Below are 47,521 nucleotides of genomic sequence, written 5' to 3'. Positions count from 1 at the left end.
AGCGCAAAAGCTGATGGCGCTGATGGGCTGAGAGGCCCTTTATTTTTCAGATCGCAGAAAAGCAAATGCCCCGACAAGTCGGGGCATTTGCTTTTAACCGGGACAGATTGTGTTTTCACACAGCCTGGATTGCAGGCCTTTTTTTATGCGTGCGGCCATCCGGTTGGGTCGAGATACGACGGCAGTTGTTCTTGTTGGCGACAGCCGACCAGCAGCCACAGCAAAATTCTTGCTTTGCGTGGGCAGACAAACCCCGCCATGACAGCACCCTTGGTCAACAGGTCAATCTCGCTGCCGATAAACCCGTAGGTCGAATACGACGTTGTGCCGCAACCGGTCCGCGTGGCGATGACCACCGGAATACGTCGGGCGATGGCTTCAATGGCATTGGCCCAGGGCGCTGAGACATGTCCGGCACCGAATCCGGCGATCACCAAGCCGTCATAGCCCAGCTCTACCACCTGTTCCAGCAGCAGGCTGTCCGCAGAGAGCGACGCCTCCAGCAAGGCGATTGTGTGGCCGGTGTGTTGCGGCATTGGCAAGACCCGACGCATGACTGGCGGCTGGAAATAGTGCGCCGCGCCCTCGATCAATATCCCGGCAGGGCCGGTCATGGGCGACGCGAACGCGTTCACGGCCATGGAATCGACTTTGCGCACAGCACTGGCTCTGTGAATCTCCCCGTTCAGCACAACCTGCGCACCCCGCCTGCGGCTGCTTTTGTTTAGCGCGACGCGGCCGGCATCCAGCAAGTTGGCAGGGCCGTCAGCCCCTGGCTGGCGTGCTGAACGCATGGCGCCGGTCAGAACCAGGGGCTCGTCGTGCTCCCACAAATAATCGAAAAATGCAGCTGACTCTTCCAGCGTGTCCGTGCCTTGGATAATGATGACTCCCGCCGCGCCTTGGCTGACCTGAGCGTTCGCCCACCCCAGCACGCTCAATAGATACTCAAAATCCAGCGAAGCGCTCGGTAACAGACTGAGTGTCTCGACGCGCAACTGCGCAAGCGCTTTCAGTTCCGGCACCGTGTTCAAAAGTGCTTGGCCGTCCGCCGTCGGAACGACGCCTTCGCCGCTTTGCAGTGATTGCATGCTGACAGTGCCGCCGAGTGCGGCGATGGCCAATTCAGGCAAGTCCATGTGATACCTCGCAGACAAAACCGGCTGCTCCTCAATCATTCAAAAGTCAGCCGGGGAGGGACGTTGTCAGTGGCTGGCCAGCCATCCAACGATCGGAAGGATCAGCAACGTACTGATGGCCATGGACAGCACATTACCGATGAAGCCATGCATGAAGCCTGGCAATCTTTGCGCGAGCGCACATGCCAGCGGTGGCGCGATCAGGGCGCCGAGCAATGCACTTGAAACGATCACTTGCCAATCGCCACCGTAAGTCAAAATGGCTGCCGGAACGACGGATACCAACGGTACATAAGTGGGGAACCAGCCTCGAACCATCCACTGTTTGCGCCAGATCACCACACCCAATGCCGAGGTCAACGCTTGGCCCGCCAGCAGTTGCGGCAGCAGGCCTGTACCGTAAACCGGGCTCGTGGGGTTCAACGTAAACGCCAGCAATGCCCCGACGATCAACCCGAGGCTGGCCCATTCGTTGCCGAAGAAGGGGGCCTCGGAAAAATCCGCCAGAATCCGTCGAGCGCTCCACACGAAGCCATAATCCGGCGCCTTGGTGGGCACGATCACGCTGACCTCTTCGGCGGCGGGTTTGGGCGCGGTGGATTTCACCAGACCCGGTACATAGCGGCAGAGCACGAAGGCGGCGATGCTGGCGATCGCCATGCCCGAGACATTGCCGATGACGACGGGCAACCCAAGTGGATTGCACACGTAATTCACCATCAGCAGGCACATGGGCGTCACGAGCAGGGCGCCCATGATTGCGCCGTTGATCGCAACCTTCCAGCCTTTGCCAAACATCAACACCATGGCTGCGGGCAACGACACGAACGCTGCGAATGTTGGCTGCCAACTCGTGGCGGTGACTGTCCAGCCCCATACCAGATTGCTCAGCACCAAGCCCAGCAACGAGCTGGTCACCAGCCATGGCCACAGCCTGCTGCCATAGCAAATAGTGAAACCTTGCCAGGATTTGCCCCTTCGATTTGCCCAATACGCCAGGTACGCGCCGGCCAAGAGACCAATGGAGGCGAACTCGTGCTTATAAAACGCCACCTCGCTGATGTCCCCCAATACCCAGCGCACCCAGGCGGACGGGTCGGGAAGTGTGGCGACCATGTGGCCATAGTCCGGCCAGCGCGCGGACCAAACTGATTGGTATGTGAAAGAAAGCCAGACCATTAATGCAATTGCGCCCAACAGCAATCCGATGATCGTGCTGTCGAGCAGGGTCCTGGCGGCAATTTGTTTCGGTTCCTTTGCCTGGAGAGTGTCCATGGGTCACCTCCCGGTCAGCGCGCAAGGCAGGGATGCTGTGTGTAACCGAGCATTCGGTCATAGACGTCGCTGCGCCGATCCCTATGCAGGTCGTTCAATGCGTTCCAGATAGGCGCGCTGCGCGAGCTGGTCAGGTCGATGTCCGCGTAGAGGATTTCCTGCTGGTCGGCAGATGCCACCCGACCGATCGGCCAGCCATTGGTGCCAGCGATCAATGAGCATCCAAGGTATCGAGCGCCGCGCTCTTCGCCGATTCGGCTTGCCGCCGCAATGAACACATTGTTGACGTGTGCGGCGGTCATCGTCAGGTACGAGGCCATGCATTTACCGGCGTCGTCGAACAACGGCGGCGGTGTCCAGACCCAGTTATTCAGGCTGCAGATAATGTCTGCACCTTGCTGGCTGAGGATTCTGGGCACCTCGGGGAACCAGATGTCCCAACAGATCAGCAATCCAATACGGCCTATTGGCGTTTCGAACACCGGGAATCCGCCATCACCGGCAGTGAACCAGAGTTTCTCCAGGTTCCAAAGGTGAGCCTTGCGATATTTGCCGATGAACCCGTCAGGCCCCAGCAGCACCCCCGTGTTGTAGAGTCGCGGTCCGTCGCGCTCTGTCAGGCCGGCCACCAGATACACCTGATGATGACGGGCAAAATCTTCCCAACTGCTGACGCTCGGCCCGTCAGGAACCACTTCGGCATGATCGAACGCATCCTGCCGATTGTGAAAGTAATAGCCGGTATTGGACAGCTCGGGCAAGACGATCAGATTCGCACCGCCATTAACCGCTTCCAGTGCCAATTGCAGGCTTTTACTCAAGTTCTCAGCGCGGTTTTGCATACCGACTTGCGGATTACATTGCACGACGGCAACGCGAACGGGGCTCGTTGACTCACTCATTTTTCATGACCTCTTATTATTGTTTTCACGCCATCGGGTGGCGGGAACATAAGAGTCGAGTCGGCAGCAAAAGGTAAGTCGGCGCTTTCTGGTTTGGTTGTAGTACTGCTCCTAGGAAGGTTGGACAGGTGTAGGCGCAGAAACGATGTGCGGATAATTCAGATGCCGGTTTGATAGTGCGGATAATCATTCATCGTGAAGCCGCCGTTGAACTGTGCCCCGGTCTTTTCACAGAGGTGGATCACCGCATCGACGGCACCTCGAAAGCAGGGTTCTGTCCAGCCGGCGTCCACGGAAAATGACTCTCCGGATAAATACAGCCCGGAAAGATTTGAGTAGTCACGGTTATATTTCATCAGTCGAACGGCGTCGTAATAAGCGCCGGGCCGGTAAAGCTTGGCGCAGCCCAACGCATTCTTATCAGCCATCCAGCGCTGGACGACGGCTTGATCCAGGCCTATGTACGGTGAGATGCGCTGCCGAATATTGCTGGAGTTCATCAGAATCCGGTCGAGTTCTTCAGCGCATTTGGCGACCAGTTCTTTGTCGTTGAAACAACACAGTTTGGTCGCGTCATCCTCCCAGGTGTAACTGAGGAGAATGCAGTCATAACTGTAATTCTCGTTATAGCGGTAGGTGTAAACATCATGGATAAAGCTGTCTGTGACGATTGTCTGGGGAATGGTGGTGTTGCTGGACAGAAAGGATTTCTTCAGCGGCGCGAACACTTTGCAGCTCGTTTCCCAATGCGCGGTCTTGTACGCATTGATCGTCTCGAATGGCAGCATTCGCGGGGTGAAATTTTCAAGCTTGATTCGGGTTTCGATTAACCACGAGGGAAGCGTCATGATGACTGAATCAAAGTCACTGAAGCGCTGTTGGGACAACTCAGGCTGACTATGCTTGCAGCTGAAATAAACCCGTGTCTTGCCGCCATCAAGTTTTTTCAGCTTATTGACGGAGCAGTCCGTCAACAGACCTTCGCGACTTTGCAGACATTGTTGATAGAAGGATGTGGCGCATTCTTCGGGCTTCATGAACATCAGACATTCACTGAGCGCTGCGAGCCCCAGATAACGTGGTTGTTCAAACTTGAGGCCAGTCGAGTCGAAAACGGCATTACTGTTGATGTGGGGCGAATCCGATAAGGGATCACCTTTCTCATCCACCCGGCCGAGCACTAACTGCAACTGGCTGCTAAACCCGAAGATGGCGGTACGCAAGGGATAAAGCGAGCACACATCGTAAAACGCTCCCCAACTGCCATCTCCGATCCCGATGGCGTAAAAAATGGCCGACTCTTTCGCTGACATGCCCATTCCGCCAAAGTCGCCGGGAGTGTCGCGACTCCAGGCCTGTAAAGCAGGCATTGTGACCAGATCGCGAAAGGAAACGGCCTGGTATTTGTCGACGATGGCAGCCCATACGACTTCCCAGTCATCGAGCGCATACATATCCGCGACATGGCGAGTCATACGGTCGGCGAAGGCTCTCCACTTGGCATAAACCGCTTGAAGTTCATCACCGGGAGGAGGCGTTTGACCTTCAGGATTTTTCCAGATCAGCATTTGCGGCATCGCCCCGCCCGACACGGTGCCCTCGCGCAGGTAAATACCGGTTGATTTGACCCATTGGCTGCCGGGGTTGGCAAAGTCCGTCAGCGCCAAGTCAAAGATCTTCGCGTAGTAGGCCATCAGCGAGCGGCCGTCTTTAGGCGGCTCGCCTTCGCGATTGAACAATGGCATTCGCATCGCGCCCATTTCAAATGGCGTGTGGCTGACTTTGGACTGAGGGCTTCCCGGAAGAGTGAGATGTCTGCCGCCGATTCGGGATGATTGTTCGATCAACGTAATATTGCGGAAACCGCAGCGCAGCAGTTCTCTGGCGGCCGTCAGGCCGGTAACGCCAGCGCCGATGATGCAGATCCTGTGGTGTGGATCCGTCGCCTGTGCGATGCCGTTGCTCTGTTCGACCAGCGCGCGATAGTCAAAGCATAAGTCAGGCGGGTTGGGAAAACGCGCTTTCCATTTGCCCGGAGTCGAGCGCTTTGTGCGTGCTTCAGTTTCGGCGGCCTGTGCCGGGTAGTTGTAGCTTGATCCGATCGTCACTGTTCATCTTCCTTGATGCGAATGTGCATGGCAGGAAGTCTGTATGGCGCAACAATGCGTGAACAGTCGTAAAAGAGAGCCAGACGTTGCTCTGCTTTCGTCAATTCAAGTGGGAATAAAACGCTCGCGCGTGAGGTTCCTGTGGGAGGACTACTCCCACAGGGTTTTTAGTCTGATAGGTGTTTCACGCAGCCTGCTGAAACTGCTGCCGATACTGGTTCGGCGACAGTTCGGTGTGCTGGCGGAACAGCCGCGCAAAGAAGCTCGCGTCGTCGTAGCCGACTTCATAGCTGATGGTCTTGATGCTCTTGCGACTGCCGGACAGCAGGCCCTTCGCGGTCTCGATACGTAGGCGTTGCAGGTAGTGCAGCGGCTTGTCACCGGTTGCAGTCTGGAAACGGCGCATAAAGTTGCGGATGCTCATGCCGTGTTCCCGGGCCACGTCTTCGAAGCGAAACTTGTCGGCGAAGTGCTCTTCGAGCCAGTGCTGGATCTGCAGGATGATCACGTCCTGATGGAGTTTCTGCCCGCCGAAACCGATGCGTCCCGGCGCATAGCTGCGTTGCACTTCATACAGAATGTCCCGGGCCACGGCTTGCGCGACGTTGGCGCCGCAGAAGCGCTCGATCAGGTAGATGTAGAGATCGCACGCCGACGTCGTGCCGCCGGCGCAGTACAGGTTGTCGGCGTCGGTCAGGTGTTTGTCCTGATTCAGGTACACCTGCGGGAAGCGTTCGGCAAAGGCGTTGAAGAAGCGCCAGTAGGTGGTCGCTTCCTTGCCGTTGAGCAGTCCGGCCTCTGCGAGCCAGAACACTCCGGTGGCCTCGCCGCAGAGCACGGCGCCGCGTGCATGCTGCTCGCGCAGCCACGGCAGGATCTGTGGATAACGTTGGCACAGCGTATCGAAATCGTCCCAGAACGCCGGAAGGATGATGACGTCGGCGTTCTCCAGACCGCCGTCTACCGGGATCACCACGTCACTGAAGCTGTTCACCGGTTTGCCGTCGGGACTGACCAGGCGCGTTTCGAACGCCGGTGTCAGGCCGTGGCCCAGTTGTTTGCCGTAACGCAGGCTAGCCAGGTGGAAGAAATCCTTGGCTTGCATGAGGGTGGAGGCGAAAACCCGGTCGATCGCCAGGATGCTGACACGCCGCAAGGGCGTCGAGGCTTGCTTAGACATAATTCAACTTTTGTTTTTATAAGGGAAAGTGGTCACCAGACGGCTGGATCGTCTTATTTTTTGTCGGATGTGTCCAGTGTCGTGTATCGCTGGCGCGGCTTAGTCTCTGAAGGCTGGATTCCTCTAACAAGAAAGAAAGGTGCCGCATGATTCCCAGAACCCTGTTCAGCTCCGAGCACGAATTGTTCCGCGACAGCGTCAGAACGTTCCTCGAAAAAGAGGCCGTGCCGTTTCACGGGCAGTGGGAAAAACAGGGCTACATCGATCGCCAGCTGTGGAACAAGGCAGGGGAGGCGGGGATGCTCTGTTCGCACCTGCCGGAAGAGTACGGTGGCCTGGGGGCGGACTTTCTTTACAGCGCGGTGGTGATCGAAGAGGTCGGGCGTCTGGGACTTACCGGTATCGGCTTTTCGCTGCATTCGGACATTGTTGCGCCGTACATCCTGCATTACGGCAGCGAGGCGCTGAAGCACAAATACCTGCCGAAACTGGTGTCCGGCGAGATGGTCACTGCCATTGCGATGACCGAGCCGGGTGCCGGATCCGATCTGCAAGGGGTGAAGACCACTGCTGTGCTGGATGGCGACGAATACGTGATCAACGGCTCGAAAACCTTCATCACCAACGGTTTTCTCGCCGATTTGGTCATCGTGGTGGCGAAAACGGATCCCAAGGCTGGCGCGAAGGGCACCAGCCTGTTTCTGGTCGAGGCGAACACGCCGGGCTTCGACAAGGGCAAGCGTCTGGAGAAGGTCGGCATGAAGGCTCAGGACACGTCGGAATTGTTCTTTCAGGACGTCAGAGTGCCGAAGGAAAATCTGCTAGGGCAGGCCGGGATGGGCTTCGCCTATCTGATGCAGGAACTGCCGCAAGAGCGACTGACCGTGGCGATTGGCGGTCTGGCCTCGGCCGAGGCGGCGCTGCAATGGACGCTCGATTACACCCGTGATCGCAAAGCGTTCGGCAAGGCGATTGCCGACTTCCAGAACACACGTTTCAAACTGGCGGAAATGGCCACCGAGATTCAGATCGGCCGCGTGTTTGTGGATAAGTGCCTGGAGCTGCATCTGCAAGGCAAGCTCGACGTGCCGACAGCGGCGATGGCCAAATATTGGGGCACCGATCTGCAATGCAAAGTGCTCGACGAATGCGTGCAACTGCATGGCGGCTACGGCTTTATGTGGGAATACCCGGTGGCCCGCGCGTGGGCGGATGCGCGGGTGCAGCGGATATATGCCGGCACCAATGAAATCATGAAAGAAATCATCGCGCGGTCGCTTTAAAAAGATCCCAGCGTGCCGCAGCGCCTACACAGGAATGGCGTGAGCCCTGTAGGCGCTGCCGAAGGCTGCGATCTTTTACTTACGGCGCAGGATTCGGATGATCCTTGTGGATCGCCTCGATCCCTGCCAGCACTTCATCCGACAACTTCAGGTCGAAACTGGCGATGTTGCTGTCCAGTTGCTCAAGCGTCGTTGCGCCAATGATGTTACTGGTGACGAACGGTTGCTGGGTGACGAACGCCAGGGCCATCTGCGCCGGATCCAGACCGTGCTCGCGGGCCAATGCGACGTAACGGCTGCAAGCCGCTTCCGACTGCGCGTTGAAATAGCGGCTGAAACGACTATAGAGGCTCAGGCGACCTTTCGGCGGACGTGCGCCCCCTTCGTATTTTCCGGACAGGAAGCCGAACGCCAGCGGCGAATAGGCGAGCAGGCCGCACTGTTCGCGGATGGCAATTTCCGCCAGGCCGACTTCGAAGCTGCGATTGAGCAGGTTGTACGGATTCTGGATCGACACGGCACGCGGCCAGCCACGCGCTTCGGCGAGCGCGAGGAAACGCATGGTGCCCCAAGGCGTTTCGTTGGACAGGCCGATGTGGCGAATCTTGCCGGCGCGCACTTGCTCGTCCAGCGCTTCGAGGGTGTCTTCGAGCGGAGTGAGGTTGGCTTCGATCTTGTGTTTGTAGCCGAGCTGGCCGAAGAAGTTGGTGCTGCGCTCCGGCCAGTGCAGTTGATAGAGGTCGATGTAGTCGGTCTGCAAGCGCTTGAGGCTGGCATCCACCGCTTCGGTGATGTGCTGGCGGTTGTGGCGCAGGTTGTTGTCGCGGATGTAATCGATGCCGTTGCCCGGGCCGGCGATTTTGCTGGCGAGGATCCAGTCGGCGCGATCGCCGCGACTCTTGAAGTAATTGCCGATGTAGCGCTCGGTGGTGGCGTAGGTGTCGGCTTTCGGTGGCACCGGGTACATTTCGGCGGTATCGATGAAATTGATCCCGGCGCTTTTGGCGCGTTCGATCTGGGCGAAGGCTTCATCCTGGGTGTTTTGCTCGCCCCAGGTCATGGTGCCGAGGCAGAGTGCACTCACGTTCAGGTCGGTACGGCCTAGCTGGCGATAGTCCATCAGGTGCTCCTTGGGCAAAACAATCATAAAAGCAGGTTGAATTATTTTTCGCAATCTGCATAATTGCGCACCTCTTTCTGCAGTGGAAGTGATGCGCCGCCGCCGAAGAATCTTGCCGTTGAACGGACGCGCCGACCCGAGCCCCCGAAAGCGTCTGTATCCGGCTGCCTTTGACTTGTCAAAGTACGCACTATTCAGTAAGATCCGCCGTCTAATTTACAGGGCGGCCCCTGAGGCTATAAAGAATGAAAACTTTTACTGCTAAACCGGAAACAGTACAGCGCGACTGGTTCGTCGTCGACGCTGCTGGTCAGACCCTGGGTCGTCTGGCCACCGAAATCGCGAGCCGTCTGCGTGGCAAGCACAAGCCTGAATACACTCCTCACGTTGACACCGGCGACTACATCGTCGTAATCAACGCCGAGCAGATCCGTGTTACTGGCGCTAAAACCACTGACAAAATGTACTACTCCCACTCGGGTTTCCCAGGCGGCATCAAGTCGATCAACTTCGAAAAGCTGATCGCCAAAGCCCCTGAGCGCGTGATCGAGACCGCGGTTAAAGGCATGCTGCCTAAAAACCCACTGGGTCGCGACATGTACCGTAAGCTGAAAGTCTATGCGGGCGCTGCACACCCTCATACTGCTCAGCAGCCCCAAGAACTGAAGTTTTAACGGAATAGTACATTATGTCGGCGACTCAAAATTACGGCACTGGCCGTCGCAAGACCGCAACCGCACGCGTTTTCCTGCGTCCGGGTACTGGTAACATCTCCATCAACAACCGTTCGCTGGAAAACTTCTTCGGCCGCGAAACTGCCCGCATGGTAGTTCGTCAGCCGCTGGAGCTGACTGAGACTGTCGAGAAGTTCGACATCTACGTCACCGTGATCGGCGGTGGTGTAAGTGGTCAAGCTGGCGCAATCCGCCACGGTATCACTCGCGCTCTGATGGACTACGACGAAACCCTGCGTGGCGCTCTGCGCAAAGCTGGCTTCGTTACTCGCGACGCCCGTGAAGTTGAACGTAAGAAAGTCGGTCTGCGTAAAGCGCGTAAGCGTCCGCAGTACTCGAAGCGTTAATTCGCTTTCACGTTCAAAAAAGAACGCCCGGATTCCTCACGGAACCGGGCGTTTTTTTATGCCTGCGATTTATCAAAGAATTGCGCTGTGACAACTTGCCTCCCTCGCAGACGCCCTATACTCCAAGGCTTGGAGGTTCTGCCTCCGGGTAATTACCTTGTCAGAATTGGGGGTTTTCATTACCATTCGGCAAATTTTAATAAGTACACAGTTTTATTTAGTAGACGCCTGATTTAACAGGCCACAAAGCTGATGGGAGAGGACTGAATGAGCAATGACGGCGTGAATGCAGGCCGGCGTCGCTTCTTGGTAGCAGCCACATCCGTGGTGGGTGCTGCAGGAGCGGTGGGGGCTGCGGTCCCGTTCGTAGGGTCATGGTTTCCCAGCGCCAAGGCGAAAGCTGCCGGCGCACCGGTGAAAGTGAATGTCAGCAAAATCGAGCCAGGGCAGCAGATGATTGCTGAATGGCGTGGTCAGCCGGTGTTCATCGTCCGCCGTACTGAGGAAATCCTGGGGAATCTCAAAAAGATCGAGGGCCAGCTCTCCGATCCGACCTCAAAAAACTCTACGCAACCTACCTATGTCGACCCTGAAGTGCGTTCGATCAAGCCGGAAATTCTGCTGCTGATCGGAATCTGCACACACCTGGGCTGCTCACCGACTTTCCGCCCCGAAGTGGCACCTGCGGATCTGGGCAAAGACTGGGTTGGCGGTTATTTCTGTCCTTGCCACGGCTCCCATTACGATCTGGCCGGCCGCGTCTACAAGTCGCAACCGGCGCCTTTGAACCTGCCAGTTCCACCGCATTCCTATGAGTCGGATGACGTGATCGTCATCGGCGTCGACAAGGAGAACGCGTCATGAGCAAGATCATGGATTGGGTTGATGCGCGCTTCCCCGCGACGAAGATGTGGGAAGACCATCTCAGCAAGTATTACGCGCCAAAAAACTTCAACTTCTTTTACTTCTTCGGCTCCTTGGCGTTGCTCGTTCTGGTCAACCAGATCGTCACCGGCGTCTGGCTGACGATGAGTTACACCCCGTCGGCAGAAGAGGCGTTCGCCTCCGTCGAATACATCATGCGCGACGTCGAGTACGGCTCGATCCTGCGCCTGCTGCACTCCACCGGCGCATCGGCGTTCTTCATCGTCGTCTACCTGCACATGTTCCGTGGTCTGCTCTACGGCTCGTACCAGAAGCCGCGCGAACTGGTCTGGGTGTTCGGCATGCTGATTTACCTGGCATTGATGGCCGAAGCCTTCATGGGCTATTTGCTGCCGTGGGGCCAGATGTCCTACTGGGGCGCCCAGGTGATCATCTCGCTGTTCGGTGCGATTCCGGTCATCGGCAACGACCTGACCCAGTGGATTCGTGGTGACTACCTGATATCCGGGATCACCCTGAACCGCTTCTTCGCCTTGCACGTCGTGGCGTTGCCGATCGTGATTCTCGGTCTGGTGGTGCTGCACATTCTGGCGCTGCACGAAGTGGGGTCGAACAACCCTGACGGCGTCGACATCAAGAAGTACAAGGACGAAAACGGTATCCCGCTGGATGGCATTGCCTTCCACCCGTACTACACGGTGAAGGATATCGTCGGTGTCGTGGTGTTCTTGTTCATTTTCTGTTTCATCGTGTTCTTCTTCCCGGAAATGGGCGGCTACTTCCTCGAAAAGCCGAACTTTGAGCCAGCGAACCCGTTCAAGACGCCTGAGCACATTGCGCCCGTCTGGTACTTCACGCCGTTCTACGCGATTTTGCGTGCGATCCCCGACAAGCTCTTGGGCGTGATCGCCATGGGTGCTGCGATTGCCGTGCTGTTCGTTCTGCCGTGGCTCGACCGCAGTCCGGTCAAGTCGATGCGCTACAAAGGCTGGATGAGCAGGATCTGGCTGGTGGTGTTCTGCATTTCGTTCGTGATCCTCGGCATCCTCGGTGTTCTGGCGCCGACGCCTGGGCGCACGCTGCTGTCGCAGGTGTGCACGTTCCTGTACTTCGCCTACTTCATTCTGATGCCGTTCTACACCAGGCTCGAGAAGACCAAACCGGTTCCGGATAGGGTGACTGGCTGATGAAAAAGTTATTTTTTGCTCTGATTTTTGCTGCCTTGCCCGTCCTGTCCTTTGCCGCTGAACAGGGTGGTCCGGAACTGGAAAAAGTCGATATCGACCTTGCCGACAAGGCCGCCCTGCAAGATGGTGCTCGTACGTTTGCCAACTACTGCATGGGTTGCCACAGCGCCAAGTTCCAGCGCTACGAGCGTGTTGCCGACGACTTGGGTATTCCCCATGAATTGATGCTGGAGAAACTGGTGTTCACCGGCGCCAAGATCGGCGATCACATGACCATCGGCATGCAGCCGGCCGACGCCAAGACCTGGTTCGGCGCGGCGCCACCGGATCTGACCCTGGTTGCACGGGTTCGCGGCACCGATTGGCTCTACGGTTATCTGAAGTCGTTCTACGAAGACCCGTCGCGTCCCTGGGGCGTGAACAACAAGGTCTTCCCGAACGTCGGCATGCCCAACGTGCTGGTCGGCCTGCAAGGTCGCCAGGTCGTGGGTTGCAAGCAGGTGCAGATCGTCGAAGACGGCAAGAAGCAATACGATCCGCTGACCGGTACGCCGCTGACTCATGAGGCGTGCGATCAGCTGACCATCGTGCCGAAAACCGGCGCTCTGAATGAAGAGCAGTTCGATGAGAAGGTGAAGAATCTGGTAACCTTCCTGGCTTACTCGGCTAACCCGGTTAAGCTGCAACATCAGCGTATCGGTACATATGTGTTGCTGTACCTGGCGTTCTTCTTCGTATTTGCCTACCTGCTCAAGCGGGAATACTGGAAAGACGTTCACTGATAAAGCTGTAATTTATTGCTGTTAATCGCGCGCGCCCAAGGGCGTCTCCGAGAGCGTAATGAGCCTGGCTCGCCAGGCAATTACGGGGAGACGCCCTCTGGGCGCGCGCGTTTTTGCGGTTCCGATAATTTCAACAAGCGAGGAGGATCGCCATGGGCGTGACCAATCGGTTGGCCTGTTACTCCGACCCCGCCGACCACTATTCCCATCGAGTACGCATCGTACTGGCGGAGAAGGGTGTCAGCGCCGAGATCATTTATGTGGAAGCTGGTCGCCAGCCGCCTAAACTGATTGAGGTGAACCCTTACGGCAGCCTGCCCACCCTGGTCGATCGTGATCTGGCGTTGTGGGAGTCGACGGTGGTAATGGAATATCTGGATGAGCGTTATCCGCATCCGCCATTGATGCCGGTTTATCCGGTGGCGCGTGCCAACAGTCGTCTGCTGATTCATCGCATTCAGCGCGACTGGTGTGGTTTGGTGGATCTGATTCTGGATTCGAAAACCAAGGAAGCTGCACGTGTTGTGGCGCGCAAAGAGTTGCGCGAAAGCCTGACGGGCGTGTCGCCGCTGTTTGCCGACAAGCCGTTTTTCCTCAGTGAGGAACAAAGTCTGGTGGATTGCTGCCTATTGCCAATACTCTGGCGTTTGCCGATTCTGGGTATTGAACTGCCGCGGCCGGCCAAGCCGCTGCTTGATTATATGGAGCGCCAGTTTGCGCGTGAGGCTTTCCAGGCGAGTCTGTCTGGTGTCGAACGCGATATGCGCTAAGGCTTAAGGAGCCGCTATGAACTCCAGTCGACCTTATTTGGTCCGCGCGCTCTACGAGTGGATTGTGGATAACGATTGCACCCCGCACATGCTGGTCAATTCCGAGTACCCAGCGGTGCAGGTGCCACAGGGTTTTGCCAGCGATGGCCAGATTGTCCTGAACATTTCGCCAAGTGCCGTGCGGCATTTGCATATGGACAATGACGTAGTGACCTTCGAAGGTCGCTTCGGTGGCGTCCCGCACAGTTTGTACGTGCCTATCGCCGCCATCCTCGGGATCTATGCCCGGGAGAACGGTCAGGGCATGGTCTTCGATCTGGAATCGCCAATGGATGACGAGGAAGAGATCGAGCCGGAAGACGACCTGCCGCCACCGGGCAGCGAGCCGCCGCGACCTAGCGGCCGGCCAAGCCTGAAAGTGGTGAAATAAAAAAAGGCGATCCAGATGGATCGCCTTTTTTATTCGCTGAATGCAGGAGCTGCCGCAGGAAGCAGGTCAGTCGATGTATTCGAAGAGTTTTACGATCTTCTGCACGCCGGAAACGCCCTGCACCAGATTGGTGGCTTGGGTGGCTTCCTGCCTGGTCAGCAGACCCAGCAGATAAACGATGCCGTTCTCGGTGACAACCTTGATGCGCGACCCAGGAATGCTGGCGTCCGTCAGCATTTGAGTTTTGATCTTGGTGGTCAGCCAGGCGTCGTTCTGGCGGGCCAGCAGAGACGACGGCTGAATCACTTGCAGCTCGTTGTGCACCTTCTTCACGCGCTGCACATTGCTGGCAGCCTGTTCGGCCTTGGCCTTGAGGTCTTCGCGGGGAGTCTGGCCGGCCAGCAGCACGACGCCGTTGAAGCTGGTGACGACGATGTGCGAATCGTTGTCCAGCGCCGGATCGGCCTTGGCGATGTTCACGCCGACTTTGGTTTCGATCAGCGAATCGTCGATCTTGCTGCCGAAGGTGCGGGTGCCACGGTCGTCTTCGATGGGCGCTTCACGGCTGGCATTCACCACCGAAGTGCAGCCACTGATGCCAAGGCACAGGGTCAGGGCCAAAAGGCCCAGGCGGTTTGCGGTCATTCTTCACTCCCGAACAATTGGCTGTCGATCAGATCACAGAGGCAATGGATCGCCAGCAGATGGACTTCTTGAATACGTGCGGTGACATTGGCCGGTACGCGGATCTCGACATCTTCAGGCAGCAGCAGCGACGCCATGCCGCCACCGTCGCGCCCGGTCAATGCTACGACAATCATTTCGCGATCATGTGCGGCCTGGATCGCTTGAATAATGTTCGCCGAGTTACCGCTGGTCGAAATGGCCAGCAGTACATCGCCCGGCTGGCCCAATGCGCGGATTTGCTTGGAGAACACTTCGTTGTAACTGTAATCGTTGGCGATCGAAGTAATCGTCGACGTGTCGGTGGTCAGTGCGATGGCCGGCAGGCTCGGGCGCTCACGCTCGAAGCGGTTGAGCAGTTCCGAGGAAAAATGCTGGGCATCGCCGGCGGAACCGCCGTTGCCGCACGAAAGCATTTTGCCTTCGTTGAGCAAGGCGTTGACCATCACTTGGCTGGCTTGCTCGATGTGCGGTGCAAGTACGTCCATCGCCTGTTGCTTGGTGTCGATGCTGGCCTGAAAAAGCTGGCGAATTCGGGATTGCATGTCCATCTGTGTGACCTTAATTAGCGCGGCTGTTCGGCACGTGAATGTGCAGCCCGCAAAGCAAAGAGCAAAAGTTGTCGGGTAAAAATATTCGGGTCGGAAGCAAGCGCTCAGCTATCGAACGCATTCTGCAACCAGTTCAGCTGCGCTGCGTGGCTGTCGATGGCCACCACGTCGAAGCGGCAAGGAGAGTCGGCCCAGCGCGATTCACGCTGAAGAAAATACTCTGCGGCGAAAATCAGTTTCTGCCGTTTGCGCGCATCGATGCTATCGAGCGCGCCACCCCATTGAGTGTTCTTTCTGTAACGAACTTCGACGAATACTACTGTATCGCCATCAAGCATGACCAGATCAAGCTCACCGCGTTTACATAACCAGTTCTGCGCCAGCAGGCGCAGACCCTGGTGTTGCAGATGCTCGAGCGCTCGGCGCTCGGCATCCTTGCCGCTTTGCAAGTGTGACCTGTCGGGCATCAGCGCGGGGTGTCCGGCAGACGCTGTACCTGGCCGCTGACGAACTGGCCCCAAGGCAATTGACGTACGACACGCTGGGTCTGGGTCATGCCGAGGCTGCCCGATTGACCTTCGATGCGGCTGTCCGGCAGGGCCTTGAGTTGACCCAGGCGTGGCGCCAGGCGATAGGCGTCGATGCCCATTGCGTAGAGGCGGCCGAGGCTGCCGGCGGCTTGCGGCCATTGTGCAACGACCTGCTGGCGCAGCGGATCATTGGCTTCGAGCAACCATGGGGTCTCGCAGAACTTCACGCCGTTCATGTCGTTGTACTGATTCACGTCGCCACTGGCGCTGAAGACCTGAGACGTCGCGTAGACCGGCACATCGCCAGCGTACTGGAAATTCAGGGTTGGCTTGATCTGCTGGGCTTGCAAGGGGCTTGCGGCGAGGAAAATGAACTCGATGTCCTGACGGCGCGAAGGTTGCGCAGCTACGTTAGTGCCTGCGGCGTTCTGCAGGCTTTTGGCGCGGGCTTCGCTCTGACGCAACTGGAACATGTCGGCGATCTGTTGGGCCAGTTGCACAGGCTGGTCGATGCGCTCGATGGCAACAATGCTGCCGCCATTGGCCTGCCAATCCTGGCTGAAGGCGCGCTGGACACGGTCGCCCCATTCGCCTTTTGGCACCATTATCGCAGCGCGGTGCAGGCCGTCAGCGCGGGCGCGTCGGGACACTTCACGGGCTTCGTCTTCTGCGGCCAGACCGAACTGGAACAGTTGCGCCGGGCCTTGATCGCCTTCGCTGTAGTTCAACGCCAAAGTAGTAATTGGCAGTTGCGGGCGAGTGCTCAGTTGTTTGACCAGAGGTTTTTCCAGCGGGCCGACGACCAGTTGCACACCATCGGCTTGTGCCTTGCGGTAGAAGTCGTCGAGATTGGTCACTTTCGAACTGTCATAAAACTCGATGGCCGGCGGCTTCTGCCCAGCCTGTTGAGCCTGATAGTGCGCGGCCATGAAGCCTTCACGCAGTGCTTTGCCATAAGTGACCAGCGGGCCGTCTTGTGGCAACAGCAGGGCGATCTTGCTCAAAGGCTGGCTCGCCAGTTCCTTGAGTTTGGTCAGTGGCAGCGGCAGGTTGATCGCGGCTGGGTGCTTGGGATTCTGTGCGCGCCAGGTGTCGATCGCGGCTTGCTGCTGCTCCAGGGTGCCGGCGGTTTTCACGGCCAGGGCCAGGCTCATCCAGCCGCCGAGGTCATCGGTAGTGGTCGGCTGCAATTGATCGGTCGGCAGCGAGGCAATCAGCGTCCAGATGGCGTCGTGGTTCTTGCTGGCGGCTTCACCTTCAAGCATCGGCGCGATGAAGATACGCTCACGAGCTGCCGCGAGGGTCTGGCCGTCGGCCTCAAGGGCGCGGGCGTGAACGGTACCGGTGCGAACCTGTTGCTCTTCCGGCAATTCGCTCAGACGTTGCAGGCTCGGGTGGCTCAAGGCAGTCAGCGCGGCTTTCGGCTGATTGCGGGTCATGGCCAGTTCGGCCGCCAGAGTACTGGCGAACACCTGTTGCCCCGGCTTGAGTTGTTCCAGCGGCACTTGTTGCAGGATTTGCGCGGACTGGCCGGCATTGCCTTGACGATAAGCCAGATCCGCTGCACTCAGGCGCAACAACGCGACCTGATCCGGGGTTTTGCTCTGGGCGGCCTGTTCGAGCAACTGCTCGATACTGGCATCCGGGGTCCGTGGAAGTTCGCCAAGGCTGGAGGAGGGCGAGCTGGCGCAGGCCGCCAGCAAGGCAGCGAGGCAGAGGGCAGTAAACAGCCGCAGGCAAGCGATCATGTAAGTGTTCCTGATACTCGATCAAATTAGCGTCGAATTGTACCCAAGCACTGGCCGGGGCGCGATGTTACTGGAGCGAATCCAGCAATTTAGCTGAAGCAAATGTTGCCGGGGCTCATGGACGCTGGCAAAACCGAGGCAGCGTCAGGCGCGTGGCAGCCCTCATGACGCGTTACAATGCAGGCTTTTACCGATCATGAGGTGTGCGCTTTGACTGCTCCAGGTGCTTTGAATTCCGCTGCTGGCTCGCTTTATGTGGTGGCGACGCCCATCGGCAACCTGGACGACATCAGTGCCCGGGCCCTGAAGATCCTGCGCGACGTTGCGTTGATTGCCGCCGAAGACACGCGTCACTCCCAGCGCTTGATGCAGCATTTTGGCATTCCTACGCCGCTGGCAGCCTGTCATGAACACAACGAGCGAGATGAAGGCAGCCGCTTCATTACCCGTTTGTTGGCGGGTGACGACGTGGCGCTGATCTCCGATGCCGGTACGCCGTTGATTTCCGATCCGGGTTATCACCTGGTTCGTCAGGCGCGTGCTGCCGGAATCAATGTAGTGCCGGTGCCGGGCGCCTGTGCGTTGATTGCGGCGTTGTCGGCGGCGGGCTTGCCGTCAGACAGATTTATCTTCGAAGGTTTCCTGCCGGCCAAGACCGTAGGCCGTCGTGCGCGACTGGAAGCGGTAAAGGAAGAGCCGCGCACGCTGATTTTTTATGAAGCGCCGCACCGTATTCTCGAGTGCCTGCAAGACATGGAGCTGGTTTTCGGCGCCGAGCGTCCGGCGTTGCTGGCCCGTGAGTTGACCAAGACCTTCGAAACCCTCAAGGGTTTGCCATTGGCCGAGCTGCGTGCATTCGTCGAGTCGGACAGTAATCAGCAGCGCGGTGAATGCGTGGTGCTGGTCGCGGGCTGGGCAGCGCCGGAATCTGAAGATGCGGTCAGCAGCGAGACTATGCGTGTGCTCAATCTGCTGCTCGAAGAGATGCCGTTAAAGCGCGCCGCTGCCTTGGCCGCGCAAATCACCGGCGAGCGCAAAAACGTGCTGTACCAAGTGGCACTGGAGCAACAGAAGGACAAGTAATCCGACGCGCAGGCGCTGTCGATGGCTATTTGCGCTTGTTCTTCGGCTCCGCTGCCGTTAACCTGCGCGGCGGAGAGTCGATCGGACAGTCGCTGCCCTCTATGAAAATTAGGGGGGGGAGGAAAGTCCGGGCTCCATAGGGCGAAGTGCCAGGTAATGCCTGGGAGGCGTGAGCCTACGGAAAGTGCCACAGAAAATAACCGCCTAAGCGCGCAAGCGCCGGTAAGGGTGAAAAGGTGCGGTAAGAGCGCACCGCACGTCTGGCAACAGTTCGTGGCTAGGTAAACCCCACTTGGAGCAAGACCAAATAGGGTCCCAAGGCGTGGCCCGCGCTGGGACCGGGTAGGTTGCTAAAGATGTCCAGTGATGGCCATCGTAGACGAATGACTGTTCAAGACAGAACCCGGCTTACAGATCGACTCTCCACCTTTTTCTATTCCCTGCTTGAATCATTGGAATCGGGGCTGTTTATTATCAGCAGGCCCGAGCTGAAAGTCCGGCAGCGCAAACGCAGTAATAGCCTTTTCCCACCTTGCTTCAATCAACAGCAGAAGCGCTTTTGTAATACCGAAAAAATCTTACTCTTAACAAACTACTTTAACTTCCGAGCGCAGCTTTCATTGCTGCATCAAGTTATTGCTCAAAACTCTGCGACAGATTCTCGTTACGCCTCCTTTATTGCTCGTAAATCTCCGTTCTGTAAGGGTTTTCCTTTAATGCGCGCCTTGACGGTGTGGTGGGCGCATTCCTATAGTGTGCACAAGTGGCGGAAAGTGGCATGAAGTGGGTTTTTTGAGCTCAAAACGCTAAAAATTGGAGAAACGCAGACGTGTTTCGCGGAGCTAACGCAATCAGTCTCGATGCAAAGGGCCGTCTCGCTATGCCGAGCCGGTACCGTGACGAGCTCGTTTCGCGTAGTTCCGGCCAATTAATCGTCACGATCGATGCCGTTGATCCATGTTTGTCTGTTTACCCCCTCGATGAGTGGGAAATTATCGAAACCAAGTTGCGCGCACTCCCTTCGCTTCGTGAAGAGAACCGTCGCCTGCAGCGTTTATTGATTGGCAACGCCGTCGACCTCGAACTCGATGGCAGTGGCCGTTTTCTGGTTCCACCGCGTCTGCGCGAATACGCCAAATTGGACAAGCGCGCGATGCTGGTAGGCCAACTGAACAAGTTCCAATTGTGGGACGAGGATGCATGGAACGCGGTATCCGCCGCTGACCTTGCTGCTATTCAACAACCGGGCGCCATGCCTGATGAACTGCGTGATTTGATCCTGTGACTATTGATAGCGGCTTTAACCACATCACCGTACTGCTTGACGAAGCCGTCGAGGCTCTCGCCGTACGTCCTGATGGCTGCTATCTGGATGGCACGTTCGGGCGCGGCGGACATAGCCGGTTGATCCTCAGCCAGCTCGGGACGGACGGTCGACTCATCGGATTCGACAAGGATCCTCAAGCGATTGCCACCGGGCAAGCGCTAGCGGCCGAAGACGGCCGCTTTGTCGTTGTGCAGCGCAGCTTTGCCGAGCTGGGTTCGGTCGTCGCCGAGCGCGGCCTGGCCGGCAAGGTCAGCGGCATTTTGCTGGATCTGGGCGTGTCCTCGCCGCAGCTCGACGATGCTGAGCGCGGATTCAGCTTCCTCAATGACGGCCCGCTGGACATGCGTATGGATCCGTCGCGTGGTATCAGCGCGGCCGAATTCGTCAACACCGCACCCGTGGAAGAAATCGCCCGCGTGTTCAAGGAATACGGCGAAGAACGCTTTTCCGGTCGCATGGCCCGTGCTGTTGCCGAGCGCCGCGATATCACGCCTTTTGAGCGCACCGCCGATCTGGCCGAAGTGCTCAAGGTCGCCAACCCGGCATGGGAAAAGGGCAAGAACCCGGCCACCCGTGCATTCCAGGGTCTGCGTATCCACGTCAACAACGAATTGGGCGATCTGGAAGCCGGCCTTGATGCCGCACTGGAAGCGCTGGAAGTGGGCGGCCGCCTGGTCGTCATCAGCTTCCATTCGCTGGAAGACCGCATCGTCAAACTGTTCATGCGCAAACTGGTGAAGGGCGAGGCGGACAATCTGCCGCGCAATCTGCCGGTGCGTCACGTGGCTTTCGAGCCGAAAATCAAAGTCCACGGCAAAGCGCAGACGGCCTCCGACGCCGAACTCAAAGCCAACCCACGTTCCCGTAGCGCTGTCATGCGCGTCGCGGAGAAGTTGCGGTGAGCAAGCTTTTCGCCAAGCCACTGCCCGGCGGCAGCTTCTTCATGATGCTGCTGTTCGTCGGCGTGATCGTGTCGGCCATCGGCGTGTCTTACAGTGCGCACTGGAACCGGCAGTTACTCAATACGCTATATAACGAATTGAGCGTGCGCGACAAGGCGCAAGCCGAGTGGGGTCGCTTGATCCTGGAGCAGAGCACCTGGACGGCGCATAGCCGGATCGAAGTGCTGGCCACCGAACAGCTGAAGATGCACATCCCTGGTGCCGCCGACGTGAAGATGGTGGCGCCATGATGAAACTCGAAGGCGCACTGTTCCCATGGCGTTTCCGTCTAGTGCTGGGCTTGCTCGGCATCATGGTGGCCGCGATCTGCTGGCGCATCATCGACCTGCAAGTGGTCGACCGTGACTTCCTGAAAGGTCAGGGCGACGCACGCAGTGTTCGTCACATCCCGATTCCAGCCCACCGTGGCTTGATTACCGACCGTAACGGCGAGCCGCTAGCCGTCAGCACCCCGGTGACGACGCTGTGGGCGAATCCTAAAGAAATGCAGCTGGATAAAACCAAGTGGCCGGCTCTGGCGGCCGCGCTGGGGCAGGATCCGAAAGCCCTGTCGGAACGCCTCGAAGCCCAGGCCAGCAAAGAATTCATTTACCTGGTGCGCGGGATGACCCCCGAGCAGGGCCAGGCCGTGCTCGACCTGAAAGTCCCGGGCGTCTACGGCATCGAAGAATTCCGCCGCTTCTATCCGGCCGGTGAAGTTACCGCGCACATGGTCGGCTTCACCGACATTGATGACCACGGTCGTGAAGGGGTCGAACTGGCCTATGAAGAATGGCTGGCCGGTGTGCCTGGCAAGCGGCAGGTCATCAAGGATCGGCGCGGTCGGCTGATCAAGGATGTCCAGGTCACCAAAAACGCCAAGGCCGGCAAGCCCTTGGCGTTGTCCATTGACCTGCGTCTGCAATACCTGGCCAACCGCGAACTGCGCAACGCGATCATCGAGAACGGCGCCAAGGCTGGCAGCCTCGTGATCATGGACGTGAAGACCGGCGAAATCCTCGCCATGGTCAACCAGCCGACCTACAACCCGAACAACCGTCGCAACCTGCAACCGGCGATGATGCGTAACCGCGCGATGATCGACGTGTTCGAGCCGGGTTCGACCATGAAAGCGATCTCGATGAGCGCCGCCATCGAAACCGGCCGCTGGAAACCGAGTGACACTGTTGAGGTGTATCCGGGTTCTCTGCAAATCGGTAAATACACCATCAAGGACGTTTCCAAGTCCGAAGGCCCGGTGCTCGACCTGACTGGCATTCTGATCAATTCCAGTAACGTCGGCATGAGTAAGGTCGCCTTCGATATCGGCGGCGAGACCATTTTCCGCCTGGCGCAGAAAGTCGGCCTCGGCCAGGATACCGGTCTCGGCTTCCCGGGCGAACGCGTCGGCAACCTGCCGAACTACCGCGAATGGCGCAAGGCTGAAACCGCAACGCTGTCCTACGGCTACGGTATTTCCGTGACCGCGATCCAGTTGGTTCATGCCTTTTCGGCACTCGCCAACAACGGTCGCCTCGCGCCGCTGACCCTGATCAAAACCGACAAGCCGCCGCAGACCACGCAAGTGCTGCCGGAAGCCGTGGCGAAAACCATGCAAGGCATGTTGCAACAAGTGATCGAAGCGCCGCGCGGCGTGTTCCGTGCCCAGGTGCCGGCGTATCACGTGGGCGGCAAGTCGGGTACTGCGCGCAAGACGTCGGTCGGCACCAAGGGTTATGCCGAAAATTCCTACCGCTCGCTGTTCGCCGGTTTCGGCCCGATGAGCGATCCGCGTTACGCCATTGTGGTGGTGATCGATGAGCCGACCAAGGCCGGTTACTACGGTGGCCTGGTCTCGGCGCCGGTGTTCAGTCGCGTGATGTCCGGCACCCTGCGCCTGATGAATGTTACCCCGGACAACCTGCCAACCACAGAACAGGCCAACGCTACGGTCGTTCCGCTGAAAGCCAATGGAGGGCGCGGCTGATGTCTCTGAGTCTGAACAAGATTTTCCCCCACGCCGGCCACGATCTGTTGATCCGTGAACTGGCGCTCGACAGCCGTAACGTGCGTGCGGGCGACCTGTTCCTGGCGGTGCCGGGCGGCAAGTTCGATGGTCGTACGCACATCGCCGATGCCTTGCAACGCGGTGCGGCTGCGGTGGCGTATGAAGTGGAAGGCGCCACCGTGCTGCCGATCACCGACGTGCCGCTGATTCCAGTCAAAGGCCTGGCGGCGCAGCTGTCGGACATTGCCGGGCGCTTTTACGGCGAGCCCAGTCATCACTTGAACCTGATCGGCGTCACCGGCACCAACGGCAAGACAAGCGTGACCCAACTGGTTGCCCAGGCGCTGGATCTGCTCGGTCAGCACTGCGGCATCGTCGGCACCCTCGGTTCAGGTTTCTCTGGCGCGCTGGAAAGCGGCTTGCACACCACGCCGAATCCGATTGCCGTGCAAGCGACGCTCGGTGACCTGAAAAAGGCCGGCGCCAAAGCCGTGGCCATGGAAGTCTCGTCCCACGGTCTGGATCAGGGGCGGGTCACCGCGCTGGCATTCGACGTGGCGGTGATGACCAACCTGTCCCGTGATCACCTCGATTACCACGGCACCATGCAGGCCTACGGCGAAGCGAAAGCCAAGCTGTTTGCCTGGAATGATCTGAAATGCCGCGTGGTCAATCTCGACGACGAATTCGGCCGGCAACTGGCCGCTGATAAACGTGAGTCGCGACTGATCACCTACAGCCTGCTCGACAGCAGCGCGTATCTCTATTGCCGCGAAGCGCAGTTCGATGACGAAGGCGTGCGCGCCACACTGGTCACGCCGCAAGGCGAACACCATTTGCGCAGCACTTTGCTGGGCCGATTCAACTTGAGCAACGTTCTGGCTGCCATCGGCGCACTGCTCGGTCTGGAGTACGCGCTCGACGAAATTCTCAAGGTGCTGCCGAAGCTTGAGGGCCCGGCCGGACGCATGCAGCGTCTGGGTGGCGGCACTCAACCGCTGGTGGTGGTCGATTATGCCCACACGCCGGACGCCCTGGAAAAAGTGCTGACGGCGCTGCGTCCTCACGTCAAAGGTCAATTGCTGTGCCTGTTTGGCTGCGGCGGTGATCGTGATCGCGGCAAGCGTCCGTTGATGGCCGAAGTGGTCGAGCGTCTGGCCGATCGCGTGCTGGTCACCGACGACAACCCGCGCACCGAAGACCCGGCAGTGATTTTCGATGACATCCGCGCCGGCTTCACGGCTGTGGATAAAGTCACTTTCGTGGCCGGTCGTGGTCAGGCTATTGCTCAACTGGTGGCCGGCGCATCGGCGGATGACGTTATTGTCCTGGCCGGAAAAGGTCACGAGGACTATCAGGAAATCAATGGCGAACGCCATGCATTCTCTGATCTGGTCGAAGCCGATCACGCCCTGACCGCGTGGGAGGTGGCCCATGCTTAAGGCCTTGAAACTCAGTGAGCTGACCAACGCACTCGATGCGCGTCTGGTCGCAGGCGATGTTTCCTTTAATGGCGTGAGCATCGACAGCCGCGCGATCACGGCTGGGCAACTGTTTATAGCCCTGACCGGCCCGCGTTTCGACGGTCATGACTATTTGAACGACGTCGCCGCCAAAGGCGCGGTCGCTGCACTGGTCGAGCGTGAAGTCGCCGACAGCACGTTGCCGCAGTTGCTGGTGAAAGATACCCGTCAGGCTCTCGGCCAATTGGGTGCGCTGAACCGTGCCGCGTTCACTCAACCGGTCGCAGCCGTGACCGGTTCCAGCGGCAAGACCACAGTCAAGGAAATGCTTGCGAGCATTTTGCGCACCCGCGGCCCGGTACTGGCGACCCGTGGCAACCTGAACAATGACCTCGGCGTGCCGCTGACCCTGATCGAACTCGCCGCTGAACACAGCGCGGCAGTGATCGAACTGGGCGCTTCTCGTCTCGGCGAAATCGCTTACACCGTGGGCCTGACCAAGCCCCATGTCGCCATTCTGAATAACGCCGGAACCGCCCACGTCGGTGAGTTCGGCGGCCCGGAAAAAATCGTCGAAGCCAAAGGCGAGATCATCGAAGGCCTGGCCGCCGATGGCGTGGCTGTGCTGAATCTTGACGACAAGGCTTTTGGCATCTGGAAGGTTCGCGCAGGCAACCGCAAGGTGCTGACCTTTGCCCTGGCCAATGAGCAGGCCGATTTCCATGCCAGCGATCTGACCACCGATGCGCGTGGCTGCCCCGCGTTCAATCTGCACAGCCCTGACGGTATGGAGCGGGTGCAACTGAATTTGCTCGGCACTCATAACGTCGCCAATGCCCTGGCCGCCGCCGCCGCCGCACATGCCTTGGGCGTGTCGCTGTTCGGCATCGCCACCGGGCTCGGCGCTGTGCAACCGGTCAAGGGCCGCACCGTCGCGCAACTGGCGAAGAACGGCATGCGCGTGATCGATGACACGTACAACGCAAACCCGACGTCCATGTGCGCCGCCGTCGATATTCTCGCCGGTTTTGCCGGCCGAACCGTCCTCGTGCTCGGGGATATCGGTGAGCTGGGGGACTGGGCTGAGCAGGGGCACCGCGACGTGGGCGAATACGCTCGCGGCAAGGTTGCCGCGCTTTACGCCGTCGGACCGATGATGGCCCACGCGGTCAACGCTTTCGGCCCAGAGGCCCGTCACTTCGGCAGCCAAGCCGAACTGATCCAGGCCCTCGGCGCCGAGCAGGATAAAAACACCACTATTTTGATCAAGGGTTCGCGCAGCGCGGCGATGGAAAACATCGTTGCGGCCCTGTGCGGATCCAGTCTGGAGAAACATTAATGCTGCTGCTGCTAGCGGAGTATCTGCAACAGTTCCACAAAGGCTTCGCGGTCTTTCAGTACCTGACCCTGCGCGGGATTCTCGGTGTGCTGACCGCGCTGGTTTTGTCGCTGTGCTACGGCCCGTGGATGATCCGTACTCTGCAAAACCGTCAGATCGGTCAATCGGTTCGTAACGACGGCCCGCAATCTCATCTGTCCAAATCCGGCACACCAACCATGGGCGGCGCGCTGATTCTGTCGTCCATTGGCGTCAGCACTTTGCTCTGGGCCGACCTGAGCAACCGGTATGTCTGGACAGTGTTGCTGGTGACGCTGCTGTTCGGCGCCATCGGTTGGGTCGACGACTACCGCAAGGTGATCGAGAAGAACTCTCGTGGGTTGCCGAGCCGCTGGAAGTATTTCTGGCAGTCGGTGTTCGGGCTCGGCGCGGCGATCTTCCTTTATATGACCGCGTCCACTCCAGTGGAAACCACCCTGATCTTGCCGATGCTCAAGGACTACAGCATTCCGCTGGGCATCGGCTTCGTCGTGCTGACCTACTTCGTGATCGTCGGTTCGAGCAACGCGGTCAACCTGACTGACGGCCTCGACGGTCTGGCGATCATGCCGACCGTGATGGTCGGTGGTGGCCTGGGCATCTTCTGCTACCTGTCGGGTAACGTGAAATTCGCTGAATACCTGCTGATTCCTTACGTGCCGGGCGCAGGCGAGCTGATTGTGTTCTGCGGCGCGCTGATCGGTGCCGGGCTCGGCTTCCTGTGGTTCAACACCTACCCGGCGCAAGTCTTCATGGGCGACGTCGGTGCATTGGCACTGGGCGCCGCGCTGGGCACCATCGCAGTGATCGTCCGTCAGGAAATCGTCCTGTTCATCATGGGCGGCGTGTTCGTGATGGAAACCCTGTCAGTCGTCATTCAGGTGGCGTCCTTTAAGCTGACCGGTCGCCGCGTGTTCCGCATGGCACCGATACACCACCACTTTGAACTCAAGGGCTGGCCCGAGCCGCGTGTGATCGTCCGTTTCTGGATCATCACCGTGATTCTCGTGCTCGTCGGCCTTGCCACCCTGAAGCTGAGGTAGAACGAGTGTCTCTGATCGCTTCTGACCACTTCCGCATCGTTGTCGGCCTCGGCAAGAGCGGCATGTCCCTGGTTCGCTTCCTGGCGAACCGGGGCACGTCGTTTGCCGTGGCCGATACGCGGGAAAATCCACCGGAACTGGCCACGCTCAAGCGTGACTATCCGCACGTGGAAGTGCGTTGTGGCGAGCTGGACGTCGAATTCCTCTGCCGTGCCGACGAGCTCTACGTGAGCCCCGGCCTGGCGCTGGCGACTCCGGCCCTGCAAGCCGCCGCCGCCCGTGGCGTGAAACTCTCAGGCGACATCGATTTGTTCGCGCGTAACGCGAAGGCGCCGATCGTGGCCATCAGCGGCTCGAACGCAAAGAGCACCGTTACCACGCTTGTTGGTGAAATGGCGGCAGCGGCCGGCAAGCGCGTCGCCGTGGGCGGCAACCTCGGCACGCCGGCATTGGATCTGCTCAGTGACGACATCGAGCTGTACGTGATGGAACTGTCGAGTTTCCAGCTGGAAACCACCGACCAGCTCAACGCCGAAGTGGCGACCGTGCTCAATATCAGCGAAGACCACATGGATCGCTACAGCGGTCTGCCGGCGTACCACTTGGCCAAGCACCGGATCTTCCGTGGCGCGAAGCAGTTTGTGGTCAATCGTCAGGACGCGCTAACCCGTCCACTGATCGGCGAGGGCCAGTCGTGCTGGACGTTCGGTCTGAGCAAGCCCGATTTCAAGGCGTTTGGTCTGCGCGAAGAGAACGGTGAAAAATACCTCGCCTTCGAATTCCAGAACCTTATGCCGGTGCGCGAGCTGAAAGTGCGTGGTGCGCATAACCAGTCCAATGCCCTGGCAGCATTGGCGCTGGGTCATGCAGTCGGGCTGCCGTTCGACGCCATGCTTTCTGCGCTGCGTAACTTCGCCGGTCTGGAACATCGCTGCCAGTGGGTGCGTGATCTGGATGGCGTCGGCTATTACAACGATTCCAAGGCGACCAACGTCGGTGCTGCACTCGCTGCCATCCAGGGTTTGGGCGCAGACATAGAAGGCAAGATCGTGCTGATCGCCGGTGGCGACGGCAAGGGGGCCGAATTCAAGGATCTGCGTGATCCAGTCGCTGCCCATTGCCGCGCCGTAATCCTGATGGGCCGCGACGCCGACAAGATCGGCGCGGCCATCGGTGATGCCGTACCGCTGATCCGCGCCGCCTCGCTGATCGAAGCCGTCGAGCAATGCCGCGCCGCCGCACAACCGGGCGACGTCGTGTTGCTCTCACCGGCCTGCGCCAGTTTCGACATGTTCAAGCATTACGAAGACCGTGGTCACCAGTTCGTCCGCGCCGTGGAGGAACTGGCATGAACCTGAGAAACATGATCAAGCCGTACCCATCGCCGCTGATCACCGGACGTGGCATCGACCTCGATTTCCCGATGCTCGCCGGTTGCCTCGCGCTGCTCGGTCTGGGTCTGATAATGATCGCGTCGGCCTCCACGGAAGTGGCGGCGGTGCAATCGGGCAGCGCGCTGTATTACATGATTCGCCACTTGATCTACATCGTGCTGGGTCTGGGCGCCTGCATCGTCACCATGATGATTCCGATCGCCACCTGGCAGCGTCTGGGCTGGTTGATGCTGCTCGGTGCGTTCGGCTTGCTGGTGATGGTGATCATTCCCGGCATTGGCCGCGAAGTGAACGGTTCGATGCGCTGGATCGGTTTCAGCTTCTTCAACGTTCAGCCGTCCGAGATCGCCAAGGTGTTCGTGGTGATCTACCTCGCCGGTTATCTGGTGCGTCGCCAGAAAGAAGTGCGCGAGAGCTGGATGGGTTTCTTCAAGCCGTTCATCGTGCTGCTGCCAATGGCAGGCCTGCTGCTGATGGAGCCGGACTTCGGTGCCACCGTCGTCATGATGGGGGCCGCTGCGGCGATGCTGTTTCTGGGCGGCGTCGGGTTGTTCCGTTTCTCGTTGATGGTGGTGCTCGCGGTTGCGGCGGTGGTGCTGTTGATTCAAGTGCAGCCATACCGGATGGCGCGTCTGACCAACTTCGCCGACCCGTGGGCCGACCAGTTCGGCGCCGGCTATCAACTGTCCCAAGCCTTGATCGCGTTCGGTCGCGGTGAATGGCTGGGCGTCGGCCTGGGCAACAGCGTGCAGAAACAATTCTATCTGCCGGAAGCCCACACCGACTTCGTGTTCTCGGTGCTGGCCGAAGAGCTGGGCGCGGTGGGTTCCCTGATCACCGTCGGGCTGTTCGTCTTCGTGTGTATTCGCGGCATGTACATCGGTTTGTGGGCAGAGAAGGCCAAGCAGTTTTTTGCGGCTTATGTGGCTTACGGTCTGTCGTTCCTGTGGATCGGTCAGTTCCTGATCAACATCGGTGTGAACGTCGGTCTGCTGCCGACCAAGGGTCTGACCCTGCCGTTCCTCAGCTACGGCGGCAGCTCGTTGGTCATCTGCTGCGCCTGCCTGGGCCTGCTGTTGCGAATCGAGTGGGAAAGTCGAACTCACCTGGGCAGCGAAGAGATGGAGTTCCAGGAAAGCGACTTCGCCGAGGAGCCGAATCATGGGCGCTAACGTCTTGATCATGGCGGGCGGCACCGGCGGCCACGTGTTCCCGGCGCTGGCATGTGCTCGTGAGTTTCAGGCACGCGGCTTTACCGTGCACTGGCTCGGCACGCCGCGCGGCATCGAAAACGATCTGGTGCCGGCGGCCGGTCTGGAGTTGCATCGCATCAACGCCAGTGGCTTGCGTGGCAAGGGCAAGCTGTCGCTGCTCAAGGCACCGTTGATGTTGCTTAAATCGGTCTGGCAGGCGCGGGCGATCATTCGTCGGTTGCGGCCCGTCTGCGTGGTCGGCTTCGGTGGTTATGTGACTGGCCCGGGCGGGCTCGCGGCGAAACTGGCCGGCGTGCCGGTGATCGTTCATGAACAGAACGCTGTCGCCGGCACCGCCAATCGGTTGCTGGTGCCGTTCGCCGCCCGGGTGTGTGAAGCGTTCCCCGACACCTTTACCCTGTCGAGCAGCCGCCGCACCACCGGCAATCCGGTGCGCAGTGAGCTGTTCCTCGAAACGCCGCGACCTGCCCTGGCCGGTCGCAGGGCGCGTTTGCTGATCCTGGGCGGAAGCCTGGGCGCAGAGCCGTTGAACAAGTTGCTGCCTGAAGCCTTGGCGCAAGTCGCTGCCGATTTGCGTCCGGAAGTGTTTCATCAGGCCGGCAGAAATCACGATGAAGTGACTGCAGAGCGCTACCGCGCCGCCGGCGTTGAAGCGCAGGTGCAGCCGTTCATCAAAGACATGGCCCACGCCTATGGCTGGGCCGACCTGGTGGTATGCCGCGCAGGCGCGCTGACCGTCAGTGAACTGGCCGCCGCCGGTCTGCCCTCGATGCTGGTGCCTCTGCCCCATGCGATCGACGATCACCAGACCCGCAACGCCGACTATTTGGCCCGGGAAGGCGCTGCCTTCCTGATGCCGCAAAGAACGACTGGTGCCGCGGATCTTGCCGCGCGCCTGACAGAGGTCTTGATGCAACCGCAACGACTTGAAGAAATGGCCCAAGCGGCCCGCCGTCTGGCGAAACCCGAAGCCACCCGTAACGTGGTCGACACCTGCCTGGAGGTGGCCAATGGTTGAGAGTCAGAAAGCCATGCCGCACCCGGAAATGCGCCGCATCCGTCGCATCCACTTCGTCGGTATCGGCGGCGTGGGCATGTGCGGCATTGCCGAAGTGCTGTTGAACCTGGGCTATGAAGTGTCCGGTTCCGACCTGAAGGCTTCGCCGGTCACCGAGCGTCTCGAATCCTTCGGTGCACATATCTTCATCGGTCACCGTGCCGAAAACGCAGCGGCCGCCGATGTGCTGGTGGTGTCGAGCGCCGTAAACACCTCCAACCCGGAAGTGGCCACCGCTCTGGAACGCCGTATCCCGGTGGTGCCGCGTGCCGAAATGCTGGCAGAGCTGATGCGTTACCGCCACGGCATCGCCGTTGCCGGTACGCACGGCAAAACCACCACCACCAGCCTGATCGCTTCGGTGTTCGCGGCCGGTGGTCTGGACCCGACATTCGTGATCGGTGGTCGTCTGAATGCAGCTGGCACCAATGCCCAGCTCGGCACCAGCCGTTACCTGATCGCCGAAGCCGATGAAAGCGACGCGAGCTTCCTGCACCTGCAACCGCTGGTGGCCGTGGTCACCAACATCGACGCCGATCACATGGCGACTTACGACGGCGACTTCAACAAACTGAAGAAAACCTTCGTCGAGTTCCTGCACAACCTGCCGTTCTACGGTTTGGCGGTGGTGTGCCTGGACGACCCGATCGTGCGCGAAATCCTGCCGCTGGTGAAACGCCCGACCGTGACGTATGGCTTCAGCGAAGAAGCGGACGTGCGCGCCATCAATGTGCGCCAACAGGGCATGCAGACTTTCTTCACTGTTCTGCGTCCTGACCGCGAGCCGCTCGACGTGTCGGTGAACATGCCCGGCAACCATAACGTGCTCAATTCCCTGGCGACCATCTGCATCGCCACCGACGAAGGCGTCAGCGATGAAGCCATCGTTCAGGGCTTGTCGGGCTTCCAGGGTGTCGGTCGTCGCTTCCAGGTCTACGGCGAACTGCCGGTCGAGGGCGGCAACGTGATGCTGGTCGACGATTACGGTCACCACCCGACCGAAGTCGCTGCCGTGATCAAAGCCGTGCGCGGTGGCTGGCCGGAGCGTCGACTGGTGATGGTTTACCAGCCGCACCGTTACAGCCGCACCCGCGACCTGTACGACGATTTCGTCAATGTACTGGCCGATGCCAACGTCCTGCTGCTGATGGAAGTCTATCCGGCCGGCGAAGAGCCGATCCCGGGGGCCGACAGCCGCAAGCTGTGCAACAGCATCCGTCAGCGCGGCCAGCTCGACCCGATCTACATCGAGCGTGGCGTCGACCTGGCGCCGCTGGTCAAGCCGCTGCTGCGTGCCGGCGACATTCTGCTGTGCCAGGGCGCCGGTGATATCGGCGGTCTCGCACCAAAACTGTTGAAAAGTGAGTTGTTCGCCGGTGCCATCGTTGCGCCGGTCGAGGGGAAGTTGAAATGACTGCTGCCTACGCCAACCTCGCCTCCACGATTGCGCCGAAAGATTTCGGCCGCGTCGCCGTGCTGTTCGGCGGCAAGAGTGCCGAGCGTGAAGTCTCGTTGAAGTCCGGCAACGCCGTGCTCGAAGCGTTGCAAACTGCTGGCGTCGACGCGTTTGGCATTGATGTCGGCGACGACTTCCTGCAACGCCTGCTCGCGGAAAAAATCGACCGCGCCTTCATCATTCTGCATGGCCGTGGCGGTGAAGACGGCAGCATGCAAGGCCTGCTCGAATGCGCCGGCATCCCCTACACCGGCAGCGGCATCCTTGCCTCGGCACTGGCAATGGACAAGCTGCGTACCAAGCAGGTCTGGCACAGCCTCGGGATCCCGACGCCACGTCACGCCGTGCTGCGCAGCGAAGCCGATTGTATTTCTGCAGTGACGGAACTGGGCCTGCCTTTGATCGTCAAACCGGCCAATGAAGGTTCAAGCATCGGGATGGCCAAAGTGAATTCCGCGTCAGAGCTCGTCGACGCCTGGAAAGCGGCCAGTACCTACGATTCGCAAGTGTTGGTCGAACAATGGATTCAGGGTCCGGAGTTCACCATCGCCACCCTGCGTGACCAGGTGTTGCCTCCAATCGCCTTGGGCACGACACACAGTTTCTATGACTACGACGCCAAGTACGTGGCGAACGATACCCAGTATCGGATCCCGTGCGGGCTCGATGCCGCCAAGGAAAAACAGCTCATGGATCTCACGGCGAAAGCCTGTGAGGCACTGGGTATCGCCGGTTGGGGCAGGGCGGACGTGATGCAGGACGCCGACGGCCAGTTCTGGTTCCTGGAAGTGAACACCGCACCGGGCATGACCGATCACAGCCTGGTGCCGATGGCGGCCCGTGCTGCCGGTCTGGATTTCCAGCAACTGGTGCTGGCGATTCTGGCCGCCAGTGTTGCAGACGCTGGTAATCAAGAGGCGCGAGGTTAAGACCATGCAAGGCGCACAGCTCAGACATCAGCCTCCCGCACCCGGCCGCAAGCCGGTGCCACGGGGTGCCAGCCGAATGGTGGCGAAAGAGCCGATGTCCGCGCGCCTGCCCAAAGCCAATTTCGGCTTTGTGAAAAGCCTGTTCTGGCCGGTGTTGCTGGTGGCGTTGGGATTCGGCACTTACGAAGGTGCGCAGCGTTTGCTGCCGTATGCGGATCGGCCGATCACCAAAGTCGCGGTGCAGGGCGACCTGAGCTACATCAGCCAGCAAGCCGTGCAGCAGCGAATCGCTCCGTACACGGCGTCGAGCTTCTTCACCATCGACCTGGCAGCCATGCGCACCGAGCTTGAGCAGATGCCATGGATCGCCCACGCCGAAGTGCGGCGCGTGTGGCCGGATCAAGTGGTGATCCGCCTCGAAGAACAGCTGCCCGTGGCCCGTTGGGGTGACGAGTCGCTATTGAACAACCAGGGCCAGGCGTTCACGCCCAGGGAACTGGCGAACTACGAACACCTGCCGCAGCTGTTCGGCCCACAACGGGCCCAGCAGCAGGTGATGCAGCAATACCAGGTGCTGAGCCAAATGCTCAGGCCGCTGGGTTTCTCGATCGCACGCCTGGAATTGCGTGAACGAGGCAGCTGGTTCCTGACCACCGGTGCCGGCAGTTCCGGCCCCGGTATCGAGTTGCTGCTGGGACGCGGCAACCTCGTGGAAAGGATGCGCCGCTTTATCGCCATCTATGACAAGACGCTCAAAGAGCAGATTACGAACATTGCGCGCATCGATCTGCGCTACGCCAACGGCCTTGCTGTTGGCTGGCGGGAACCTGTAGCGCCGACGACAGCCGAACCCGCTGTCGCAAAGAATTAAGAAGAGGCAGGACCCATGGCAAACGTGCAAAGCGGCAAAATGATCGTCGGTCTGGATATCGGCACCTCCAAAGTGGTGGCGCTGGTAGGCGAGGTCGCGGACGACGGCACGCTCGAAATCGTCGGGATCGGTACCCATCCGTCCCGCGGCCTGAAGAAAGGCGTGGTGGTCAATATTGAATCCACCGTGCAATCGATCCAGCGCGCCATCGAAGAAGCGCAGCTGATGGCCGGCTGCCGCATCCACTCGGCATTCGTCGGCGTGGCCGGCAATCACATCCGCAGCCTGAACTCCCACGGCATCGTGGCAATTCGTGATCGCGAAGTCAGCTCCGCCGACCTGGAGCGCGTACTCGACGCCGCTCAGGCCGTGGCGATCCCGGCTGACCAGCGTGTGCTGCACACCCTCCCGCAGGACTACGTGATCGATAACCAGGAAGGTGTCCGCGAGCCACTGGGCATGTCCGGCGTGCGTCTGGAAGCCAAGGTTCACGTGGTCACCTGCGCCGTCAACGCCGCACAGAACATTGAAAAATGCGTGCGCCGCTGCGGTCTGGAAATCGACGACATCATTCTTGAGCAACTGGCCTCGGCTTACTCGGTACTGACCGACGACGAAAAAGAGCTGGGTGTGTGCCTGGTCGACATCGGCGGCGGCACCACCGACATTGCGATCTTCACCGAAGGCGCGATCCGTCACACCGCCGTGATCCCGATTGCCGGTGATCAAGTGACCAACGACATCGCCATGGCGTTGCGTACCCCGACCCAGTACGCGGAAGAGATCAAGATCCGCTACGCCTGCGCGCTGGCCAAACTGGCCGGTGCCGGCGAAACCATCAAGGTGCCGAGCGTTGGCGACCGTCCACCGCGCGAACTGTCGCGTCAGGCTCTGGCTGAAGTGGTTGAGCCGCGTTACGACGAACTGTTCACCTTGATCCAGGCCGAACTGCGTCGCAGCGGCTACGAAGACCTGATCCCGGCCGGCATCGTGCTGACCGGCGGCACGTCGAAGATGGAAGGCGCCACTGAACTGGCCGAGGAAATCTTCCACATGCCGGTGCGCCTGGGCGTTCCCCATGGCGTGAAAGGGCTGGATGACGTAGTGCGCAACCCGATTTATTCCACTGGCGTTGGCTTGTTGATGTACGGCCTGCAAAAGCAGTCCGACGGGATTTCGTTCTCGGGCATCGGCAGCCGCGACAGCTACAGCAGCGAAGAGCCACAGGCGCCGTTGCTGGACCGACTGAAAAAGTGGGTTCAAGGAAATTTTTAAAACAGCTTCGAGCTTTGAGCTTTGGGCTGTAAGAGCAAGCAATACCGCAACAAAAATGCAGTAGGCGAAAAAAACTAGAGAATGTAAGGAGAGGGAAAATGTTCGAACTCGTAGACAACATCCCCGCAAGCCCGGTAATCAAAGTTATCGGTGTTGGCGGTGGCGGCGGCAACGCTGTCAATCACATGGTCAAGAGCAACATCGAAGGCGTTGAATTCATCTGCGCCAACACTGATGCTCAAGCGCTGAAAAACATCGGTGCGCGTACCATCCTGCAACTGGGCACCGGCGTGACCAAAGGCCTGGGTGCTGGCGCGAATCCTGAAGTCGGCCGCCAAGCCGCTCTGGAAGACCGCGAGCGCATCGCTGAAGTACTGGCCGGCACCAACATGGTGTTCATCACCACCGGCATGGGCGGCGGTACCGGTACCGGTGCTGCGCCGATCATCGCCGAAGTGGCCAAGGAAATGGGCATCCTGACCGTCGCTGTCGTAACGCGTCCGTTCCCTTTCGAAGGCCGCAAGCGTATGCAGATTGCCGACGAAGGCATCCGCATGCTCTCCGAAAGCGTCGACTCGTTGATCACCATTCCCAACGAGAAGCTGCTGACCATCCTCGGTAAAGACGCAAGCCTCTTGTCGGCTTTCGCCAAAGCTGATGACGTACTGGCCGGTGCCGTTCGCGGTATTTCCGACATCATCAAGCGTCCGGGCATGATCAACGTCGACTTCGCTGACGTTCGTACCGTGATGAGCGAAATGGGCATGGCGATGATGGGTACTGGCTGCGCAAGCGGTCCGAACCGTGCACGCGAAGCCACCGAAGCGGCTATCCGCAACCCGTTGCTCGAAGACGTGAACCTGCAAGGCGCACGCGGCATTCTGGTGAACATCACCGCCGGCCCTGACCTGTCTCTGGGTGAGTACTCCGACGTGGGTAGCATCATCGAAGCCTTCGCTTCCGAACACGCCATGGTCAAGGTCGGTACCGTTATCGATCCGGACATGCGTGACGAATTGCACGTTACCGTCGTTGCTACCGGTCTGGGCGCGAAAATCGAGAAACCTGTGAAGGTCATCGATAACACTGTCCACACTTCCATGTCGGCTGCTCAGGTTCAACAATCTGCGCCCGCTCGTCAGGATGCGCCGGCAGTGAATTATCGTGATCTGGATCGTCCGACCGTCATGCGCAACCAGGCCCAGGCCGGTGCTGCGGCTGCCGCGAAGATGAATCCGCAGGATGACCTGGATTACCTGGATATCCCTGCATTCCTGCGTCGTCAGGCCGATTGATGGAATGTATCAGGGCTATGAAGGTGATTGGTGTTCAGCAAAGGCATGGTCTGCTATCATCGCCAGCCTTTGTTGATACCAGTTCGCAATTTGCGCTGAAGCGGCCCAAGCCATGATTAAACAACGCACACTGAAAAATATTATCCGTGCCACAGGTGTAGGCCTGCACTCCGGGGAGAAGGTCTACCTGACCCTCAAGCCTGCGCCTGTCGACACTGGCATTGTGTTTTGTCGCGCTGACCTCGACCCTGTGGTGCAGATTCCTGCCCGCGCGGAAAACGTCGGTGAAACCACTATGTCGACCACGCTTGTTAACGGTGACGTCAAAGTGGACACGGTAGAGCACTTGCTCTCGGCCATGGCTGGCCTGGGCATCGATAACGCCTACGTCGAGCTCTCCGCGTCCGAAGTCCCGATCATGGATGGCAGCGCCGGACCTTTCGTATTCCTGATTCAATCGGCTGGCCTGGAAGAACAGGACGCCGCCAAGAAATTCATCCGCATCCTGCGGGAAGTGACAGTGGAAGACGGCGACAAGCGCGCCACTTTCGTCCCTTTCGAAGGGTTCAAGGTGAGCTTCGAGATCGATTTCGATCATCCGGTTTTCCGGGATCGCACCCAAAGTGCAAGCGTGGATTTTTCCAGCACTTCGTTCGTAAAAGAAGTCAGCCGCGCCCGTACCTTTGGTTTCATGAGTGACATCGAGTACCTGCGCAAGCACAACCTCGCACTCGGCGGCAGCGTTGAAAACGCGATCGTGGTCGATGCGGACGGTGTACTGAACGAAGACGGCCTTCGCTATGAAGACGAATTCGTGAAGCACAAGATCCTCGATGCAATTGGCGATCTGTACCTGCTGGGCAATAGCCTGATTGGTGAGTTCAAGGGCTTCAAGTCCGGCCACGCACTGAACAACCAGCTGCTGCGCAAGTTGATTGAGCAGACAGATGCCTGGGAAGTGGTGACGTTCGAAGACGCCAGCACCGCACCAATCTCTTACATGCGCCCGGTTGCGGCGGTGTAAGTAAAAAACCTCTCTAGTTTTTTGAAGGCCACCTTTGGGTGGCCTTTTTTTATGATCGAAAATTGATGTCGTTAGTGCGGGCCTCATCGCTGGCAAGCCAGCTCCCACAGGGTTTTGAGGACAACAGAAACCGTGGGAGGAGGCTTGCCAGCGATAGGGTCGGTAAATTCGAAACAAATCCTAACGATTCACGACCACCTGATTACGTCCCGCTTCCTTGGCCTGATACAACGCTTTGTCCGCCGCAAACAACAATTGCTCCATCGTCATTTCACTACCCGACGTCCAAATGCTTATCCCGATACTCACCGTTACCGGTCGCTCTGCATCCTGCACCGAAGGCAACTGCTCGACCGCCAGCCGTATGTTTTCGGCAATCAGCGCCGCACCCGTGGCATCGGTTTCGGCCAGGATCACCGAAAATTCCTCACCGCCATAACGCGCCACCAGATCGCTGGGTCGCCGAACATTCGCAGTGATGACCTTGGCCATTTCACGCAGCGCCTGATCTCCCGCCTGATGCCCATGACGGTCGTTGAACGCCTTGAAATGGTCGGCGTCGATCATCATCACCGACAGCGGTTTGCCGGAGCGTTGGGCGCGAAACCATTCGTGGCGCAAGGTTTGATCGAGCATCCGCCGATTGGCCACGCCGGTCAGGGCGTCAGTGGCTGCCAGTTGCGCCAGTTCGCGCTCGGCGTGATGACGCAGACGCAGCTCCCGCGCCAGTAGCCAGGTCAGCCATAACAGACCGATGCACAACACTCCCGTGGCACCGCTGATGATGACCGCCGTGCGCCGCCATGCACCAAACACTTCATCACCGGACAGCGCGACGATTACCGTCAACGGCAGGTTGCCCACTCGTGAGTACGTGTACAGGCGTTGTCGATCATCAATACTCGAAACGCTGCCGAAACTGCCGTTGCCGTCCCCATCGCCGAGGATACGGATCACGTTAGGCCGATTGGCGAAACTCTTGCCGACAGAGTCACTTTGCAAATACGGCTTTTGCGCCAACAACACACCATCGTTATTGATGATGTTCAGGGTGCTGTCGCGGCCGATGTCGAGGCTGTTGAACAGCTCATCGAAATAGTTGAGTTTCATCGAGGCGACCGCCACGCCAATGAATTCACCCGTGCTCGAAGACATGCGACGGCTGAAACTGATTCGCCATTGCTCAGCCTCTTCGCAATTGCAGCGGGTCTTGAACGGGCGACTGATGAACAGACCAGCGTCACGGTTGAAGGCATGAGCAAGAAAGTAATCACGATCAGCGAAGTTGCCGGGCTTGGGCTTGATCTGTGACGAGTCAGCGACCACCTCGCCGTGCTTGTCCAGAAGCAGGATATCGCCCTTGAAGCGCGCTACGGTGGCGCGGTCAAACAGTGCCAGATGGCGGATCTGCGGCGAAACGGTTTGCAGGTCGTCGCGCTGGGCAGCGGCGATCAGCCCTTGCAGCGTCAGGTCGTAAAGCTCCACGGTGCGCAGCACATCGGCATCGATCAGTTGCGCAATGGTCGTGGCGCCGCGTGTGGAAGACTCTAGCGCACTGGCATGCTCGCGAATCAGCAGGAACGTAACGATGCACACAATCGCGAACACACCGAGCAAACTGCCAGCGATCAGCATCACTTCGGGGCGTCCGGTCGTTCCTGCTGGGCTTTGGGTGCGACTCGCGATCATCTTAGGTTATCGGTTAGAGGGTTACTGTAAGCGTAGTAGCTTACATGCCTCTGCCGAGAAGAAGGCCAGCTTCATTGCCAATGCGGGAGCGTGCCTGCTCGCGAAGGGGTCTTTCGATCCGGTATCAATGTTGTCTGACACTGCGCTTTCGCGAGCAGGCTCGCTCCTACAGGGTTACAGGGTTACAGGGTTAATGGCGTTGGTTAAAAAATGTTGATGGGGTAGTCGACGATCACGCGGTATTCGTCGGTGTCCTGATCCAGCACACCATAGCCGTTGCCTCCACGGTTGGTCGCCCATTGCAGGCGCACTGCGAGGTCTTTGGCCTGGCCGCTCTGCACGACGTATTTCACATCGATATCGCGTTCCCAGTGTTTGGCGTTGCGCCCGTCGGCGCTGTACCACGAGCCGTAGCCCGGGCTGTCGGCGTCGACCTTGGTCAGATCCACGGTGCCGCGCGAGTAAGACACACCGGTTGTCAGGCCCGCAATTCCCACGCCTTCGAAGTCATAGTCGTACTTGAGTTTCCACGAGCGCTCGTTCGGGCCGTTGAAGTCCGAATATTGCTGGGAATTGTCGAGATACACGCTGTCGCCCTGACTGATGTAGTCGAACGGCGTGTTGCCGTTGACCCGCTGATACGCGGCCGTGACGCTGTGATGACCGACGCCGACGGTGAAGTGCAGGCTGTAGGTGTTGTTGTCGATGTGGCCGAGCAGTGCATCGCCGGTGTCTTGCGTGTGATAGAAGTGCAGACCCGGGTTGAGGCTAATCAGGTCGCTCAGCGTCCAGGTGTAGTCCAGGTCGTAGTAATACTGGTTCCAGATGTCTTTCAGCTCGGAGGCATACAAGCTGCTGGTCAGCCCTTCGACGCCGCTCCAGGCCACGCCGGCCCAGTTCAGATGACGGCTTTCGTCACCTTCTGCCAAGCTGCCGTACGACGTGCCGATACGGGTGTGGCCGCTCTGGTTGTACGGCTTGGTGAAACTGGCCTGCCCACCTTCGATCAGCCAGCCGTCGAAGCTGTGGTTGGTCAGGCTGATGCCGCGAAACGTCTGCGGCAACATGCGCGTGTCGCCACCGGCAATCACCGGATTGGTAAGAAACAGATCACCGGCCTTCAACTCCGTATCGAACGCACGCATCTTCAGCGTGCCGCCAGCGGTTGAGAACGAAGACGGCGCTTTGCCGTTGCCATCGCTGATCGGCAGGATGCTGGAGCCGTCCGTACCGCCACCGCCATCAAGCTTCAACCCGAGCATGGCGTGAGCATCGACGCCAAACCCGACCGTGCCTTCGGTGTAACCGGATTCGAAGATGCCGAGAAAACCCTGGCCCCACTCGATGTTGTCGTCGGCCTGCTGCAGGCGATTGCGGTTCATGTAGTAGTTGCGGGCGTTGAGATTAAGGCTTGAGCCTTCGACGAAACCGGTTTTATCGGATTCGCCGGCATGGGCGGTGGGGGCGATCGTTGCGGCAATTGCAATGAATAACGGGGTGAAACGGACGGGAAAACGCACGTGCAATAGAGCTCCTTGGGTCAACGGACACTTCCAGGAAACGAAGTGCCGGGGTCGTTCTTATTGGAAGACGAACCGGACAGCTTTCAGACCACAACGAAAAAAGGCCGCTGAAAGGCAGCGGCCTGGAATGACGACGATTGAACGGGAAGAGCCAAACAATCGCGTCGAGGGAAACGAAGCGATACGTGAATCAGCTGTCTTTGCCGACTGACGATTGAGCTTGGGAAGCGGCGGCCTGAGGGGCTTGCGTGGCGTCTTTGGTCTTGGCCATCATTTCTGCCTGATGCTGCTCGTACGCTTGAGCGCGTGCGCCGTTTTGTGCCACGAACGCTTGCGATTCCTCGGCCATGGCCAGAGGCGACAGGAACAAAGAGGACATAACGAAAGCGCTGGCAATACCCATACTGTTGGACATCTTGAAAACCTTCTTGCTTGGCAAGTGCTGTTTGGTGCGGGCAAAGATAAGGTTGCCGGGCGTTGGGAAACAGCGTGATTTTCATAAATGACTGTTGCAGCGGGAGCAAAGATCAAAAGATCGCAGCCTGCGGGAGCTCCTACAGGGCATGCTCTTCACGTCGGGTCAGATCGGCAAATAAATCCCGAACGTATTCATCCCGCGATCACTGCGCACGAACACATCGCCGCCATGCATCAACGCAATCGCTTTGACAATCGCCAGCCCCAACCCATGGTTGTTGCCGCTGTTGCTGCGCGACGCATCAACCCGGTAGAAGCGCTCGAACAAACGCGGCAGATGTTCACGAGCAATCGGCGCCCCTGGATTGGCCACGCCGATGCTGACCTGATGCTCGCCCACCTCAATCTGCACTTCTATCACCCGGCCCGGCTCGGTGTGCTGCACCGCGTTACTGAGCAGATTGATCAACGCCCGACGCAGATGCGCAATTTCGATCTGCACCTGAGCGTCGCCACGAACCTGTACCTGCACCTGAGCGTCTTCAAGGATGAAATCCAGATACTCAAGCGTGGTCGCCACTTCATCCGCCAGCGACGTGGAGGTCAGTTTGGTCGCCTTGCTGCCCTGATCGGCGCTGGCCAGAAACAGCATGTCGTTGATGATAGAGCGCAAGCGTTCGAGTTCTTCGAGGTTCGATTGCAGCACCTCGAAATAATGCTCGGCGGAGCGTCCGCGCGTCAGGGCGACCTGGGTCTGGCCGATCAAATTGGTCAACGGCGAGCGCAGTTCGTGAGCGACATCGGCATTGAACGATTCCAGGCGTGACCACGCCAGTTCAACGCGCTCCAGCGTGGCATTGAATGAGCTGACGAACTGTTCCAGTTCCGGCGGCAACGGTGACAGGCGCAAGCGCCCGGAGCGTAGGGGCGGCGCCAGGCGCTGGGCTTCGTCTGACAGTTTGATCAACGGCTTGAGACCGATCCGCGCGACCCAATAACCCAGCGCCGACGCCAGCAGTACACCGATGATCGCAAGGCTGATCAGCGCGATCAGCAAGTGGTGCTGAGTCTGATGAAAGGTCTCGGTATCGATGCCGATCATGAAACGCAGCGGCGGGCGCTGATCCTTGGCCGCAAACTCGCTGACCAGGACTTTTAGCGGGTAGGGCTGATCGGGCAATTGCAAATCGCGCATGCCCAGGGGCCCGTTGGCGAAGTCGCGGATCTGCGGGGTGAAATTGCCGTACTCATAGTGCGGATCGCCGCTGCTGATCCAGAAACTGATGCGCTTGTCTTCCTCGCCCAGCAGCTTGAGCTTGTTGTTGATCTTGACCCAATGCTCCGGCGTGCCGAACCGGCCGACCGTGGATTCCAGCACGCTGTAGCGTGCATCCAGCTCGGCTTCGGGCAGCAACCCCAAACCCTTGTCGACCTGCTGATACAGCGCACCACCGATCAGCAAAAACACCAGCAGCGCCACCAGCGTGAACATCCCGCTCAGGCGCAGCGCGATCGAGTTACTGGACACCACGGCTCTCCAGCACGTAACCCATTCCGCGAATGGTGTGCAGCAGTTTTTCGTCGAACGGCCCGTCGAGCTTGGCCCGCAGACGCTTGATCGCAACTTCGACGACATTGGCGTCGCTGTCGAAATTGATGTCCCAGACCATTTCTGCAATCGAGGTTTTCGAAAGGATTTCGCCCTGACGACGGGCCAGCACGCTGAGCAGGGAAAACTCCTTGGCGGTCAGATCCAGGCGCGTGCCGGCGCGGGTTGCTTTGCGACTGATCAAATCGATCCACAGATCGGCGATGCTCACCTGCACCGGTTCATGCCCGCCGCTGCGGCGGGTCAGCGCTTGCAGGCGCGCCACTAATTCAAGGAAGGAAAACGGTTTGCCGAGGTAATCGTCGGCGCCATCACGCAGGCCTTTGATCCGGTCTTCGACCCGCTCGCGAGCGGTGAGCATGATCACCGGAGTTTGCTTGCGCGCCCGCAATGCGCGCAGCACGCCGAAGCCGTCCAGACCCGGCAACATCACGTCGAGGACAATCACCGCATAGTCGCTTTCCAGCGCCAGGTGCAGGCCCTCAACGCCGTCGCGGGCCCGATCCACGGTGTAACCCTGTTCGGTCAGGCCGCGGTGCAGGTAGTCCGCGGTTTTTTCTTCATCTTCAATCACTAGAACGCGCATGACCCGCCTCAGTCTGTTGTCGCCATTGCCGGTGAAGGCATCGGTTTAGGCCGATGGAACAGCCGCTCAAGCCACAAGTATATGACCGGCGTGGTAAACAGCGTCAGCATCTGGCTCACCAGCAAGCCGCCGACCACCGCGATACCCAGCGGTTGGCGCAGCTCGGAGCCGGTGCCGTAACCGAGCATCAGCGGCAGCGCACCGAGCAGGGCGGCGAGGGTGGTCATGATGATCGGGCGGAACCGCGTGATGCACGCTTCGAAAATCGCATCCTGAGGCGACAACCCTCGATTACGCTGCGCCTCCAGCGCAAAGTCGATCATCAGAATGCCGTTTTTCTTGACGATGCCGATCAGAAGCACCAGGCCGATCAGCGCCATGATCGAAAAGTCCTGCCCACAGATCCACAGCATGATCACCGCACCCAGGCCTGCCGCCGGTAGCGTTGAGATGATCGTCAGCGGATGCACGAAACTCTCGTAAAGCACGCCGAGAATGATGTAAACCGCCACCAGCGCCGCCAGAATCAGCCACGGCTGACTCGCCAGCGAACTCTGGAACGCCTGGGCCGCGCCCTGGAAGTTTCCGCTGATCGCCGTCGGCATACCGATTTCAGCTTTGGCCTGATCGAGCAAAATCACCGCATCGCCCAGCGCCACGCCGGGCGCGAGGTTGAACGACATATTGGCTGCGGGGAACATGCCGTCATGGGCGATGGACAGCGGGCCAATGGTCGGCGCGTCGAATTTCGCCAGTGCCGACAGCGGCACCATTTCGCCGCTCAACGGCGAGCGCAGGTAGAAATAGTTGAGACTCTCGGCCTTGCCGCGCTGTCGGGTGTCCAGTTCCAGAATCACGTTGTACTGGTTGATCTGGGTCTGGAACTCGTTGATCTGCCGTTGGCCGAACGCGTCGTACAGCGCTTCGTCGACATCGCTCGCGGTCAGGCCGAAACGCGCGGCGGCGCTGCGGTCGATGGTGATGTGGGTGATGCTGCCGCCCAATTGCAGGTCGTTGGAAATATCGCGAAACGCCGGGTTGCCGCGCAGTTTTTCGGTCAGGCGCTGCGTCCAGGTCGCGAGAGTCGCGCCGTCGTTACTCTTGAGTACATATTGATATTGCGCGCGGCTCGGGCCGGAGCTGAGGTTGATGTCCTGGCCGGCGCGCAGGTAGAGGACGATGCCCGGGACGTTCATCAGTTTCGGCCGGATGCGGTCAATGAACTGACTGGCCGAGACGTCGCGGTCGCCGCGTTTTTTCAGGGCGATCCAGAAGCGGCCGTTGGCAATGGTCTGGTTGCTGCCCGACACGCCCACCGAGTGGGAAAACGCTTGCACGGCTGGGTCGGCGGCGACGATTTCGGCCATGGCCAAGTGTTTTTTCACCATGTCTCCGTAGGAAATATCCGCTGCCGCTTCGGTGGTGCCGAGCACGAAACCGGTGTCCTGGATCGGGAAAAAACCTTTTGGGATAACAATGTAGCCGCCAATGGCCAGCGCGAGGGAGAGGCCGAACACGCCGATCATCAGTTTTTGATGGGCGAGGGCGCGGCGCAGGCCTTTTTCGTACCAGGCCAGCAGGCGCTCACTGAAACCCGGTTTGGCGTTGGTGTGATGCACCGGTTTGCGCATGAACAGCGCCGCGAGTGTTGGCGCCAGCGTCAGTGAGACCACTACGGAAATCATGATCGTCGAGGTGGCAGTCAAGGCGAATTCCTTGAACAAGCGCCCAACCACGCCGCCCATGAACAGCAGCGGAATGAACGCTGCCACCAGCGAAAAACTGATTGAAATTACGGTGAAGCCAATCTCGCCGGCGCCCTTGATTGCCGCTTCGCGCATGTCGTCGCCGGCCTCGAGATGGCGGTGAATGTTTTCCACCACCACGATCGCATCGTCGACCACAAACCCCACGGCCACCACGATGGCGACCAACGTCAGGTTGTTCAGGCTGAAGCCCATCACGTACATCAGCGCAAAACTGGCGACCAGCGACACACCGAGCACGGCGGACACAATCAAGGTCGCCGACAACTGACGCAGGAACAGCGCCATCACCGCCACCACCAGCAGGATTGCGATCAGCAGGGTGATTTCCACTTCGTGCAAAGACGCACGGATGGTCTGGGTACGGTCGATCAGCACTTTGACTTGAACCGACGCTGGCAGCATGGCCTCAAGTCCCGGTAAAGCGGCCTGAATGCGATCCACGGTTTCAACGATGTTCGCGCCGGGCTGGCGGGAGATCACCAGGTTCACACCCGGTTGATCGCCGGCCCAGGCCTGCACGTAGTCATCTTCCGAACCGTTGACGACTTTGGCGACATCTTTCAGGTGAACCGGGGCGCCGTCCTTGTAGGAAACAATGAGCTGGCTGTATTCCTCGGGGTGAAACAACTGGTCGTTGGTCGACAGTGTGGAAATGCTCGACTCGCCGTACAGCGCGCCTTTGGCGAGGTTGAGGCTGGTTTGCTGAATTGCCAGGCGAACGTCGGCGAGGGTCAGGCCGATGGCGGCGAGTTTGTCCGCCGAGGCCTGCACGCGAATCGCCGGACGTTGCTGGCCGGTGATGTTGATTTGGCCTACACCGTCGATCTGACTGATCTGACGCGCCAGCAGGGTCTCCACCAGGTCACTGAGTTCGGTGCCGGGCATTTGTGTCGAGCTGACGCTGAGGATCAGCACCGGGCTGTCGGCCGGGTTGACCTTTTTCCAGGTCGGCAGCGTCGGCATGTCCTTGGGCAACTTGCCGGCGGCGGTGTTGATCGCTGCCTGCACTTCCTGAGCGGCGGTATCAATGCTCTTGTCGAGGGTGAATTGCAGGGTCAGCAGGCTTGAGCCTAACGCACTGCTGGAGGTCATCTGGGTCATGCCGGGGATGGCGCTGAATTGCACTTCCAAGGGCGTGGCCACGGACGAAGCCATGGTGTCGGGGCTGGCGCCGGGCAATTTTGCCGACACTTGGATGGTCGGGAATTCGGCTTCCGGCAACGGCGCGATGGGCAAGCGTGGAAACGCGATCACGCCGAGCAGTACCAGGGCAAAGGTCAGCAGAATTGTGGCGACCGGGTGATTGATGCACCACGTCGACACGCCGCGATGAGCCTTCATGGCTTGGGCCCCGTTTGCACCACTTGCGGCGGTTCAGTCATGACCTGAACCGTCGAGCCGGGCTTGAGTCGCGATTGGCCATCGCTGACTAATATATCCCCAGGGTTCACGCCTTTGATGATGTCCTGGCCGCTGCCTTGATAAACCATTTGCACTTGTACGGCTTCAACCTTGTCACCCTTCACCCGGTACACGAAATGTTGATCGAGACCGCGCTGTACGACGGTGGGTGGCACGACCAGCGCATCTTTATCCAGTGCTGTCTGAATCTTTACCGTGACCAGCAGGCCAGGCCACAGCTTCTGCCCCGGATTGTTGAATTCTGCCTTGGCGCGGATGGTGCCGGTGTTGGCGTTGATCTGGTTGTCGATCAGGGTCAGGTGGCCTTCGCCCAGCAGGTTGCCGGTTTCGCCATCGGTGTCGGCGCCGATGTAGGCCTTGACCTGCGCGTGCTGCGGATCGCTGATCAGGCCTTGCAGGGTCGGCAGCATTTGCTGGGGCAGGGAGAACTCGACGGCGATCGGGTCGATCTGAGTCACGGTGAACAGGCCTTGGGTGTCGGTCATGCGCAGGAAGTTGCCTTCGTCGACGGTACGAATGCCGACGCGGCCGGTGACCGGGGAGCGGATCTGCGTGTAGGAAAGCTGTACCTGCGCGGCATCAATTGACGCCTGATTGCCTTGGGCGGTGGCTTTCAATTGGTTGACCAGGGCTTGTTGCTGGTCGTAAGTCTGTTTCGATACGCCGTCGTCGACGCTCAGCAGTTTGTAGCGTTTGAGGTTGACGAGAGCCACTTGCAGTTGTGCCTGGCTTTCGCCCAGTTGCGCCCGGGCCTGGTCGAGGCTGGCGCGGATCGAGCGGTCGTCGATGGTGGCGAGCAGGTCGCCCTGTTTAACCAGTTGCCCTTCTTTCACCAGGATTTTGGTGAGGATGCCGTCAACCTGGGGGCGCACGATGACGCTGTGCAAGGAGAGTACCGAACCGATGCCGCTGGTGTAGCGGGGGACGTCTTTGGCGCTGACATTCACGACTCGTACCGGGATGGCGTTAGGCGCGGTCAGTTTGGTCGGGGCGGGTTTGCTCAGTTGCCATATGCCCAGGGCTGTGGCGGCGATCAGCAGGGCGGCGAACAGGGCGGGTTTTTTCTGGATTCGCATGGGGTGGGGCGCCAAGG

42 protein-coding genes and 1 other RNA gene are annotated in these 47,521 nt (G+C 59.2%); 26 read left to right on the top strand and 17 right to left on the bottom strand.

Translation table 11 applies throughout. The features are described from left to right. Positions 1–143: 143 nt before the first annotated feature. The 5 genes from GIW69_RS22290 to GIW69_RS22270 all read right to left on the bottom strand — a co-directional run bounded on the left by GIW69_RS22290 (position 144) and on the right by GIW69_RS22270 (position 6,505). On the bottom strand, positions 144–1,139 hold the full coding sequence (locus GIW69_RS22290) for an asparaginase (protein ID WP_236484927.1): 996 nt from the start codon (positions 1,137–1,139) through the stop codon (positions 144–146). A gap of 66 nt (positions 1,140–1,205) precedes the next feature. Then, a complete protein-coding gene (locus tag GIW69_RS22285; protein ID WP_236484926.1) occupies positions 1,206–2,414 on the bottom strand; it encodes a hypothetical protein in 1,209 nt (402 codons plus the stop codon). Positions 2,415–2,428: 14 nt separating this feature from the next. Further along, on the bottom strand, positions 2,429–3,316 hold the full coding sequence (locus GIW69_RS22280) for a nitrilase family protein (RefSeq protein WP_236484925.1): 888 nt from the start codon (positions 3,314–3,316) through the stop codon (positions 2,429–2,431). 158 nt (positions 3,317–3,474) lie between these two features. After that, positions 3,475–5,424, bottom strand: a complete 1,950-nt coding sequence (locus tag GIW69_RS22275) for an FAD-dependent oxidoreductase (RefSeq protein ID WP_236484924.1) — start codon at positions 5,422–5,424, stop codon at positions 3,475–3,477. A gap of 184 nt (positions 5,425–5,608) precedes the next feature. Continuing rightward, the gene (locus GIW69_RS22270; RefSeq protein WP_236484932.1) at positions 5,609–6,505 is read right to left on the bottom strand and encodes a GlxA family transcriptional regulator; all 897 of its coding nucleotides are present in this window, start codon (positions 6,503–6,505) and stop codon (positions 5,609–5,611) included. 245 nt (positions 6,506–6,750) lie between these two features. On the opposite strand from GIW69_RS22270, the gene GIW69_RS22265 reads away from it, so the two are divergent. Continuing rightward, positions 6,751–7,887, top strand: coding sequence for an acyl-CoA dehydrogenase family protein (locus GIW69_RS22265; RefSeq protein ID WP_236484923.1), 1,137 nt, complete (start codon positions 6,751–6,753; stop codon positions 7,885–7,887). A 79-nt stretch (positions 7,888–7,966) separates the two neighbouring features. Here GIW69_RS22265 and GIW69_RS22260 read toward each other — a convergent pair whose 3' ends face one another. After that, positions 7,967–9,007 (bottom strand): NADP(H)-dependent aldo-keto reductase, encoded by a 1,041-nt coding sequence (locus GIW69_RS22260; RefSeq protein ID WP_236484922.1) that lies wholly within the window; start codon positions 9,005–9,007, stop codon positions 7,967–7,969. Positions 9,008–9,252: 245 nt separating this feature from the next. On the opposite strand from GIW69_RS22260, the gene rplM reads away from it, so the two are divergent. The 7 genes from rplM (at position 9,253) to GIW69_RS22225 (ending at position 14,142) form a co-directional block, all read left to right on the top strand. Next, entirely contained in the window at positions 9,253–9,681 is a 429-nt protein-coding gene (gene rplM, locus GIW69_RS22255; RefSeq protein WP_095146675.1) for a 50S ribosomal protein L13, read from the top strand. 14 nt (positions 9,682–9,695) lie between these two features. Continuing rightward, entirely contained in the window at positions 9,696–10,088 is a 393-nt protein-coding gene (gene rpsI, locus GIW69_RS22250) for a 30S ribosomal protein S9 (RefSeq protein WP_008080273.1), read from the top strand. Positions 10,089–10,355: 267 nt separating this feature from the next. After that, positions 10,356–10,952: a ubiquinol-cytochrome c reductase iron-sulfur subunit gene (gene petA / locus GIW69_RS22245; RefSeq protein ID WP_236484921.1), complete on the top strand. Its 597-nt coding sequence runs from the start codon at positions 10,356–10,358 to the stop codon at positions 10,950–10,952. Further along, on the top strand, positions 10,949–12,160 hold the full coding sequence (locus GIW69_RS22240) for a cytochrome b (RefSeq protein WP_236484920.1): 1,212 nt from the start codon (positions 10,949–10,951) through the stop codon (positions 12,158–12,160). Before petA ends, GIW69_RS22240 begins: the two co-directional genes overlap by 4 nt. After that, positions 12,160–12,942: a cytochrome c1 gene (locus GIW69_RS22235; RefSeq protein WP_236484919.1), complete on the top strand. Its 783-nt coding sequence runs from the start codon at positions 12,160–12,162 to the stop codon at positions 12,940–12,942. Before GIW69_RS22240 ends, GIW69_RS22235 begins: the two co-directional genes overlap by 1 nt. 152 nt (positions 12,943–13,094) lie before the next feature. Further along, the gene (locus GIW69_RS22230) at positions 13,095–13,712 is read left to right on the top strand and encodes a glutathione S-transferase N-terminal domain-containing protein (RefSeq protein WP_236484918.1); all 618 of its coding nucleotides are present in this window, start codon (positions 13,095–13,097) and stop codon (positions 13,710–13,712) included. A gap of 16 nt (positions 13,713–13,728) precedes the next feature. Then, entirely contained in the window at positions 13,729–14,142 is a 414-nt protein-coding gene (locus GIW69_RS22225; protein WP_236484917.1) for a ClpXP protease specificity-enhancing factor, read from the top strand. A 66-nt stretch (positions 14,143–14,208) separates the two neighbouring features. On the opposite strand, the gene GIW69_RS22220 is transcribed toward GIW69_RS22225, so the two are convergent. The 4 genes from GIW69_RS22220 to GIW69_RS22205 all read right to left on the bottom strand — a co-directional run bounded on the left by GIW69_RS22220 (position 14,209) and on the right by GIW69_RS22205 (position 17,655). Further along, positions 14,209–14,787 (bottom strand): BON domain-containing protein, encoded by a 579-nt coding sequence (locus tag GIW69_RS22220; RefSeq protein WP_236484916.1) that lies wholly within the window; start codon positions 14,785–14,787, stop codon positions 14,209–14,211. Next, entirely contained in the window at positions 14,784–15,377 is a 594-nt protein-coding gene (locus GIW69_RS22215) for a phosphoheptose isomerase (RefSeq protein ID WP_236484915.1), read from the bottom strand. The genes GIW69_RS22220 and GIW69_RS22215 overlap by 4 nt, the downstream gene beginning before the upstream one ends. A gap of 104 nt (positions 15,378–15,481) precedes the next feature. Further along, positions 15,482–15,844, bottom strand: coding sequence for a YraN family protein (locus tag GIW69_RS22210; RefSeq protein ID WP_236484914.1), 363 nt, complete (start codon positions 15,842–15,844; stop codon positions 15,482–15,484). Next, on the bottom strand, positions 15,844–17,655 hold the full coding sequence (locus GIW69_RS22205) for a penicillin-binding protein activator (RefSeq protein ID WP_236484913.1): 1,812 nt from the start codon (positions 17,653–17,655) through the stop codon (positions 15,844–15,846). Before GIW69_RS22205 ends, GIW69_RS22210 begins: the two co-directional genes overlap by 1 nt. A gap of 177 nt (positions 17,656–17,832) precedes the next feature. Between GIW69_RS22205 and rsmI the strand changes: the two genes are divergently transcribed. The 18 genes from rsmI (at position 17,833) to lpxC (ending at position 37,413) form a co-directional block, all read left to right on the top strand. Then, positions 17,833–18,738, top strand: a complete 906-nt coding sequence (gene rsmI / locus GIW69_RS22200) for a 16S rRNA (cytidine(1402)-2'-O)-methyltransferase (RefSeq protein WP_236484912.1) — start codon at positions 17,833–17,835, stop codon at positions 18,736–18,738. 73 nt (positions 18,739–18,811) lie between these two features. Further along, positions 18,812–19,165, top strand: an RNA gene (rnpB, locus tag GIW69_RS22195) — RNase P RNA component class A. A gap of 402 nt (positions 19,166–19,567) precedes the next feature. Beyond that, positions 19,568–20,023 (top strand): division/cell wall cluster transcriptional repressor MraZ, encoded by a 456-nt coding sequence (gene mraZ, locus GIW69_RS22190; protein WP_003178209.1) that lies wholly within the window; start codon positions 19,568–19,570, stop codon positions 20,021–20,023. Beyond that, the gene (rsmH, locus tag GIW69_RS22185; RefSeq protein ID WP_496570946.1) at positions 20,020–20,967 is read left to right on the top strand and encodes a 16S rRNA (cytosine(1402)-N(4))-methyltransferase RsmH; all 948 of its coding nucleotides are present in this window, start codon (positions 20,020–20,022) and stop codon (positions 20,965–20,967) included. The genes mraZ and rsmH overlap by 4 nt, the downstream gene beginning before the upstream one ends. Further along, complete coding sequence (gene ftsL, locus GIW69_RS22180; protein ID WP_236484911.1) at positions 20,964–21,257, top strand: cell division protein FtsL; 294 nt, start codon at positions 20,964–20,966, stop codon at positions 21,255–21,257. Before rsmH ends, ftsL begins: the two co-directional genes overlap by 4 nt. Continuing rightward, entirely contained in the window at positions 21,257–22,993 is a 1,737-nt protein-coding gene (locus GIW69_RS22175) for a peptidoglycan D,D-transpeptidase FtsI family protein (RefSeq protein WP_236484930.1), read from the top strand. The genes ftsL and GIW69_RS22175 overlap by 1 nt, the downstream gene beginning before the upstream one ends. After that, positions 22,993–24,456: a UDP-N-acetylmuramoyl-L-alanyl-D-glutamate--2,6-diaminopimelate ligase gene (locus GIW69_RS22170; RefSeq protein WP_236484910.1), complete on the top strand. Its 1,464-nt coding sequence runs from the start codon at positions 22,993–22,995 to the stop codon at positions 24,454–24,456. Before GIW69_RS22175 ends, GIW69_RS22170 begins: the two co-directional genes overlap by 1 nt. Next, positions 24,449–25,816, top strand: a complete 1,368-nt coding sequence (locus GIW69_RS22165; protein WP_236484909.1) for a UDP-N-acetylmuramoyl-tripeptide--D-alanyl-D-alanine ligase — start codon at positions 24,449–24,451, stop codon at positions 25,814–25,816. The genes GIW69_RS22170 and GIW69_RS22165 overlap by 8 nt, the downstream gene beginning before the upstream one ends. Next, positions 25,816–26,898 carry a phospho-N-acetylmuramoyl-pentapeptide-transferase gene (gene mraY, locus GIW69_RS22160; RefSeq protein WP_236484908.1) on the top strand — a complete coding sequence of 361 codons (1,083 nt, stop codon included), beginning with the start codon at positions 25,816–25,818 and terminating at the stop codon, positions 26,896–26,898. Before GIW69_RS22165 ends, mraY begins: the two co-directional genes overlap by 1 nt. 5 nt (positions 26,899–26,903) lie before the next feature. Next, the gene (gene murD / locus GIW69_RS22155; RefSeq protein ID WP_236484907.1) at positions 26,904–28,250 is read left to right on the top strand and encodes a UDP-N-acetylmuramoyl-L-alanine--D-glutamate ligase; all 1,347 of its coding nucleotides are present in this window, start codon (positions 26,904–26,906) and stop codon (positions 28,248–28,250) included. Next, on the top strand, positions 28,247–29,464 hold the full coding sequence (ftsW, locus tag GIW69_RS22150; RefSeq protein WP_496570945.1) for a putative lipid II flippase FtsW: 1,218 nt from the start codon (positions 28,247–28,249) through the stop codon (positions 29,462–29,464). Before murD ends, ftsW begins: the two co-directional genes overlap by 4 nt. Then, complete coding sequence (murG, locus tag GIW69_RS22145; protein WP_236484906.1) at positions 29,454–30,524, top strand: undecaprenyldiphospho-muramoylpentapeptide beta-N-acetylglucosaminyltransferase; 1,071 nt, start codon at positions 29,454–29,456, stop codon at positions 30,522–30,524. The genes ftsW and murG overlap by 11 nt, the downstream gene beginning before the upstream one ends. Further along, positions 30,517–31,977 carry a UDP-N-acetylmuramate--L-alanine ligase gene (murC, locus tag GIW69_RS22140; RefSeq protein WP_236484905.1) on the top strand — a complete coding sequence of 487 codons (1,461 nt, stop codon included), beginning with the start codon at positions 30,517–30,519 and terminating at the stop codon, positions 31,975–31,977. Before murG ends, murC begins: the two co-directional genes overlap by 8 nt. Further along, positions 31,974–32,948, top strand: coding sequence for a D-alanine--D-alanine ligase (locus tag GIW69_RS22135; RefSeq protein WP_236484904.1), 975 nt, complete (start codon positions 31,974–31,976; stop codon positions 32,946–32,948). The genes murC and GIW69_RS22135 overlap by 4 nt, the downstream gene beginning before the upstream one ends. Positions 32,949–32,952: 4 nt before the next feature. After that, on the top strand, positions 32,953–33,819 hold the full coding sequence (locus GIW69_RS22130) for a cell division protein FtsQ/DivIB (RefSeq protein ID WP_236484903.1): 867 nt from the start codon (positions 32,953–32,955) through the stop codon (positions 33,817–33,819). Positions 33,820–33,834: 15 nt separating this feature from the next. Continuing rightward, positions 33,835–35,094, top strand: coding sequence for a cell division protein FtsA (gene ftsA, locus GIW69_RS22125; protein ID WP_123535679.1), 1,260 nt, complete (start codon positions 33,835–33,837; stop codon positions 35,092–35,094). 98 nt (positions 35,095–35,192) lie between these two features. Further along, the gene (gene ftsZ, locus GIW69_RS22120; RefSeq protein WP_236484902.1) at positions 35,193–36,389 is read left to right on the top strand and encodes a cell division protein FtsZ; all 1,197 of its coding nucleotides are present in this window, start codon (positions 35,193–35,195) and stop codon (positions 36,387–36,389) included. A gap of 112 nt (positions 36,390–36,501) precedes the next feature. Continuing rightward, on the top strand, positions 36,502–37,413 hold the full coding sequence (gene lpxC / locus GIW69_RS22115; protein ID WP_007939852.1) for a UDP-3-O-acyl-N-acetylglucosamine deacetylase: 912 nt from the start codon (positions 36,502–36,504) through the stop codon (positions 37,411–37,413). Positions 37,414–37,593: 180 nt separating this feature from the next. Here the strand turns inward: lpxC and GIW69_RS22110 are convergent, their stop codons facing one another. From GIW69_RS22110 to GIW69_RS22080, 7 genes are all read right to left on the bottom strand, one after another. After that, a complete protein-coding gene (locus tag GIW69_RS22110; RefSeq protein WP_236484901.1) occupies positions 37,594–39,102 on the bottom strand; it encodes a sensor domain-containing diguanylate cyclase in 1,509 nt (502 codons plus the stop codon). Between the two features lie 203 nt (positions 39,103–39,305). After that, positions 39,306–40,622 carry an OprD family porin gene (locus tag GIW69_RS22105; RefSeq protein WP_236484900.1) on the bottom strand — a complete coding sequence of 439 codons (1,317 nt, stop codon included), beginning with the start codon at positions 40,620–40,622 and terminating at the stop codon, positions 39,306–39,308. A gap of 193 nt (positions 40,623–40,815) precedes the next feature. Beyond that, positions 40,816–41,040: a hypothetical protein gene (locus tag GIW69_RS22100; protein WP_236484899.1), complete on the bottom strand. Its 225-nt coding sequence runs from the start codon at positions 41,038–41,040 to the stop codon at positions 40,816–40,818. A gap of 165 nt (positions 41,041–41,205) precedes the next feature. Continuing rightward, on the bottom strand, positions 41,206–42,570 hold the full coding sequence (locus GIW69_RS22095) for a heavy metal sensor histidine kinase (RefSeq protein ID WP_236484898.1): 1,365 nt from the start codon (positions 42,568–42,570) through the stop codon (positions 41,206–41,208). Next, positions 42,560–43,237, bottom strand: a complete 678-nt coding sequence (locus GIW69_RS22090) for a heavy metal response regulator transcription factor (RefSeq protein WP_236484897.1) — start codon at positions 43,235–43,237, stop codon at positions 42,560–42,562. Before GIW69_RS22090 ends, GIW69_RS22095 begins: the two co-directional genes overlap by 11 nt. An 8-nt stretch (positions 43,238–43,245) precedes the next feature. After that, complete coding sequence (locus tag GIW69_RS22085) at positions 43,246–46,347, bottom strand: multidrug efflux RND transporter permease subunit (protein ID WP_236484896.1); 3,102 nt, start codon at positions 46,345–46,347, stop codon at positions 43,246–43,248. Further along, the gene (locus GIW69_RS22080; protein ID WP_236484928.1) at positions 46,344–47,504 is read right to left on the bottom strand and encodes an efflux RND transporter periplasmic adaptor subunit; all 1,161 of its coding nucleotides are present in this window, start codon (positions 47,502–47,504) and stop codon (positions 46,344–46,346) included. The genes GIW69_RS22085 and GIW69_RS22080 overlap by 4 nt, the downstream gene beginning before the upstream one ends. Between the last annotated feature and the right edge of the window lie 17 nt (positions 47,505–47,521).

It is taken from the genome of Pseudomonas syringae (genome assembly GCF_021605415.1).
GTDB classification, from domain to species: Bacteria; Pseudomonadota; Gammaproteobacteria; order Pseudomonadales; family Pseudomonadaceae; genus Aquipseudomonas; species Aquipseudomonas syringae_S.
Note: the sequence above shows the minus strand (reverse complement) of the source record. Positions and strands in the feature narration are given on the sequence as shown.

Excerpts from the sequence above, each read along its gene's own strand:
- GIW69_RS22290 (WP_236484927.1), bottom strand. The coding sequence starts at position 1,139 with ATGGACTTGCCTGAATTGGCCATCGCCGCACTCGGCGGCACTGTCAGC.
- GIW69_RS22285 (WP_236484926.1), bottom strand. The coding sequence starts at position 2,414 with ATGGACACTCTCCAGGCAAAGGAACCGAAACAAATTGCCGCCAGGACC.
- GIW69_RS22280 (WP_236484925.1), bottom strand. The coding sequence starts at position 3,316 with ATGAGTGAGTCAACGAGCCCCGTTCGCGTTGCCGTCGTGCAATGTAAT.
- GIW69_RS22265 (WP_236484923.1), top strand. The coding sequence starts at position 6,751 with ATGATTCCCAGAACCCTGTTCAGCTCCGAGCACGAATTGTTCCGCGAC.
- GIW69_RS22260 (WP_236484922.1), bottom strand. The coding sequence starts at position 9,007 with ATGGACTATCGCCAGCTAGGCCGTACCGACCTGAACGTGAGTGCACTC.
- rplM (WP_095146675.1), top strand. The coding sequence starts at position 9,253 with ATGAAAACTTTTACTGCTAAACCGGAAACAGTACAGCGCGACTGGTTC.
- rpsI (WP_008080273.1), top strand. The coding sequence starts at position 9,696 with ATGTCGGCGACTCAAAATTACGGCACTGGCCGTCGCAAGACCGCAACC.
- petA (WP_236484921.1), top strand. The coding sequence starts at position 10,356 with ATGAGCAATGACGGCGTGAATGCAGGCCGGCGTCGCTTCTTGGTAGCA.
- GIW69_RS22240 (WP_236484920.1), top strand. The coding sequence starts at position 10,949 with ATGAGCAAGATCATGGATTGGGTTGATGCGCGCTTCCCCGCGACGAAG.
- GIW69_RS22235 (WP_236484919.1), top strand. The coding sequence starts at position 12,160 with ATGAAAAAGTTATTTTTTGCTCTGATTTTTGCTGCCTTGCCCGTCCTG.
- GIW69_RS22230 (WP_236484918.1), top strand. The coding sequence starts at position 13,095 with ATGGGCGTGACCAATCGGTTGGCCTGTTACTCCGACCCCGCCGACCAC.
- GIW69_RS22225 (WP_236484917.1), top strand. The coding sequence starts at position 13,729 with ATGAACTCCAGTCGACCTTATTTGGTCCGCGCGCTCTACGAGTGGATT.
- GIW69_RS22220 (WP_236484916.1), bottom strand. The coding sequence starts at position 14,787 with ATGACCGCAAACCGCCTGGGCCTTTTGGCCCTGACCCTGTGCCTTGGC.
- GIW69_RS22215 (WP_236484915.1), bottom strand. The coding sequence starts at position 15,377 with ATGGACATGCAATCCCGAATTCGCCAGCTTTTTCAGGCCAGCATCGAC.
- GIW69_RS22210 (WP_236484914.1), bottom strand. The coding sequence starts at position 15,844 with ATGCCCGACAGGTCACACTTGCAAAGCGGCAAGGATGCCGAGCGCCGA.
- GIW69_RS22205 (WP_236484913.1), bottom strand. The coding sequence starts at position 17,655 with ATGATCGCTTGCCTGCGGCTGTTTACTGCCCTCTGCCTCGCTGCCTTG.
- rsmI (WP_236484912.1), top strand. The coding sequence starts at position 17,833 with ATGCAGGCTTTTACCGATCATGAGGTGTGCGCTTTGACTGCTCCAGGT.
- GIW69_RS22175 (WP_236484930.1), top strand. The coding sequence starts at position 21,257 with ATGAAACTCGAAGGCGCACTGTTCCCATGGCGTTTCCGTCTAGTGCTG.
- GIW69_RS22170 (WP_236484910.1), top strand. The coding sequence starts at position 22,993 with ATGTCTCTGAGTCTGAACAAGATTTTCCCCCACGCCGGCCACGATCTG.
- GIW69_RS22165 (WP_236484909.1), top strand. The coding sequence starts at position 24,449 with ATGCTTAAGGCCTTGAAACTCAGTGAGCTGACCAACGCACTCGATGCG.
- mraY (WP_236484908.1), top strand. The coding sequence starts at position 25,816 with ATGCTGCTGCTGCTAGCGGAGTATCTGCAACAGTTCCACAAAGGCTTC.
- ftsW (WP_496570945.1), top strand. The coding sequence starts at position 28,247 with ATGAACCTGAGAAACATGATCAAGCCGTACCCATCGCCGCTGATCACC.
- murG (WP_236484906.1), top strand. The coding sequence starts at position 29,454 with ATGGGCGCTAACGTCTTGATCATGGCGGGCGGCACCGGCGGCCACGTG.
- murC (WP_236484905.1), top strand. The coding sequence starts at position 30,517 with ATGGTTGAGAGTCAGAAAGCCATGCCGCACCCGGAAATGCGCCGCATC.
- GIW69_RS22135 (WP_236484904.1), top strand. The coding sequence starts at position 31,974 with ATGACTGCTGCCTACGCCAACCTCGCCTCCACGATTGCGCCGAAAGAT.
- GIW69_RS22130 (WP_236484903.1), top strand. The coding sequence starts at position 32,953 with ATGCAAGGCGCACAGCTCAGACATCAGCCTCCCGCACCCGGCCGCAAG.
- ftsA (WP_123535679.1), top strand. The coding sequence starts at position 33,835 with ATGGCAAACGTGCAAAGCGGCAAAATGATCGTCGGTCTGGATATCGGC.
- ftsZ (WP_236484902.1), top strand. The coding sequence starts at position 35,193 with ATGTTCGAACTCGTAGACAACATCCCCGCAAGCCCGGTAATCAAAGTT.
- lpxC (WP_007939852.1), top strand. The coding sequence starts at position 36,502 with ATGATTAAACAACGCACACTGAAAAATATTATCCGTGCCACAGGTGTA.
- GIW69_RS22110 (WP_236484901.1), bottom strand. The coding sequence starts at position 39,102 with ATGATCGCGAGTCGCACCCAAAGCCCAGCAGGAACGACCGGACGCCCC.
- GIW69_RS22100 (WP_236484899.1), bottom strand. The coding sequence starts at position 41,040 with ATGTCCAACAGTATGGGTATTGCCAGCGCTTTCGTTATGTCCTCTTTG.
- GIW69_RS22090 (WP_236484897.1), bottom strand. The coding sequence starts at position 43,237 with ATGCGCGTTCTAGTGATTGAAGATGAAGAAAAAACCGCGGACTACCTG.
- GIW69_RS22085 (WP_236484896.1), bottom strand. The coding sequence starts at position 46,347 with ATGAAGGCTCATCGCGGCGTGTCGACGTGGTGCATCAATCACCCGGTC.
- GIW69_RS22080 (WP_236484928.1), bottom strand. The coding sequence starts at position 47,504 with ATGCGAATCCAGAAAAAACCCGCCCTGTTCGCCGCCCTGCTGATCGCC.